The following is a 53,215-nucleotide window of genomic DNA, read 5'->3' as shown; positions in this document are numbered from 1 at the left end:
GTCCATCATGCGGGAGGCAATCGCGCTTGCCGACTCGATCGCGCCGGCGGCCGCGTCCACCGACCGGGACAGGAGGAGGGTCGCCTCCCGCTGCCACTCGGCGAGCACGGCCTCGGAGATGCCCGTTGCGGCCGAGACGCGGGCCACGTCCACGTCGCGAAGCTCTTCCAGGCCGCGGACGCCCTGATCGCGAAGCGCCGCCGCGAACTTGGGTCCCAGTCCCTTGATGCGCTCGAGGTCCATCGGGCGCACATCCGGCGCCGCACGCAAAGCAATTTCGGTGGGACGGCCGCCTATTCGGGCTCCGCGCCGCCGGCCGGGGCCCCAAGCTTGGACAGGTCCACGGCCTTCAGGGCCTCGCCCAGCTTGGCGAGCGCCTCGGGGTCGCGCGGGAGCGTCACGCCGCCCTTCTTGTACTTGGGCTGGCCCTCCTTGTCGTAGTACCCGCGCGCCAGCCGAAGGTAGCGCGTCTCGCGCTTGCCGTCGCGCACGACATTGATGGAGAGTTCGAGGAACTCGCCGCCGTCCTTGAAGTCGATCTTGTTGGACTCGAGCGTCTCGAACTCGGGCATCAAGGGAAAAGGCTTCGGCCGGGGCTTTGTGCGTTTCGGTTTGCACCGGTCACGCGGCGGGCTGCTGTTGGCTTGCGCAATGCAGCGTGCCCATGCCGTGGACCATGTCCTCGCACCGCAGGGGGACGACGGCGCGGTCCGGGAAGCAGGCTTCGAGCGTGCGGACGGCGCGCTCGTCGTTGGCGTGCCCGAACACGGGCAGCAGCACGACGCCGTTTGCGACAAGGAAGTTCGCGTAGCTTGCCGGCAGCGGCTCGCCCTCGTCGTCGAGCACGTCTCCGGGCATGGGAAGCGGAACGAGCTTGAACGGGCGCCCGCGCGGATCGCGCATGGACGAAAGTCGCTTCCCGTTCTCGGCGAGGATCGCGTGGTTGGGATGGTGCGGGTCCTCTTCCATGCAAGCGAGCACGGTGTCGGGCGCGACGAAGCGGGCGACGTCGTCCACGTGCCCGTCCGTGTCGTCCCCCACGACGCCCTCGCCCAGCCAAAGGACCGTCTCCGCGCCAAGGAAGTCGCGCAGCACGCCTTCGATGCGCTCGCGCGAGAGGTGCGGGTTGCGGTTCTCGTGGAGAAGGCACTGCTCGGTCGTGAGCACGGCGCCCTCGCCGTTCACGTCGAAGCTTCCGCCCTCCATGACGACCTGCGGCTCGAAGCGGGGGACCCCAAGCTTGGGCGCAAGGAGCCGAGGAACCACGCCGTCGGGCCGAAGCGTCGGGTACTTGTCGCCCCACGCGTTGAACAGCCAGTCGACCATGGCCACGCCGCGCGGACCCCTCACGAACGTGGGGCCGTAGTCGCGGATCCACACGTCGGCCACCGGGACGTCGTGCAGCCGGAGGTTCCCCACGCCCTCGCGAGACGCCCACGCCTCCACGCGCTGCCGCTCGTCGGCGTTGCTCACGAGAAGGTCCACGCGGCCGTTTCGCGTGAGCGCGCGGATGGCCTGGTGGTAGATCGTCTCCACCTGCGGGATGCGGCCGGGGAAGGTGAGCGGATCGTGCGGCCACGCGAGCCAAACGGTCTCCTGCGGCGCCCACTCGGCAGGCATGGCGTAGCCAAGCTCGCGGGGCGTGGGACCCGGAGGGCTTGCCTTGCGCGCTTCGCTAGGCCGCATCGAGGAACCTCTTCGTCAGGCCGTCGTAGGCGTCGATGCGCCGGTCGCGCAGGAAGGGCCAACCGTGACGCGCGCTCTCGATCTGCGAAAGATCGCAATCGGCAAGCAGGATCTCCTCCTTGTCCTGCGAGGCGCGCGCGAGCACCTCGCCAAAGGGGCCCGCCACGAAGGAGGCGCCCCAGAAGACGACCTCGTCCTCGCGCCCCACGCGGTTGGCCGCGCCCACGAAGACGCCGTTTGCGATCGCGTGCGAGCGCTGGATCGTCTCCCACGCGTCGCGCTGCACGTGCGCCACGCCCGCGTCGTTGGGGTGGTAACCGATCGCGGTCGGATAGAAGAGGAACTGCGCGCCCGCAAGCGCCGCCAGCCGCGCGCCCTCGGGGTACCACTGATCCCAGCAGATGAGCGCCGCCACGCGGCCGTACCGCGTGTCGAAGGCGCAAAAGCCCGTGTCGCCGGGCGCGAAGTAGAACTTCTCGAAGAAGCACGGGTCGTCGGGGATGTGCATCTTGCGGTAGACGCCAACGAGGCGCCCGTCGGCGTCGATCACGGCGAGGCTGTTGTGGTAAAGCCCGGCCGCGCGCTTCTCGAAGATCGGGACGACGAGCACGACGCCCGTCTCGCGCGCCAGGGCGGAGAAAGCCTCCGTGCTGGGCCCCGGGATCGTCTCGGCGAGTCGGAAGTTCGCCTGGCTCTCCTCGCGCGGGAAGTACTCCGTCCGGTACAGCTCCTGCAGACAGACGATCTTCGCGCCGCGGGCGGCCGCCTCGCGCGCAAGCGCAAGCGTGCGGCGAAGGTTGTCCTCGGGGTCCGCGCTTGCGTGCGTCTGGAGCAGGGCCACGCGCACGGTCGGGCTCATCGCGACTCGAACGAACGCGCCGGCATAAGCGTTCCGCAGCAAACGTCCGCGCGGCGGGCGCCCCGCACGTCCGACGCATACGGATGTATACGTACGTATACATCGCGCGTCCGGTGGAAAGCTTCACGGTCGCCCGCACGATTGCCGCCGCATGCGCCACGCCCTCGTCGCCTTGCTCTTCGTCGGATCCTTCGTCGCCGGTTGCCTGGGCGGCTCCGACGCGGGGATCACCGCCAAGGACGCCGTGGCCCGAAGCGAGTCGCGAGCGCGCGAATGGCAGGGCGACGCGCAGCCGGTCGCGCTTGCCGGCGCCGAGATGCGCGGCGATCTCTTCGAGATGCCCGGCTTCTCCGTGCGCATGGAGGAGGACCCAAACGTGGGCGACGGGCGCGCGACGGCCTGGCAGGTCCTCTGGTACAGCGCCGGCGCCAACGCGACGTTCGTGACGATGGCGTTCCGCAACGGCACCGTCCTTGCGGCCGGATCCGACTACGGGCCGGGTCCCCAGATGCCCAAGGTCCCCCTCGCCCGCTGGGAGGTCGACAGCACGCGCGCCGTCGAGATCGCGCGCGCGGACGCCGAGTTCCAGACGATCGTGGAGGCCGCCGACGCGCGGATGTTCCTGGTGCTTGCCATGCCCGACGCCGCGTCGGACCCCGTGTGGTCCGTGCACGCGGAGAGCCGCGAGCGCGGGCGGTTTGCGATCGCGACGCTGGGCGCGCGCGCAGGCGACGTGCTCAATCGCGTGACGGGCGACCGCAACTTCACGATCCCGCCCATCGATCCCCCGCCGCCGCAGGCGCGCGTGCTGCAGTTCCAGGGAACGGTGGACGCGGTGCGGCCGCGGGACAGCCATTCCTTCGAGGTGGGCCCCGGCGACCGCACGCTTGAGGTCTCGTTCCAGTACGGCGGATCGCTTCCGACCGACTCCGCGCAGTTCTCGATCCTGCTTGGCGGCTCCGAGATCGCTCCGACGACCTCGCAAGCCTCGGGCCGCGTGACCTACGCGCGCTACGACCTGCGGGCGCCGGGAGCGTACGAGCTTTCGGTGCGGTTGTCCTCGTCCGCGCCGTTGGGCTCGGGCGTCTCGGCGACGTACCAGGCGATGCTGACGATCTCCTAGAGTTTCGGTTCTTTGCGCCGCAAACCGTCTTTGCGGGCCAAAAAGGCGGGGCTCGCTATGATCCAGGTGCGCCTACGTTGACGCATGAGCGAGCAAGTCCCGGTGCGGTGCTGCAAGTGCGCGGGAACGATCGGCTTGTGTCCCCGGCTCCGGCTTGAGGGCTTGGTCGTATCAAGCCTTTGCTTCCGTTGCGCGCGCCCCGCGTACCGCCCCGCCGAACCGGCGGTTCTTTGAAGGGAACGAGGAATCCGGAGGCGATGCACGTGACGCAAGGTCCAAATGCGCTGTCGGTTGGCCGGGCGATCGACATCATCGATGCGGCGACACGCTTCGAGGAGCCGTTTCGCAGGCGCACCGAAGGCCTTACGTGGATGGCCTGGGGCATCGTCACGCTCGGCTTCCTGCTGAGTTTTCTTGCCATGTTCCAGCAGGCCTCGATCCGCGCGCTTGTCGACCTCTCATCCCCGATTCCGTCGGGGACACAAACGATCGTGCGGACGTACGAGCCGGGCCTGGAAATGTATCTGCTTGCGGTCCTGTGGATTCTGCTGGGCCTGGCGGTGACGCACGTCCTTTGGCGCGTCGCGGCGCTTGTCCAGCCGCTCGGCCGCGTCTTTTGGCAGCGCGCCCTTGCGGTTTGCCTCTTCGCATTTTTCGTGCTCGCCGGCGTGGGCATCATGGCCTGGCTCCTGCCGCCGGCCCGAAGCCCGGGCGCGATCTTCGCAGGTTTGGGGCTGGCCTGGTATGCGTTGGGCCTTCTCAATTTGCATGGCGCAACGGCGCTTGGCCGCAGGGTAACGATGATCATCGGCGTGGCCATGTTTGTGGCTGCGCTCGGGGTCACGTACGCCTTGCCGGGGATCGCGGGCGATCCGTCGGACGTTTTCGTTCGGCTTACGAACTTGTTGCTGGCGGGGTCGGTCGTCACAGGCGGCGTTCCCATTGTGGCCGGCCTCTGGCAGGCGCTGCGGGGGTAGCGCGTGCTCCCAGCGATCGATCCTGTGATCCATCAGCCGCAACGTCTGCGCATCCTTGCGGCGTTGTACCGGAATCGTCAGGCTTCGTTCGTGGTCCTTCAGAGGGGACTTGGGCTAACGAGCGGAAACCTCGCGAGCCATGCGGCCAAGCTGGAGGAAGCGGGCTTTCTGGAGAGTTCGCGCGTGTTGGCGGACCTTTCGTTTGAGGTGCGGTTTCGGATCACGCCGCGGGGAATCGAGGCGTTCCACGCCTACCTTGCTTCGCTGAAGGCCCTCGTCGAGAGCGTCGGCCTTGAGGAGGCGCCGCAGGTCGCAAGCGGCGGGGAGGACGAGCCTCTTGTGAGGGCCGGCGAAGCGTGGGAACTCTAGCGCCGGCCGCCGGGGCCAAAGTGGAAGCCTGGAGCGACGCGTCTGGGCGGCCAGCACCTACGCCTTCTCGAGCCCGGCGAACTCTTGGTCCATCTGCTGCACGATCTTCACGTACAGCTCGTCGAAGTTCGCTTCGAAGCGGGCCTTCGAGAGTTCGGCCTTGGCCTTGATTCCCTGGATGGCCTTCACCGGCACGCCGCGGGCAAGCGCCGCGCGGGCAAGCGTGTCGAACTTCTTGATGGCCGTGAGGATCTTGTACTGGCGGGCAAGGGGCGCAAACGTGTCGATCGGGTGGAAGGCGTTCTGCTGGAGGAAGATCTCGCGCAGCATGCGCGCGACCTCGAGCGTGACCTGCTGCTCGTCGGGAAGCGCGTCCGAGCCCACGAGCTGCACGATGTCCTGAAGCTCGGCCTCGGTCTGCAGCGTGTCCATGGTCCAGTTGCGGATCTGGCTCCAGTCCTCGGCCACGTTCTTCCTGTACCAGTCCTGCAGGAGGTCCTGGTAGAGGGAGTACGAGTTGAGCCAGTTGATGCTCGGGAAGTGCCGGCGCTGGGCGAGCTTGGCGTCAAGGGCCCAGAAGACCTTCACGATGCGAAGCGTGTTCTGCGTGACGGGCTCGGAGAAGTCGCCGCCGGGCGGCGAGACGGCGCCGATGGCCGTGACGGATCCCGTCTCGCCCGAGAGCGTGACGGCGCGGCCGGCGCGCTCGTAGAACTCGGCGAGCTTGGCCGCGAGGTAGGCGGGGTAGCCTTCCTCGCCGGGCATCTCCTCGAGGCGCGAGGAGATCTCGCGCATGGCCTCGGCCCACCGGGAGGTGGAGTCGGCCATGAGGGAGACGTCGTAGCCCATGTCGCGGTAGTACTCCGCGATGGCGATGCCCGTGTACACGGACGCCTCGCGCGCCGCGACGGGCATGTTGCTCGTGTTGGCGATGAGCACGGTGCGGTTCATGAGGGGACCGCCGGTCTTGGGGTCCTTGAGCTCGGGGAACTCGGTCAGGACCTCGGTCATCTCGTTGCCGCGCTCGCCGCAGCCGATGTAGACGACGATCTCGGCGTCCGACCACTTGGCAAGCGTCTGCTGCGTGACCGTCTTGCCCGAGCCGAAGGGACCGGGAATCGCCGCCGTGCCGCCCTTGGCGACGGGGAACAGGCCGTCGAGGATGCGCGTGCCCGTCACAAGCGGGATGTCGGGGCGAAGCTTCTCCTTGACGGGGCGCGACTGGCGGACGGGCCACTTCTGCATGAGGCGAAGCTCCGTGCCGTCGTCGAGCTTGCCAATCACGTCCTCGACCGTGAACGAGCCGGACTTGATCTCGGCCACCTTGCCGCCTTTGGCGTTGGGCGGCACCATGATGTGGTGGAGGATCGTGGGCGTCTCCTGCACGGTGCCGATCTTCTGGCCGGGGCCCACCGTGTCGCCGCGCTTGACCGTGGGCGTGAAGTCCCACTTCTTCGCGCGGTCGAGGCCGGGCGCGAGCACGCCGCGGCTGATGAAGTCGCCCATCTTGTCCTTGAGGACGACAAGCGGGCGCTGGATGCCGTCGTAGATGGAGGTTAGAAGTCCGGGGCCAAGCTCGACCACGAGCGGCTGGCCGGTCTCGCGCACGGGCTCGCCGGGGCGGATGCCGGAGGTGTCCTCGTAGACCTGGACGACCGTCTTGTCGCCGGCGATCTCGATGACCTCGCCCATGAGCTCCTCCTTGCCGACGAACACGACGTCGTACATGCGCGAGCGGAGGCCCGAGGCCGTGACGACCGGACCGGCCACGCGGTAGACGACGCCCTTCTCCGTTGCAAGTTGCGCGGTTGCCATTGTGGTTCACCTGGTGAGCTGCAATTCCGTCATTTGTAGAGATCGATGCCGATGGCGCGCTTGACCTTCTCGCGCAGGTCGTCGGTTCCCGCCTCGCCGCCAAGCTGGATCACGACGGGGTCGATCGACTCGACGAGCCGGCGGCGCAGGCTCGCGGGGGCCTTGGCCGCCCACTCGCCGGGAACGACGAGGATCCCGACGTTGCCGGCCGCAAGCTGCTTCTCGAGGTCGGCGGCGAAGGCGCCCTCGTCCGTCGTGGTCGTGCGGGACACGCCCGCCAAGCGGAAGCCCACGACGAACTCTTCGGGACCCAGCACGGCGATTTCCTTCATACGATCAGGAGCTCCTTGAGCGTGGCCTCGGGAAGGCCCGCGGCCTTGCCAAGCGCAAGCACGCGCAGATTGTCCACCTCGACCTTCTTTCGAAGCACGTAGTCGACGACGGGAAGCACCGACAGCGGGTAGCGGTGGCTGAAGCTCTGCGCCGAGAGGATGAGCTGCTTGTCGAGCGCGGCCACGACGCCGGAGAGTTCGCCGCGCTCGACAAAGCCTCGGAGCTTCTCGGCCAGGGCGCCCTTGCCGAACGGAAGGCTCGCGACGTCGCTCTGGAGCTCGTCGGGGCTTGCGCGAAGCCAGCGCTTGACGCGCTCCTCCGGCGTTTCGGAGCCGCCCGGGACGTGGAGGTCGCCAAGCTCCTCGATGCGGTCGGCCCGCAGGCGAAGCGCCGTCTTGAGGTTGAGCGCGTCGATCTCGAAGCGGACCCACTTGAGGAACGCGCGGTTGGGCTCGTTTCCGGGTTCGACGGCGTGGAGGAGCTGCGCGTAGTAGCGCTTGTCGAGCGCGTTTTCGAGGTCCGTGAGGCTCTGCACGCCGCGCGCCAGGCTCTCCTTGAGGATGTCCCCGTACGGCGTCGCTTGCAGGCGCTCCACGACCTCTTCCATGCTGCCCAGCCGAAGCAGGCCCGCAAGGTCGTCGGCCGACAGCGCGCCGGCGGGGACGAGCTGGTCTTGGACCTCCTCGGGGGGCACGTTCGCGAACTTCCCGCGCAGGATCGTCTTCACGTTGTAGACGTCGTAGCGCTGGAGGATGAGCGTCACGACCGTCTCGACCTCGCCGCGCGCGAAGCCTCGCACCTCGGTGTAGGTGCGGGCGAGGTTGAGGCGCGTGGCCATCTCCACGAGCCGGGCGCCCGTGTACCGCTGGGCGAGCTCGTCGATCTCCTTGCGGTACGTGCCTTCCTGCAGCGAGCGCGCGATCTCGGGCGGGCTCATCGTCGCCAGGCGCTGGTATTGCTCCTTCGGGAGGAGCTTTGGCTTCTTGGCGCGGACGCGCGCCGTGACGTAGGGGTAGTTGCCCGAGAACAGGCGGGAGGACAACGACGCCAACGTCAGCTTGGCCATGTCACTTCTCCAGCAGCACCGACACGACGTCCTTCAGGTTCGCCTGCCAGATCTCGTCGAGGAGCGACTCGTAGCGCAGGTCCTCGCGGGTGGATCCGTCGGGCGCGTCCACGACGACGCCGCCGAGGAAGGCGCCCGTGGTCACGGGGCCCCCGAGCTTCTCGGCGGCCGCGCGGTCCTTCTCGGACACGACGAGGCGGCCGCCGGGGATGCCCGCGCGCGCGGCAAGCTGCTTCACGTGGCGTGCGCGGACCTCGGGCGGAAGCTCTCGAAGGCGGGTCTCCGCGGCCGCGCGCAGGGCGGCAAGCAGGGCCTTCTCGGCCTCGAGCTTGAGCCGGCGGGATTCGAGCTCGGCGGCCGCCCGCTCGCGGCGCGAGACGCGGACGATCTCGTCGGCAAGCTCGCGCGAGCGCTGCTCGCGGAATTTGGCCGCCTTCTCGCGCGCGGCAGCAAGGAGCGCTTCCGCCTCCGCGCGGGCCTTTGCCGCCTGGGCGTCGGCTTCGCTGCGGGCCTGCGCCCGGATCCCGTCGACCACGTTCTCGAGGGCCATGGTTCCACCTGGGGTTCGTTTCCGCTTCAGAGCGTCGGGATCCTGCCGGAGAGCAGGATGAGGCCGACGAAACCGAAGATGAGGATCGTCTCGACGAAGGCGAGCAGGATGAAGCCGCGACCAAGGAACGCCGGGTCTTCCGCCACGGCGCCGACGACGGCCGCGCCGATGCCGTACTGGGCGATGCCCGTGCCGATGGCGGCAAGGCCAAGGGCAAGGCCCGCGCCGATGACCATCAGGCCGGCGCCCTCGGCAAGGGCTCCGCGGTCCGATCCGGTTTCCTGCGCCGCCGCGGTGCCCGCAAGGGCGAGGACCGCCAGCATCCCGATCCCGATCTTGACGACGTTGTTGCCGCTCATGGGTATCCTTTTCCTTACGTTTCGATCGTGTGGATTCGTCGCTTTCCAAACGGCGCGAAGGGCTTGCCTCCGCCCGTGTAGAACTTGTTGAAGAACTCGACGTAGTTGAGACGGATCGCCTGGATGCCGCTCGAGAAGACGCCGAGCACGAACACGAAGAGCTGCGTGATCACGAACAGCACGAGCCCGATCACGAGGAACAGGAGATCGGTGCCGTCGAGGACCATCGCCACGAGCGTGAGGCTCGTGAAGGCCGCGGCCATGGCCGCCTTGGCGACGGCAAGGCCCGCAAGACGCGTGTAGGAGAGGAGGTTCGAGAGCATGGCGGGAAGCTCGAGCACGGTGATGGGCCCTTCGCCCACGGCCAGGAGAATCGCGCCGAGAACAAGCGCGGCCAAAAGCGCAACGTGGAAGCCCACGCCGGCCACGGCGATCGTGGCCTCCGGCACGCCCAGCACGTTCCAGGCGCCAAGCGCGACGCGGTTGCCGCCCTCGTAGCCGGCCATGTAGAGGATCTGCACGAAGAAGCCGATCATGAGCGCAAGCCAGCCGAACTTGGCGAGCACGTGTCGCTTCGAGTGGCCCCAGGCGTTGACCATGCCAAAGACGAGGCCCAGACCCATGTGGACGAAGGCCGCGAGGACCGAGAGCACGAGAAGGTCGGTGACCTGCGTGAGCTTCGAGAGCATCGGATCGGCGTGGAGATCCATGCCCAAGAGGCATCCCCACGAGACGGCGCCCTCGTGGTAGAGCGTGGAGCACACGCTGGCGGCGGTGATGGCCGCGTGCTTGTCCTCGAGGACGTGCTTGATGTGCTCGTACTCGTAGTTGGGGATGAAGAAGTGGATGCCAAAGGCCTCGGCGAACACGACGGCGCCCAGCACGCCGGCCACGATGCCCGCAAGCGCAACGGCGATGCCAAGCTCGCGGACGCCCTGGAGGTGGCCCAGGCGGCGCACGAGCAGGACGCCGATGAGGACCATGAGGATGCCGTACCCGAAGTCGCCGATCATGAAGCCAAGGAACAGCGGCAGGATGAGGGCGAGCACGGGCGTGGGGTCGATCTCGTCGTACTTCGGCGTGCTCACGAGATCGGTGAAGAACTGGAAGGGCCGGAAGGCCCGCGCGTTCTCGTACTTCGTCGGCGGCTCGGCCTGGGGCGCGGCGTGGGCGCCGCCGTGGTGAGCGTCGGCGTGGGCGACCGCGTGGGCGAGCACGTCCACGTGCACGTCGCCGCCGCTGGCCCGCTCGAGCGCCAAGCGGACCTTCGCAACGTCGGAGGCGGGGACCCACGCTTCGGCCACGAAGGCGTGCTCGCTTGTGGCAAAGGAGATCGGCGCCTCGGACTTCTCGACCTCGATCGTGAGGTCCTCCTCGGCGGCGACGAGGAACTGCCGGTGCTGCTCGCGGAGGCGGGCGAGCTCGCCCTCGGCGCGCTCGAGCTTCGCCTTAAGCTCGGCCTCGAAGCGCTCGACGCGCGCAAGCTCGTCGGCGGGACTGCCCTGCCCCTCGGGGAGCTCCTGCTCCTTGAAGCCGAGCGCGCGCAGGGCCTCTTGGGTGGGCGCGAGCAGGCGGCGGGGCACGAAGATCGCGTAGACGGGGGGCGCCTCGAACATCTCGTGCTCGCCGGAGGTCGCAAGCGAGAGGTCGCCCTCGATCTTGCGGGGATCGGCTTCGCAGGAGCCGACGATCACGGCCAGGCTCTCGTAGCCTCGGTAGTCGTCAAGCGACAGCGAAAGGGGAACAAGCGGCGCGAGGGGCTCGCGGCGCTTCTGCAGGTCGGAGAGCTCCTGCTGGATGCGGTTGCGGCCCTCGGCTGCCGAGGCGACGTCGAGCTCCATCTGCGCGATGGCCTGATCGAGCTTGCGGCGGATGTCGGACGCGGGGACGCGCGGCGCGCCCGGCGCGGCCGTGGCCTCCTCGGCGGCAAGGCCGAGGTGCCGGTGGAGGCCGCGCAGCTTGACGAGGCGCTCGCTTGCGCCGCTTCCCTCCGGAAGCGGCCGGCCGAGCTTGAACTCGGAGAACTCGGGGTCGTCGCTCTCGACGTGCTCGACGAGATGGGCAAGCTCGAGCCCGTAGAGCGTGTCGACGACGGTGCGAAGGCGCGCGCGCGGCGCGACGACGAGGAGTCGGGCCATGCGCGCGGGTTTCATGCGCTAGGCCACCCTCTGCTCGAACCGCGAAAGGAGGAGCTCGGCGGCCTTCTCGAAGGACTTGGAGTTGCGGCGCGCAAGGATGGCGTCGGCCTCGCGGCGGCCCTTTTGGAGGGCCGCTTCGCGCTCGCGGGAAAGCTCGTCCTTGGCGCGCGCGAGGCCCGTGCGGTGCTCGGCGTCGGCGGCGGTCCGGGCCTCCTCGAGGACGCGGGCGGCCGAAAGCTGGGCCTCGCGGACGATCGTCTCGGCGTTGCGAGAGGCTTCCTCGCGGATGCGCCGGGCCTCCTCCTCGGCCTGCTTGACGCGACGGAGCGCCTCCACCTTGGCGTCCATGGAACTTCGGGCGGGGAATCGGGTTGCACTATTAATAGGTGTCGGGGGGCCGGCCAGAGCGCGCGAAATCCGCGCGCCGCGCGACGGTTTCGCCGCGGCCCGTTCACGGTTTCGGCCGCACGCCAAGACCCGGCCCCGGCGGTGGCGCGACAAATCCGTCGCGGAGGGTCGCCCCCTCGAACGGATCGTTCGCCGTGAGGAACGCGCCGTCGAGGTCCGCGTGGTCGAAGGCGGCCAAAAGATGGCTTGCGGCCGTGATGCCAACGGACGTCTCGATCATGCAGCCGATCATGAGCGGCCAGTCGTGCGCGCGGGCGTGCCGCGCGATGCGCAGGGCCTCGTGCAGGCCGCCGGTCTTCATGAGCTTCACGTTGATGCCGTCGGCCACGCGGTCCGCCACCGCTTGCTGCGCGTCCGCGAACGAGAGCACGCTCTCGTCGAGGAAGATCGGGACGTCCGTCCAGCCCGCAAGCCTTCGGATCGCCGCCTCGCTGCCGCGCGCAAGCGGCTGCTCCAGAAGCTCGATCTCGAGCTTTTCCAAGGCCGAGGTCACGCGGACGGCCTCCGCCTCGCTCCAGCCCCCGTTGGCGTCGCAACGGATCGCCGCCTCCGGGCATGCGTCGCGGATCGCCGCCACCCGCTCGACGTCGCGCGCGGCCTCGCCCACCTTCACTTTTAGGACCCTAAAACCCCGCTCGACGTACTCGACGGACTGCTTGGCCATGGCCTCGGGCAATCCCAGGCTCACGGTGGCGCTCGTGGGAAGCCGCGCCGGTTGCAGGTTGAGAAGCTGCGCCACGCTCTTCTTCCGCTGCTTGCCCAGAAGGTCGGCGACGGCCGTTTCGACCGCGCACCGCGCGGCGGGCGTGCCCGTTTGCTTGTCGACCCAGGAGAGAAGCGCGACGGGGTCCGAAAGCTCGCCGCGCGCAATTCGCGCCGCTACGCCGTCGAGGAAGCGCGACGCGTCGTCGAGCGTCTCTCCGCACACGCGCGCGCTCGGCGAGGCCTCGCCAAGGCCGACGAGGCCGTCGTGCGAGAGCTCCACGACGAGCGTCCTTTCCGTCGTGGCGGCGCCGGCGCTGATGACAAACGGGCGGGAGAGCCGAAGGTCGACGACGCCCACGGAGAGCTTCAGCGCTTCAGCCTCCGGAGGGCGCGCTTGCCGGGGATCTTTCCGGCGCGCGCGAGCACCGCGTCGAGCAGCGGCTTTGGGCCAGAGCGCACGGGATCGGTCGTGGGCAGCCGGGTCTGGCGGCGCACGCGGGCGACGGCGTCCTTGGCCGCGCGCTCGGAGAGACCAAGCGTCATGAGCGAGACGGCGCACGCCTTCCCGCGCGTCCAACCGGACAGGAGCGTCTCGTTGAGGGCGATCTCCTCGCGCGGCGAGCGGAGCTTTGCGCCAAAGCCCTTCATCTCCTTGCGTCGCGCGTCGTGGCAGAGCACGAGGAGGTCGGGGCAGGCCCCGAACAGAAGGCTTGCCGTGACGCCCGCGTAGGCGGGATGCGTGAGCGTGCCTTGACCCTCGACCACGATGAGGTCGGGGTCGGAGCGGGCGCATTCGAGCACGAGGCGCTCGGTCGCGCCCGCCACGAAGTCGGAGACGACGGCGTCGACGGCGACGCCCGCGTCGGCGCCGATCATGATCCCCGTCTGCCCCGTCGCGGCAAACGCGGCCCGAAGGCCCCGCGCGCGGGCGGCGCGCACGATCTCCACGGCGGTCGTCATCTTGCCGGAGGAGCAATCCGTGCCGACCGTGAGGACGACGGGCGCGCGGACCCGGCGCCCCGAGCCGTCGAGGATGCGCTTCTCGGCTGGCGGCCGGCGGACGTCCACGATGCTTGCGCCGCTCTTTTGCGCAAGCGCGGACAGCTCGGGGTCGTCGGCGAGGAAGGTGTGAAGGCCCGAGACGACGCCGAGGCCGTTGTCGAGCGCCGCGCGGAGGTCCGGCCGCCAGGCGTCCGGGAGGGCGCCTCCCACGGGCGCGATTCCGATCACGACCTCGTCGGGGCCAAATCGCAGCCCCTCTTCGACCGACGCGACGACGGGCACGCCGCGGCCGACGGGGCCAACGACCTCGCCCGCGTCGCGGCCGGCGTTGCTGCGGTCCACGACGGCCACCGCGCGGCCGGGGTTGTAGCGGAGGATGCATACGGCCGTCTTCCCCCACAGCGGGTCGAAGCGGTCGTGGGCCAAAAGCAGCGCGCCGGGCATCGGCTCCGCAGCCGGGGGTGGCATGAAAAACGTTTTCCCGCGCGGGCGCTTCCGCGTTGTCGTGCGCGCGCAGCCGCTTGGCCTTGCCCTTGCCGCCCTCCTCCTCGTCCCCTCGCTTGCCGGCTGCGTGGCGCAGACCGAGTGGGCTCGCGAGGCCACGGGCCTTTCCACGCTCGCCGGACGCGGGCTCACGGGGGCGGGCGTGCGGCTTGCCATCATCGACACGGGCATCGATCCCGATCATCCGGCGTTTGCGGGCCGCACCGTCCGATGGGCCGATCTCGTGAACGGGCAGGGCAAGCCGTACGACGACAACGGGCACGGCACGCACGTGGCGGGCCTCGTCGTCGGCGCGACGGGTCTCTGGGCCGAGATCCTAAGCGGCGTGAAGCTTGCGCCCTCCGCGCCGGGCGTCGAGCTCCTCGTCATCAAGGCCATCCGGGCCGGCGGGGAGGGATCGGACACGACGGTCGCGCGCGCGGTCACGACGGCCAAGACGCAAGGCGCGCACGTCATCCTCATGAGCCTGGGCGGCGCCAAGGGCCTCCTCCTTGGGACGGAAACGGAGAACGCCGTCTCCGACGCGCTGCGCGCGGGCGTGTTCGTCGTCGCGGCCGCGGGCAACCGCGAGGGCGGCGGAAACGGCGACGTCGCAAGCCCGGCGAGCGTGAAGGACGTGATCGCCGTGGGCGCCGTGGACCGGAACCTTCGCATCGCGTCGTTCAGCCAGCGGGGCGACAACGGCGGCGTGGTGGGCGGCCTCGTGGGCGCGCGGCAGAATCCCGACCGCAAGCCCGAGATCGTCGCGCCGGGCGTGGGCATCCTCGGGCCCTGGCGCGGCGGGCAGTACGCGACGGCCGACGGCACGAGCCAAGCCGCGCCGTACGTGGCCGCCGCCCTTGCGCTCCTTCTCGAGGCCAAGCCCGAATTCAAGCGCGAGGGAAGCCGGGCCGGCCACATCGGCGCCGTGAAGAGCGCGCTTGCCGCCTCGGCGCAGAAGATCGGGCCGCTTGCCGGCGCGTCGGGACTTGCGCACGACGATCGGTACGGCTACGGCCTGCTGCGCGCCGACCGCTGGCTCGACAGCCTGCGGTAGACGGCCCCGTGCACGAGCTTTCCGTCGAGGTACGTGGCGACCGCGGAGAGCCGGTCGATGCGGGTCGGGTCCTCACGCGGATCGCGCGAGAGCACGACGAGGTCCGCAAGCTTCCCCGGCGAAAGGCTTCCAACGCGATCCTCCGCATGGCACGCCCAAGCGGCGTCGGCCGTGTAGGCCCGCAGCGCCTCGTCGACCGTCAGCCGTTGGCGGGGGTAACGCGCGTTCACGGCCGAATGGATGCCAAACAGGGGACCGTAGGGCATGCCGTCGCTCCCGAGGGCGATCCGCACGCCCGCGTCGGCCATGTCGCGAAGCGGCAGCAACCGCGACGCGCGCCGCACGCCCAGCCGTCGCTCGTACAACCCGTCCTTGCCGCCCCAGCGGCCCAAAAAGTTCGGCTGCACGCTTGCCACGACGCCCAGGCGCCGCGCCCGCTCGATCGCGTCCTGCGAGGGAAGAAGGAAATGCTCGATCCGATGACGCGCGTCGGCGCGGGCGCGCGACCGCTGCGCGTCGGCCGCGGCCGCCAACGCCTGGTCGATCGCGCGGTCGCCGATCGCGTGCATGCAAAGCTGCAGCCCGCCCGCGTGCGCCCGCCGCGCGATCGACCGCAAGCGCGCATCCGAGTACGTGAGGAGCCCGCGCACGTCGGGCGCGTCGGCAAACGGTTCCGAGAGCGCAGCCGTGTGCGACCCAAAGCTCCCGTCGAGGTACAGTTTCACGCCGCCCCAGCGGATCCACGCGTCGCCCGCGGTGCCCCGGGCGAGCGCCTCGTCGAGCAACGACTCGCGCGCCTTGAGGTACGCCCGAACAAGCGGCCGCCCGGAGCGGGCGTGGCGACGATACGCCCGTGCCTCCCACGCTTCGGAGGTCTCGGCCACGCTTGCCACGCCCATCGCGTGCAACCGCCGCGCCCCCCTCCGCAAGCCCGCGTCGACCTCCTCGCGCGTGGCCCGGGCGGCCTCGTACGCGCGGTCCGCCGCGTCCTCGCGCAGCACGCCCGTGGCGACGCCCGCCTTGCGCTCGACGCCTTCGACCCCCCGCAGGTCCAGCCGAACGAGCGCGGCGGAGCTCACGACGGCGCTGTGGCCGTCCACGCGGCGGAGAAGGACCTTGCGGTTGGGCGCGACGGCGTCGAGGTCCGCGCGCGTGGGAAGCCGGTTCTCGGGCCAGCGCGTCTCGTCGAACGAGTGTGCGACGATCCAAGCGCCGGGCTTGGCGCGCGCGGCGCGGACGCGCAGGGAGGCGAGCGCCGAGCGGAGGCTTCGGGCCTGCGAGAGGTCCAGGCGCGAGAGGTCGAGGCCAAAGTGGGTGAGATGCGTGTGGGCGTCCACGAAGGCCGGAAGCAGGCAGCGTCGGCCAAGGTCGACGACCCGCGTGCCCGGACCTGCGAACGCGCGCGCCTCCGTGAGCGAGCCTGCGGCGAGGATGCGCCCGCCGCCGACGGCGAGGGCCTCGACCCGCGGGCGGGCGGGGTCCATGGTGAGGATCGTGCCGTTGCGGAACAGCAGCGAGGCGGGCACGCGGGGCAAACGGCGCGGGCGCAAAAAGGGCTGCCGCTTGCGCGCGGGAAGGAGTGGGACGCTCCCCCGGGGTGCGGCCCGGGGGAGCCAACGAGGTCGCCGCCTCGTTTTTGGTCGGGGCTGTTGGTGTCGTTGGCGCTTGCAGCGCAAGCGTTGGCCTGACGTTGAACGGGCGGGCATTAAGGGATTCCCTGTCACCGCGAGGAGGAACCGACCACCGCGTTGTTTTAATAGCGAGAGCCTGCATTCGAGCGCCGCTTTGGATTGTGGGCGTCGCCTAGCCTGGTAGGGCGCAGGATTGCTAATCCTGTGTCTCATGGACTCCGGGGTTCAAATCCCCGCGCCCACGTTTTTCGAGGGAGCGAAGCGACCGAGAAAAACGTGGCGAGGTGACGAGCGACTGCGCGCGCCGCAGGCGCGCGCAGAGCGAAGTCACCGAAGCCCGAGCATCGGTCGGCGCCGCCGAAGGCGGCGCCGGGTGCCGATGCGAGATTAAGCGGACGCGATGATCATTCATCGCACTGCGATGATCATTCATCGCGCCCGTTCGAGCGCCTTCTCGACGACCGGCGCCAGCCGTTCCGCGAGCTTGCGGTAGCCGTTCGCGTTCAGGTGCCATTCGTCGTCGCTCGTGCACGCGGGGTCGCCAAGGATGCCGTCGAGTGCGTGGAGGACAAGCTCCGCGTCGTGGCGGATCGCAAGCGCGCGCAGCCCGTCGTCCCACGCGCTTCCGTATTCAGGAATGGTGACGCCGACGAGGATCGTCGGGACGCGTCGGGAGGAGAGCTCCGCGAGGATGGCGTCGAGGCCGGAAAGCGCGCGCTCGACGGGTTCCCCGCGCAGCGCTTCGTTTCCGCCGAACTCGACGAGCACGAGGCGCGGGTCGCGATCGAGCACCTCCTGCGGGAGGCGGGAGAGGGCTTCGAAGGCCGTCTCGCCCCGCCAGCCCGCGTTTTCGACGGGCACGCCAAGCAGCCGTTCGAGCACGGCGGGGTACGCGCGCTCGGGAATCGCTCCGATGCCTTCCGTGTGGCTGTCGCCGAAGGCGACGACGGGTCGCAGGTCCAATGCTATCGTTCCCCGAAGTGAGTCATCATATACGGAGCGCTCACATAGTCTTCCGCGATGGCAACGACCGAGCGGGAGATCTCCGCTCCTGCCCTTCCGGCTTGCGATTGCGAGGCCTCGCCGGGCCCCGTTCCGTCGATCGACGAGCGGGACGCCCGCGTCCTCTCCGAACTTGCGCAGGATTGCGAGGCCACGGTCGCCTTCCAGGGATTGCGCCGCCGCCTCCACGTCCACCAGCAGGCCTTGGCGCGGGCGCTCAAGCGCTTGCAGGACGACGGCCTCGTGGCGCACGACGAGAACGGGTATCGGCTCACGGACGCCGGCTGCCGCGTCGCCGTTGCGATGGGGGCCGTCTCCGCGCCTCGGCTTGCCGCGCCTTCCGTTCCCATTCTCCAGGCGCTCCTTCCGCCGCACGTGAGTTCCGAGGCGGTCGTGGAGCGTCTTTCGGGCCGTTGGTTCCGCGGGTTGCGCTGGTACGGCAAGTCCGAGGGGCCCGGCGAGACGACGCTCACGTGGCTTGCCGAGCCGGACGGGTCGGCCGTCCGCGTCCGGATGTCCGGCGGCTCGTTTGCCGTGGAGGCCGAGGGGCCGCTTGGCTCCACGAAGGCGTTTGCCGCTTCGCGTCACATCGTGGCGGCCGTGGCCGACCTCTACGGCGTGTCGGCGGGGCCCTCCCGCGGGCTTGCCACGCTTTCGGACCGCGGCACGTTTGCCGCGTGACCGGGCGAAGCGTGACCCGGTCGTCGCGCCGCTTCGTCAGCAAGCCTGCGGCCGGACATACGCCTGCTTGCGGCAAACGTGCCGCGGAGTGCAACGATGACGTACGCGAATTGCTGCGGGCCCGGATACGGCGGACGACGGTACCTCTCCCGGGACGAGAAGCTCGAGTGGCTGAACGACTACGCGAAGGAGCTGGAGAACGAGCTCAAGGGCGTGAAGGAGCGCATCCAGGAGCTCCAGAAGGCATGAGCGATCCGAGGCTGCCCTTCCATCCCCGCGACCCGTTTGGCCCGGAGCCGGGCCCGCGGGGGCCCTGAATCCGAAAACGTCTTCCGGGGCGGCGGGGTTCGGGAGACCGATGCGCAAGGGCCGCAAGATGCCCGACGTCCGGATCGAGGGCACAAGCGAGCAGGAGTTCGAGCTCGTCGACGGCAAGATCCGCCCCAAGCGGAAGGACCCGGGGAACGCTTGACGCCGGTCCTTCGCGCGCGCCGCGAGACGCTCGTGGGCGTCGTCCTCGTGCTCGCGGGCCTGCTTGTCTCCTACGCCGCCGCCTTCGTGCTCTCGCCCGAAGGCGGCGGCACGGAGGCTCTCGCGGCCGGGTGGCTCGTGGTGCTGGGCTTCACGGCGGTCCTCGTCGGCGCCTTCCTTTTCGTCCTCGCGCCGCGGTTCTGAGCTTGCCGCTCACGGCGGCTTGACGCCGCAATGCTGGCACAGCCGCCGGTGGTCCTCGTCTCCCACCCAGTCCACGCGAAGGTACTCGGCGATCTCCTCCTCCGTCATGCCGATGCGTCGGGCCTCCTCCACGCCGGCGCGGTAGGCCTCGATCTCCGTGGGCCGGTCCACGTAGGTGTACGTCTGGTCGAAGAGCTCGCGCCCGTCCTTCCATTGCACGATGTGCACGAGCTCGTGCACGAGGTCCACGTAGATGCCCCGATCGGGCCCCTCGCGCAGGTACGACTGCGCGACGCACAGGCGGCCGTGCACGTCGTCGATCCACATGTAGCCGTCCCCCGGCACGACGTGCACCTCCACGCTTTCCACGAACCGGGCGAGCGCCGTCTTGCCGCCGACGAGGCGCACGAGCACCGGAACGGCGTCGAGGCCCGTGGCAAGCGCCGACAGCGGGTGCACGCCGTCGGAAAGGTCGCGCCGCAGGACGAAGCCTTCCACGCGGCCGCGATGGGACCGCGTGCATTAAGGCTTCGCGGTATCTCCCGGACGCATGGACGTCTTCCCGCAACGGTTCTACGCCCGGTTCCGCCAGACGACCTCCCGCGGGACGCGCACGACGACGGCGCGCACGCCCTCGGCCGGCGGCTCGCGGAAGCTCGACCACGTTCTCGTGGCGCTTCGCAAGGACCTGCGCGAGACGCTCGCGTGGGACGAGCACGAGCTTTCGGGCCAGGGCTGGCACACGGCCATTCCGGGCTTGGGCGAGCGAGGCGTCTACGTCATCGCGCTTTCGCCGCAGGACGCCGAGCTTGCCGCGCGCTTTGGCAAGGCGCTCCTCGAGCGCGAGGTCCTTCGCTAGAGCGCAACGGAAAGCTTGAAGCGGTTGCGTCCCTTCGCGGGAGGCGGAGCGCGCATGACCCTCATCCACGAGGCCTTCGACGGCAAGTACAAGCTCGAGGTCGAGACCACGGGCTACGGGGGGCTCCTGCTCATCTTCCGCGCCGCGGCGGTGAAGGACGGGCAAGAGGTCCTCGAGACCCACCAGTTCGAACTCAAGCACGAGGAGGCGCGCATCTTCTGCAACCTCCTCGACAACCACCTCTCGATGTACGAGTGAGCGAAGGGAGGTTGCGTTGGCCGCGCGCGACGTGGGCGACGCCGTCCGCGACGTCGCCGATCGCATCGAGCAGGCGATCGCGCAGCAGGTCGAGTTCGATCCCCACTGGTTCCGCCGCGCCTTCCACGCTTTTGGCGCCGCGTTTGTCGCCTACTACCTCCTGCCCTCCGAGGGCACCGTCGGCCTGTTTCGCGACGTGCTGCCGTTGGCCATCTTCGCCGGCGCGGTGGGGCTCGAGCTCTACCGCATGAGCGGGCGCGTGCCCACCGAGGCCTTCTTCGGGCTTCGCGAGTACGAGCGCCGGCGCGTTTCCGGCTACGTGTACTTCGGCTTCTCGGTCCTCCTGCTCGTGTACCTGTTCCCGCAGCCCATCGCCGTCGCCTGCATCCTCGCGGCCGCCATCGGCGATCCCATCGTGGGCGAGTTCCGCCGGGCCAACCTTCCGGCCGCAAGCGTGGTCGCCGGGTCGGCCTTCGTGCTTGGCGTCTTCCTGCTCATCGACTTCCACCCGCTCCTTGCGGTCTTCGGCACGGCGCTCATGATCGTGGCCGAGCGCGTGAAGATCCGCTGGCTCGACGACGATTTCCTCATGCCCATGCTGCCCGCTGCGGCGCTGTACGCGATCACGGCAAGCGGCCTGTTCGCCGCGCTGGGCATCGGCCTTCCGCCCGATCCCATCACGACCACCGTGGAGGTGCCCTCGTGGCTCGCGTGAAGCAGCGGAACCTCCTGCGGCGCGGCGTCCGGGCGGAGCTCTTCCTCGCCCCCGGGCTTGTCCTGTTGCCCATCCTCGTGGGCGCCATTTTCGTGGAGCAGGGCATCCGGCTCGACAACGTGCGCTACCAGGTGCTCGGCCTTGTGATCATCGCCGGCAACCTCGTGTTCGACGTCATGATGGTGGTCACGGCCCTACGGTTCCTCCGCATCTCCGCCGACGAGGACGCGCCCGGCTCCGGCGGCTAGAAGGGCAGCGGGAAATGGAGAGCACAAGCGTTTTGGCCGCGGAGCGGCTATCCGGCGCGATGGCGGTCGACCCGTTCGAGCACGCCCACCGCACGCCCGGCGTGGTCTGGATGAGCCAGAACACGAACTACCTCCCCGGCTCGCCGCGGATCCGGGGTGCCGTCTTGGCAGCCATGGATCGGGGGCTCCACCACCAGTATCCGCTGAAGAAGGGCCTCCCGGGCCTTCCCCAACTCGTCCGGGACGACCTCGGAACGCCCAACCACGACGTCCTGATCACGCACGGCGGCCTCGAGGCGAGCTACATCCTCTGGCGCGCCGTCCTGTCGCCCGGGGACGAGGTCGTGGCGAGCGACCCGTCGTTCCTCCCCATCCACGCGCAGATCCGCCTCTCGGAGGCCACGCCCGTGGAGCTTCCCATCTACGCGCCCCCCTGGAAGCTCACCGTCTCGCAGATCCGCGACGCCCTCACCGACCACACGCGAGCGATCCTGCTCATCGACCCCATCAACCCGCTGGGCACCGCCTACACGCGCGACGAGGTGCGCGCGATCGCCGAGCTCGCGCGGGAGCGGAGCCTCCTGCTCGTGCACGACGTCACGTACCGCGACTTCGCGCAAGCGCCCGCGCTTGCCACCGAGTTCTACCCCGAGAACACCGTCCTCATCTACAGCTTCAGCAAGTGGGCGGGCCTCGCGGGCCTCCGCGTGGGCGCGCTCGTTGGCCCGCCGGACTGGATGGCCAAGTGCAAGCCCTACGATACGAACCCCCTGGGCGTAAACGTGCTCGCGCAGGCGGCGGCCAAGGCCGCGCTCGAGACGAAGAAGGAGTGGCTGCCGGGGATGCTTCGGACCTGCCGGGAGAACCAGGCGCTCATCAAGGACGCCGTCGCGAAGATCGAGGGCGCCTTCCTGCCCGTCTACCCGTCCCACGCCAACCTGTTCGTGATCGACGTCTCCGCGACGGGCGTCGACCCGGCCGCAATCGAGGAGAAGCTCCTGTTCGAGCACGGGGTGTTCGTGCGCGGCGGAGCGTACGTCTCCGAACGGTTCGGCCGGCGGTTCGTGCGCGTCTCGTTCACGGTTCCCGCGGCCGACTGCAAGCGGTTCGCCGAGGCGTTCCCAAGGGTCGTTTCGGACCTTGGGCGTTGACGCTTCGAGCCGTGCGCCCGAAAGCCTAGACCTCCTCGCGCCCAAGGACGTCGCATGCACGGCCCCTCGGACGCGACCCTCGAAGCCGCCTGCGACCACCTCCGCCGCTGCGCCATCGCGTCCATCCGCTACGCCGGCTCGCCCCACGGCGTCGAGGACGCGCGCGACCTCGCCGAGATCGCCTCCACGCTCGCCTGGACGCAGGTGTTCAGCCGCGCGTCCACGGGCGCAAAGCTCTTCAGGCACGACCCGCCTGGGTCCGGCCGTTGAACGGCACCGCCCCCGAAACGCGGTTCGAGTGCACCTCCTGCGGCCACTGCTGCCGCTCCCTCATGCAGCACGTGTACGAGTGGCCGGACCGCCGAGGGCCGGTCTACCGGCTGAGCGACACGGCCGGCCTTCCCCTCACGAGCGCCGAGCGCGCGCGCCTGCTGCCCGTCGCGAGCCGGCGCGGGCTTGCGTGGCAGATGGAGCCCACCGACGGCGTGCTCGACCTCGCCTCCTCGCGCGTGCTCGTCGTGGGCTACCGCGCGACGCACGACACGTGCGTCTTCTTCCGCGAGTTCTCGCCCGGCGACCCGTCCTGGATCGTCGGCCCCTCCGGCGCGCCAGGCGGCGTCTGCTCGGTGTACGATGAAAGGCCGCTCGCCTGCCGCGCCTTTCCCTTGAAACCGATGGGTCGCGAGCTTGGCGTCTGCATCGACTGCCCGGAGGTCGTGGACGCGGGCGACACGTTGGAGCACACGCAAGCCGCGTACGGGGACATCGTCGATTCCGCCCACGCGTTTGCCCGCGAGCCGCTGGAAACGCTGCGCGTCATCCAGTTCCTGGCGACGGCCCGACGCATCGCGCCCCTCGTGGGACCCTCGAACCGGGAGGCGCTCGAGACGGCGCGCGGCTGGCCGCGCCTGGACTGGCAGGAGTTCCTGCAAGCCGAAGGCGTCCGGGCCTAGGGCCGGAGACGCCCGATCCTTGGCGCAAGTGCGGCGCGGCCCCCAGCCAGAACCCAGGCCGCCGCGGCAAGCGTCGGGATCGCGATGGCCGCGCCGATCCAGAAAAGCGGCGGCGAGAACGAAAGGCGAACGTCGCCTCCGGCGAAGTCGGCCGTGGCCTCGGCCGCGATCATGCCTTGATCGTCGACCACGCGGAAGCCGGGGGTCGAGACGGTCCAGCCGGGGTAGTACGTCTGCTTGACCGTCACGCGCTCCCCCGCCGAAAGCGCCGGCGCATCGATCACGATCGAGCCTCCGCCGATCGCCCGCAGGCTCGCGGGCTGCACGTCGCTTCCGCGCACGACGAAGGCCGGTGGAGCGGCTTGCAGATCCTCGTACAGGAGAAGGGGGCCCAAAGCTTTCGTGTGGAGCGTCTGTACAAGGCGCAGCGACGAGTCGTTGGCGTGCTTCTCCGCTGTGGCGTTCGTCACGAGGTAGTCGCGCCAATGCAGGACGCGCTCGCCCACGCGGTAGGCGCGCGGGCCCCGCCCGAGAAGCAGGCTTGGCTCGTTGATCCACTCGAGGCTGTGGCCCTCGACGCCCTCCAGCGTCGGAACGCCTTTCGCGACGAGGAAGAGGTCGGTCACGCCGTCGGGCTCCACGAGATGGTAGCCCTCCTGGGGAAGCGCGGCGGCAAGCTCCGCGCTCGCGTCCGTCTGCCCGGGGTAGGGGGCGGGCGTGAAGAGGCTTCCGTTCACGGCAAGGAGCGAGCCCACGATGAACAGCGCCAGCCCCTGGGGAAGCCAACGGGGAGGCCAACGGATCGGCTGCCCCATGCGCGACAGCACGAGCGCGGCCACGAGCACGCCGGCCACGACCGACAGCAGGTCGAGCGGGCGCACGTCGTACGACGTGATCTCGGTGAACCGCGCGTACATCGCCGGCATGACGAGGAACACGAGCGCGGGCATCACGATCTCAAGCGCCTGCAGGCCCGCAAGCGCAAGCGTTCCGCGGCAAAGCCAGCGCGCACGGTCCGGCGCCAGGCGGTCGAGCCAGTGGGGCAGGCGTGCAAGGCCCACGGCGGCCAGGAGCACCACGAGCGGGAAGAGCACCATCATGGCCCGCGCGGGCGCGCGAAGCATCGACAGGACGGGGAGCTGGTGCAGGACGCCAAGCGGCGTGAAGAACCCCTGGATCCAGATCACGAGCACGGCGACGAGGGCGAGCATCCGGCGCTTCTCGGGGAAGGCAAAGGCGCCGGCGATCGCAAGGCCAAACGCGAGCGGGCCGATGAAGACGTTGCGCTCCTCGAAGTTCACCTGCGGGATCTGCCACCGCGCGTTCGAGAGGAAGGACGCGATCTGGTCGTAGAGGCCCATGCTCGCGTACAGGGGCTCGACCACGCGGCCTACGACGAAGCTGAACTCGGCAAGCGGAAGCACCTTCACGGCCGCAACGGCGGCGGCCACGGGGAAGACCGCCACAAGCGCGAGCAGGACCCGCGGCCGCAGGCGCGGGAGAGCCCAGCGCCCCGTCGGCCATTCGAAGCCGTCCGTCGCCATGAGCGCAAGCGCGGCCAAGCCCATGTACAAGGGAACGTGGACGTCGCCCAGCAGCATGACGCCGATCGCCACGCCCGCGCCAACCACGGGCCGGAGGCCCTCGCCGTCGGCGACGCGCAGCAGGAAATGGAGCGCAAGCGGGGCCCAGGCGATGCTGGGAAGGAACACGAGGTGGCCGGCGAACACCCGGGACGCAAAGCAGCCGCCGAGCAGGAAGATCGACGCGCCGACGAACCGCCACGCCGGGTCGGGAACGTACCGGCGCGCGAGGACGTCGAAGAACACGGCGCCCAGGACCAGGTGCACGAGGAGGATGGCGTAGACGCCAAGCTCGGGGCCCAGAAGCGCGACGGGGCCGGTCGTGAGCGGGTACCACGTGCTGCTGAACGGGTGCGCGTGCAGCGGGTGGCCCGCGCCGGAAAGGGAGGTCCAAAGCCAGTCGCCCTGCGCCGTGAGGAACGGGTGGAGGAACAGGTTGTAGAGGTCGGGACCGCGCGGCCACGTGTGCGGGAACGAGGCGAGCAGCCGGGCGGTGAGCGCAAGCGCGAGCCCGACGTACCCGAGGAGCGCCCACCGCGCGATCCCGAGCATCGGTTCCAACGCAAAGCGAGCGCTCGGATAAGGGTTTCCAAATCCTGTTCCTTTATGCGGAGCGCGCGTCTTGCGGAGTCCATGGACCCCCCGCGCGGCGGGCTTGGCGCGCTCGATCTTGCGGGCCACGCCCGGCGCCGCCTCGCCTTCCTCGAGGCGCACCGCCTGCTGCGCTTCATGCTCGTGGGCGCAAGCGGCGTCGGCGTGAACCTCGCCGTGCTCTACACGCTCACGGAGTTCGCGGGTCTGTACTACCTCGCAAGCGGCGCCGTCGCCACCCAGACGGCCATCGTCACGAACTTTCTCCTCAACGACGCCTTCACGTTCCACGACCGGCGAAGCGGGCTTCGGGCCGGCCGGTTCGCCCGCTACGAGGTCGTGAACCTCGGCGGGCTTTGCATCAACGTGGCGGCGCTCTTTGCCTTCACCGAGCTTGCGGGCTTCCCCTACATGGTCTCGGCGCTGTTTGCCGTGCTGTGCGCCTTCTCGTTCAACTACGCGCTCAACTTCCACTGGACCTACGGCCGGCGCTGAGCGTCACGGCTTGGCGCGAAGCCGCTCGCGCTCGGCCTGCACCATGAGCGAGACGAGCTGCGGGAAGGTCGTCTTGGGCTTCCAGCCAAGGAGCGTGCGCGCCTTCGTCGCGTCGCCGCAGAGCGCGTGGACCTCGGCGGGGCGGAAGAAGCGCGGGTCGCTCTCGACGTGCTTCTCCCAATTACCGACGCCGACCTCCTTGAACGCGAGCTCGCAGAACTCCCGGATCGTGTGCGACTCGCCCGTCGCCAGCACGAAGTCGTCGGGCTGCGGGTGCTGCAGCATGCGCCACATGCCCTCCACGTACTCGGGCGCGTAGCCCCAGTCGCGCTTGGCGTCGAGGTTGCCAAGCACGAGCTTGCGGTCGAGGCCCTCGGCGATGCGGGCGACGCCGCGCGCGATCTTGCGCGTGACGAACTCGAGCCCACGCCGCGGCGACTCATGGTTGAAGAGGATGCCGTTTGTCGCGTACATGCCGTAGCTCTCGCGGTGGTTCACGGTCGCCCAGAAGGCCATGACCTTGGCAACGCCGTAGGGGCTGCGCGGGTGGAACGGCGTCCGCTCGTCCTGCGGCGAGACGGCGGCAAGGCCGAACATCTCGGAGGAGCTCGCCTGGTAGAAGCGCGCGTCGGGCGCCCGCTGCCGAACCGCTTCGAGCAGGCGGAAGACGCTCACGCCTGTCACGTCGCTCGTGAGAACGGGCTGGCCGAAGGAGACGTGCACGAACGACTGCGCCGCGAGGTTGTAGACCTCGTCGGGCTTCGCGTCGGCGGCGATGCGTTGGAGCGAGGCCGAGTCGAGCATGTCGCCGTCGTGGAGGACGATGCGGTCCTTGATGGCCTCGAGGTTCGAGAAGTTGGGGACGCTCAGGCGCCGGACGAGCCCGTGCACCTCGTAGCCCTTCTGGAGAAGGAGCTCGGCGAGGTACGAGCCGTCCTGGCCCGTGATGCCCGTGATGAGCGCCCGCTTCATGCCGACCCCAAGCCAAAGCGCGCACAAGAAGGTTTCGGGAACGCGAGCGCCCCGCGCGTCAGTCCTGCTTGCGCAGGAACGAATCGAAGCACTCGACGACGTAGCGCGCCTGCTCCTCGCCGAAGCGGTGGTGTGCGCCGAAGAGGAACCCGTCGCGGTGCGCGTGCGAGGCCGCGGGAAGCGAGCCCGCCACGCGCGCGGGAAGGAGCCCGAAGGCAGGATGCTCGGCGAAGTTCCCCGAGATGATCGGACGGGTCTCGACGCCGTGGGCCTCTAGATGGCGCATGAGGTCCTCCTTCCGGAAGCGCGCGCCCTCGCGCACGATCACGGGATACGTGAAGTACGAGTGCCGGGTGCCGGGGCGCTCGGTCGGAAGCTCGAGCACCGAGGCATGGCGGGAGAGGCCCTTCGTGATCGCGTGCGCGTAGCGTCGGCGCGCCTCGACGAAGGACTCGAGCTTGCGGACCTGGTGGATGCCAAAGCCGCCTTGCAGGTCGGTCGGCCGCACGTTGAACCCGACGTTCACGAAGAAAAAGCGGGGGTCGACGTTCGGATGACGCGCGGCGATGGCTTCGCGCGTCTTCATCTCCCGGATCCACCCGTGCGCGCGCAGCGGGCGCAGCAGCTCGGCGAGATCGTCGTCGTCGGTGTTGATCGCGCCGCCCTCGATCGTCGTGATGGCGTGCGAGAAGAAGAAGCTGTACGTGCCAAGGTCGCCGAAGGTTCCCACCTTGCGTCCGTCGATCGTCGTGCCGTGCGCCTCGCAGCAGTCCTCGATGAGCCACAGATCCCGCTCGTCGGCCAGGCGAGAGAGCTCGCGCATATCGGCCGCGTTGCCAAGGAGGTGCACGGGCATGATCGCGCGCGTCTTGTCGGTGAGGGCCGCGCGCGCCGCCTGCGGGTCCATGGTGAGCGTCTGCGGGTCGACGTCGACGAGCACGGGGATCGCGCCCGCCTGCACGATGGGGTACACGGTCGTCGACCAGCACATGGCCGGAACGAGGACCTCGTCGCCGGGCATGAGGCGCCCGCGCGTGTGCGGGTTGGCGGCGGCAAAGAGGGCCAGCAGGTTGGCGCTCGAGCCCGAGTTCACCATGATGCTCGAGCGGGAGCCAAGGTACTGCGACCAGGCTTCCTCGAACTGACGCACCTTTGCGCCCATCGTGACGTAGCTTGTCAGGAGCGCTTCGACGGCTTCCTTGACCTCCTCGGGCCCGTAGCTTGGGACGACGAGCGGGAGCCGTCCCTTGGGAACGGAGAACGACGCGGGGTCTCGCGAAAAGTACTTGTCCACGAGTCGGTTGACCTGCTCGATGGTTTCCGCCGCGCCGTCGCCCGTCATCGCAGCCACCGGATGGGGCCGCCACGCGGGGATGCCATCATAAAGGTTCCGTGGCCGATGCGCAAGGAGAGCGGGCGATGAGCAAAGCGCCGTCGTTAGTCCTTTTCACGCTCACGTACAACGAGCGCGAGAACCTCCCGCTCCTCGTCGAGCGGCTCCGGGCGCTTGGCCTCCCAAACGCGCGCTTTGTCGTCGTGGACGACAACAGCCCCGACGGCACGGGCAAGGTCGCCGACGAGCTTTCGCGGCGCCACCCCGACTTCGTCACGGTCCACCACCGCGCGGCCAAGGAAGGCTACGGCGCCGCGTACAAGGACGCGGTCGAGACGATCCGCCGCCGGTTCGATCCCGACCGCTATCTCTCGATGGACGCGGACCTCTCGCACGACCCCGCGGACCTTCCACGCCTGCTGGATCGGCTCGACGCGGGAGCCGATCTTGCGATCGGCTCGCGCCTGGCGCGCGGGAGCGTCGTCGTGGGCCGCCCGTGGATGCGACGGCTCACGACGCGCGTGGCCAACCTCCTCGTCGCGCGCCTCATCGCCGGCAACTACCCCGTGCGCGACAACACGAACGGCTACCGCGCCTTCACGCGCGAGGTTGTGGAGGCCATCCCGTGGGACCACCTCCAGGCCAACAAGGGATATTCCTTCCTCACGTCCTTCCTCGCGATCGTCTACCGGAAGGGCTTCCGCATCGAGGAGGTGCCCATCACCTTCCGCGAGCGGGAGCACGGCGCCTCCAAGCTCGGCTTCCGGCAACTGTTCGGATTCGTCGGAAACGCGCTGCACCTCCGATGGCGCATCAGCGTGCTGCGGCTGTATCGCGCCGAGCGCGCCCAAGCCCGCCCGCCGCGGTGACGTTGCGGTAACCGCCGCCGTTCGGCCGTTAGCGAACGCATCCAACACGCTTATGGTGGCTCGGGCAGAACGATTCTCGTGGACGCCTGCCACGCGACGCCGGACGGACACGGGCATGAGCCCTCCCTCAAGCCCCACCTCCCCGGGTGGATCCCGCCCAACTTCCCCGACTTCCGCATTGCGGGCCTCGTCGAGGCGCGCGACGCGGAGGCGATCGGAGACCTTGCGATCGTCGTCGCGTGGAGGCTCCACTTCAGCGAGCGCGTCGGGCCCCGTCCGTGATTGGCGTCGCCCCGTCCGTGGCCAGGGGCGGACAGAGCCCCGCACACCACCGACGCACGGACGACCGGAGCGTGCGCAATCGGCCCACGTGCCGTCGGCGGGTCGGTTCCTACGAGGCTTGACGGCGCCGCCGGCCTTTCCTCCGTCCATGGGATGCAACTACCAAGCCGCGGAGCCCGTTCCGCGCGTGGCCGGGAGGCCCGACGCCTCCGAGCTTCCGGTCGTCGAGGAGATGGTCCGGGTCCTCGGATGGGCGCTCCTGTTCCGGGAAACGGCGCAACGATCGAGCGCCCGCCAACGCAGCCATTAAAAGGGAGAGTCGGCGTTCGAACCCCGTCATGGTGCTCGAAGGCCTCGGCGAGTCGCTCCGCACGACCATGCGGAAGATCGCCAACGCCGGCCGCATCGACGCGGGCTTGGTGAAGGAGGTCGTCCGCGACATCCAGCGCGCGCTCCTGCAGGCCGACGTCAACGTGCGACTCGCGCTTGCGATCACCAAGGAGATCGAGCGGCGGGCGCTGAACGAGCCTCCGCCGGCGGGCATGAGCCCCCGCATGCACGTCATCCGCATCGTGAACGACGAGCTCGTGAAGGTGCTCGGCAAGGCGCGCGACGTGCCCGTCAAGCCCCAGCGCATCATGCTCGTCGGGCTGTACGGGCAGGGAAAGACCACCACCTGCGGCAAGCTCGCGAAGTACTTCCAGAAGAAGGGCCTTCGCCCGGGCCTCATCGCAGCCGACGTCCACCGCCCGGCCGCCTACGACCAGCTCAAGCAGCTCTCCGAGCAGGTGCGCGTGCCCTTCTACGGCGAGCCCGGCCAGAAGGACGCCGCGACCATCGTCAAGAACGGGTTGGCCGCCCTCAAGGCCGACGTCGTCATCGTCGACACGGCCGGTCGCCACAGCCTCGCCGAGGACCTCATCGAGGAGCTGAAAAACGTCGCGCGCGTGGCCAAGGCCGACGAGAAGATCCTCGTCATCGACGCGCAGGTGGGCCAGCAGGCCGGCCCGCAGGCGAAGGCGTTCCACGAGGCCGTCGGCCTCACGGGCGTCATCGTCACCAAGCTCGACGGCACGGCCAAGGGCGGAGGCGCCCTCTCGGCCGTCTCCGAGACCCAGGCGCCCATCGTCTTCATCGGCACGGGCGAGCACATCGACGAGCTTGAGAAGTTCGACTCGGCGCGCTTTGTCTCGCGCCTCCTTGGCATGGGCGACCTGCAGAGCCTCCTCGAGAAGGCCCAGGCGGCGATCGAAGACGAGGGCAAGGCCGAGCGCACCGCACGGCGCATCATGACGGGCAAGTTCACGCTCCAGGACATGCGCGAGCAGATGGACATGCTCCAGAACATGGGGCCCCTTGGCAAGGTCTTCGACATGATCCCGGGCCTCTCGGCCGCCCGCGCCAAGATGAAGGACGACGAGATGGAGAAGACGCAGGAGCGGCTCAAGCGCTACCGCGTGATCATGGACTCCATGACGGCGCACGAGATGGAGAACCCCGGCGACGTCCGCGGCTCGCGCCTCCAGCGCATCGCGCGCGGAAGCGGCGCCGAACCGCGCGAGGTGAAGGAACTCCTCAAGTACTACGAGATGAGCAAGCGCGCCATCAAGGGCTTCGCGGGCAACCGGAAGATGCAGAAGAAGCTCATGCAGAACCTCAAGTTCGACGAGACGTAGGGGCCTTCATGGGAGCGCGCATCCTCGACGGAAAAGCCCTCGCGGCCACGATGCGCGCGGAGATCCGCAAGGACGTCGAAACCCTCCGCGCGCAGGGCGTCGTCCCGAACCTCCAGTTCGTGCTCGTCGGCGACAACGCCGCAAGCGTCGTCTACGTGGAGAACAAAAACAAGGCGTGCGCCGAAGTGGGCATCGAGCACGGCACGCGACGCCTCCCCGCCGCGACGACCGAGGCCGAGCTTCTGGCCGTCCTGCGCGCCCTCAACGCGGACCCCGCCGTGCACGGCATCCTCGTCCAGCTCCCGCTTCCGCCGCAGATCTCCGAGGAGGCCGTCCTCGCAACGCTCGATCCGCGAAAGGACGTGGACGGCTTCACGCACGAGAACCTCGGCCGCCTGCTCGCCGGACGCCCCGGCTTTGTCCCGTGCACGCCGGCCGGCGTCGTCGAGCTCCTCGAACGAAACGGCCACTCGCCGCAAGGAAAGCGCGTGGCCGTCCTCGGCCGCGGCAACATCGTCGGCAAACCTCTCTCGGTGCTCCTTCTCGGCAAGGGCCGCGGCGGCGACGCGACCGTAACCGTCTGCCACAGCCGCACCCCAAACCTCGAGCAAGCGACGCGCGAGGCCGACGTCCTCGTCGCGGCCATGGGCCAGCCGGAGTTCGTCCGCGCGCGCCACGTGAAGCCCGGCGCGGTCGTCGTGGACGTCGGCATCAACCGCGTGGCCGATCCTTCCCACCCGAAGGGATCGCGCATCGTGGGCGACGTCGCCTTCGAGGAGGTCTCGAAGGTCGCTTCAGCGATCACGCCCGTGCCCGGCGGCGTGGGGCCCATGACGATCGCCATGTTGCTTGCAAACACGGTGCGCGCGGCGCGCGGGCTTTCGCGCTAGTCGGGCGATGTATACAAACGTATACCTCCGTATACATCACGGCGCAAGCCCGTCGACCGTCCGGCCGACCTCGTCGAGAAGGGACGAGGGAAGCCCGCGCGCGGCGGGAAGCTCCACGGGGAGCGGAGCGTTCCCGCCGGGCGCCGGAGGCTGGGAGGCGGCAAAGAGGGAGGCGACGGCGTCGGCGACCGCGCGCGCGGCCGAAGCGACGCCGTCGGCAATGGCGTGAAGCCCGGAGGCGAGCCCGTCCGCGGTTGCGCCGGCCGCGCCGGCGACCGATCGGGTGGCGCCCGAGGCTGCGTCGGCGACGGATTGCGCTCCGCCGGAGGCGGCGGTCGCAAGCCCGTCGGCTGCGCCCGCTAGCGCGTCGGCGACGGCGGAGAGCGCGCCCCTTCCAAGGTCGGCGGCCGCAAGGGGCAGGCTTGCGGCAAGGCCCAGCGCTTGGGCCGCGGCGTCGAAGAGCTTGCCGAGGGCGGCCACGACGGCTTCGAGGAACGCGGCGAGCGCGTTTGGGGCGTCCGCGGGGTTTTCACGGATGGCGTCGACGGCGCCAAGCGCGGCGCCGACGATCTCGTCGGCGACCTCGGCGGCCTCGTCCGCAAGGGGCGCCTCCGCCTCGGCCGGAACTTCGGGCGGTGGCACGTCGGGCGAGCCGGGCGGTTCGCAGACGCCAAGCTCCTGCAGCGTGTCGCCGGCGACGGGCGCGCCGCCGGCGGTTCCGCACGCGAGCGCGCGGGCGTCCTCGACGAGGCCCGGAACGTCCTCGAAGGGGCCGGCGGAGGCCGTGGGCAGGGCGACGAGGGCAAGGCAACCGAGCAGGGCAAGCAACGATCCGCGCGCTCGCATGGGAACTCCACGCCAACCACGACGGCGGGGGGTATAGGAAGATTGGATGGCGCGTTTGATTCGTCACGGAATTTTGCCGGCGGCCCGAAGATGTTCGACGAGCTTCGCAAGCGCGCGCCCGCGGTGGGAGAGCTCGTTCTTGGCGGAGAGCGGCAGGCGCGCGAAGCTCTCGGTGTGCCCGTCGGGAGCAAAGACGGGGTCGAACCCGAAGCCGCCCGCGCCTTCGGGCGTTTCGAGGATGCGGCCGCGGCAGACGCCCTTGACGAGGACGGGGGCGACGCTTGCGGGCTCCATGTAGGCGAGGACGGCCTCGAACCGGGCCGCTCGGTTGGCTTCGCCGGCAAGGAGCCTCAGGATGCCGGCGACGCCGATCGTCTTGTAGGCGTAGGCCGAGTACACGCCCGGAAATCCCGCGAGGGCGTCGACGAAGAGGCCGGCGTCGTCGACGAAGTACGGTTCGCCGGTGATGGCGTCGCGGAGAAAACGCGCGCGCTCGCGGGCAACCTCCTCGAGCGTGTCGGCCTGGATCTCCGGGTGGGGAACGAGCCGGTGGAGAAGCTCGATGCCGTGGAGGGACAGCGCGGCGCGGGCTTCCTCGAACTTGCCCTTGTTGGACGTGACGAAGGAGAGCTTCACCGCGCCGGAAGGCCCGTGCGGCTACATAGCGTTGGCCGCTTGGCTAGCCGGCGAGGGCGCGGCGGGTCCGAAGCTGCATCCGCGTGAGCACGGTGGAGATGTCGCGGATGTCGGAGACCTCGGCGGCGTAGGCGGCGTCCGTGATGAGCCCGACGACGGCGAGGCGGCCGGAAGGGGCTCCGACGGCCGGAAACGAGACCCTCGCGTCCAGCCCGGCTCCTTCGCGCGCCTCGCTCATCGGCAAACGGTCTGCCGGCTCAAGTATATGCGATCGTCGCGCCCGGCCGGACGGTTGCCCGGTCAACGTCGATCCCCGTCGCAAGATACAAGGCTCGCGGCGGCTCTGGGCGAATCCGTGACGGAGCTCCTGTACTTCCGCGATCCGGCGCTTCAATACGCCCGCGAGTTCCGCGCGCGCGTGACAAAGGCGCTGGACGACTGGGTTCGCCTCGACGTGACCGCATTTCATCCTGAGGGGGGCGGGCAGCCTTCGGACGTGGGTGAGCTCCGTTGGGCGGGCGGAAGCGCGCGCGTGAAGTACGTGAGCCAGAAGGGCGTGGTGAAGCACGTCCTCGAAGGCGACCGGCCGCCGGAAGGAGCCGAGGTCACGGGGCTCATCGATTGGGAGAACCGCTACGCGCTCATGCGCATGCACACGAGCCAGCACGTCGTCTCCGGCCTTGCCCACCACCTCTTTGGCGCGCGCACCGTGGGCAACCAGGTGGGGCGCGACCACTCCCGCGTGGACCTCCATCCCGTGAAGCTCTCGAACGAGGACCTCTCGACGCTCGAAGCCGCCGCCAACGAGGCGTTCCGGCAGGGCATCCCGATCCGCGTGTACGACGAGGTCCGGCGCGCGCTCGAGGAGAAGCTTGGCCCGCGCGTTCAGTGGGACCGATTGCCCATGGCCGTGCAGAAGCTTCGGGTGATCGAGATCGGCGACGTCGACCTCTGCCCGTGCGCGGGAACGCACGTCGAGAACACGCGCGAGATCGGGCGCATCCGCGTCCTTCGCAAGGAGGGCAAGGGCAAGGAGACCGAGCGGATCGTCTACGCGTTCGACGACGGCGCGGCCTAGGCCGGCGACGGGAAGGTCCAGAAAGCAAGCCGCGTGGGAACGACCGCCCGGAAGCCCACGGCGTCGGCGCGCCGCAAGAGGAAGCCGGTTCCCTCGTCGAGGTCGAACCCTTCGCCGCAGGTCGCGCGTCCGGACAGCACGGCCGCGAACGCCGCTCGTCCTTCCTCGACGGGTCGCACGAAGACGGCGCCGGGCGCAAGCTCCACGTCCTCCCAGCGCAAGCCGACGCACGCAAGCGTGGGCTCGCGGAAGGAAACGACCGCGATTCGCGCGCCCTCCCGTTCGGAGCGCCCAGGCGCGTGGGCGCGAACGGGCGCCACTTCGGGGACGCCGTCGGCGCCGGTCAGCTCGACGCACAGCACGCGTGTGTCCTCGGGCGACGGGTCGAGGCCCCACGTGCGCGCGTGCGAAGGAAGCGTCCACGCGTCGCCCGTGGACAGCACGTTCCCGTTGCGTCCGTCGATCCGCGGATGCACGTGGCCTTCGAGGACGTGGAGGACGATGGGCGACTGGACGGGCGCGTCCGCCAGCGGCCGGTCCCGGGCCAGGCGAACCTCGCGCGGCAAGAACGGCAGACCCGGCGCGGAAAACGCGGCGACGGCGGCGCCCCCGGCTTTCCGCACGCTTGCGCGAACGATCGCGCGGGCGGGTGCAGGCGGCGTGAGTCGTGATGGCATCGGGCGGGCGGCAAACCCACGGTCAGTCCATGAGGCCTCCGACTGGAACGTGCACGAGACTTGCACCCGCTGCGCGCCCGCTGCGTACGATCCCTACAATCGTTCCGGAAACAGACGGGAAACCGGAGCACGGGGAACGCGCAAGGCGTACTCCGTGTGCGTCTGGTCCTCGAAGACCCAATCGCGAACGCCGTGCGTTCCGCACTCGTAGATGACCCCGCCGGCGGTCTCGACCCCGTCGAGCTCGGCCCCGCAGGACGTGCATTGCTTGCCGCCCAAACACAACCCCCGCGAGCACTCTGACCGTTCCCACGCATGAAGGTTACGGCATACCCATCAACCCGGAACGGTTCCCGAAACCCTGAAAAGGCGCCATCGCGTTGGCCGCCCCGATGGGCGACGCCACCGAAGGGTTCGACCTTCTGCCCGCCCAGTCGCCCGGGGAAGCCCTGTCCACCGAGCTTCGGGAATCGCTCGCGGAACTGCAGCGCAACCTCGGAGGCCTTTTGGGAAGCGTCCTAGTCGACGACGAGGGAAGCCCCCTCGCATGGGATCTCCGGGGCGGCGTCGACCCCGCGCTCGTCGCGACCGCCGGCGCCATGCTCGCGCGCGCGGGCGTGCGCACCACCGAGCTCATGGACCTCGGGCGCTCGCGCAACGTCATCGTGACGACGGACCGGGGCTCCATCGCGGTCTTCCAGGTCGCAAGCGGCCTTGCGCTTGTGACCCTGCTCCAGCCGGGAACCAACAACATCCTCGTGCTCGTGGAGGTCCGCAAGGCCATCGAGCGGCTTCGGGAGGTCATCGCGCGTGGCGTTTGAGACGCTCGAGGAGTTCCTCCCACCCCTGTCGGCGCTTGCCGCGTTGGCCTTCGTCGTGGTCGTCGTCCGGTTGGCGATGCTCCTGTACGCGAACCCGTTGGGCGCCTTTGCGCAGGAGATCCTCTACCTTCGGGCCAACGCGCTGCGTCTTCCCTTGGCCCTCCTTGCCGTGTTCCTTCTCCTCGAATCCGTTCAAGCCCTCCTTCCCTTCCTCGTGACCTACCAGCTCGTCCCGTCCATCGACGATCGGACGCTCAAGACGATCACGACGGCCTTGGGCCTGCTCCAGGCCGTCCTCCTCGTGGCCGCAAGCCTCCTCATGATCCGCATCTTCTCCCGCTACACCAAGCGCGGCGTGCAGCAGCTGGTCCGCCGCGCCACGGACGAGCTTGTCCGCGCCACCCGGCGCCGGCGCCCCAAGGAGGCGCTTCGGCGGTCCTGACGGCCCGCGGACCCCAGGCGGCCAAGTCCGCCCCAAACGTTTTTCCCGTCCTGCCTGCTTCGGGTACCCCGATGATCGTTCGCGTCTTCCGCGCCCGTCCGCGCCCTGGGAAGGAAAAGGCGCTGGAGGACTACTATATCCAGACGGCCGTCCCGCAGCTCCAAGCCCAGAAGGGCGTGCGGTGGGTCAACTTCGGCCGGCCCCTCGAACGCGGCCAGGAGGAGTACGTCCTCGTGAGCGTGTGGGAATCCAAAGAAGACCTCATCGCCTTCGCGGGGGCCAACTGGCGAAAGCCCAAGCTCCTGGCCAACGAGGTCGACTTCGTCCAGGATCAGGTCGTGGACCACTACGAGATGGTTCCCGTCGGCGGGTAGCGGGGCATGGACTTCCGCCTGAGCGACGAGCAGGAAGCCGTCCGCAAGATGGTGCGCGAGTTCGCCGAGAAGAACGTTGCCCCCATCGCCGCGGCGATCGACCGCGAGAAGCGGTTCCCCACGGAGAACATCCCGCGGATGGCCGAGCTTGGCCTTCTGGGCATGACGGCCCCGGCGGAGTGGGGCGGCGCGGGCTTCGACTACGTCTCCTACGTCGTGGCGCTCGAGGAACTCGCCCGCGCGTGCGCGGCCACGAGCGTCATCGTCTCCGTCACGAATACGCTCGCGGGCTACCCCCTCAACGCCTTCTCGAACGACGCGCAGAAGGAGCGCTTCCTGCGCCCCCTTGCCACGGGCGCCAAGCTTGGCGCGTTTGCCCTCTCGGAGCCCAACGCCGGAAGCGACCCGGCCGCCATGACGACGGTCGCCGTGAAGAAGGGCGGCTCGTACGTCCTCTCCGGCCAGAAGAACTTCATCACAAACGGCGGCCACGCGGGAATCTACGTTGTCTTCGCCAAGACCGACGTGGCGGCCAAGCACCGCGGCATCAGCGCCTTCGTGGTCGAGGCCGGCACGCCCGGGTTCACCTGGTCGCCGCCCGAGGACAAGATGGGCATCCGCGCGGCGCACAGCACGCAACTCTTCTTCGACAACTGTGAAATCCCCGTCGAGAACCTCCTCGGGCAGGAGGGTGAAGGGTTCAAGATCGCCATGGCCACGCTCGACCGGGGCCGGATCGGCATCGCCGCGCAGGCCGTCGGCATCGCGCAGGCGTGCGTGGACGCCGCCGCCGCGTACGCGAAGGAGCGCCACGCGTTTGGCAAGCCCATCGCGCACCACCAGGCGATCCAGCACATGATCGCCGACATGCACGTGGCGGCCGAGGCCTCCCGCGTGCTCACGTGGCGCGCGGCCTTCCTCTGCCAGCAGGGCGAGAAGTTCGGAACGGCCTCCGCGATGGCCAAGCTCTTTGCGAGCGAAGCGGCCATGAAGAACGCGATCGACGCCGTGCAGGTGCACGGCGGCGCCGGCTACACGACGGACTTCCCCGTCGAGCGCTACATGCGCGACGCGAAGATCACGGAGATCTACGAAGGAACGTCGGAGATTCAGCGTTTGGTCATCGCGAGGGACGCGATCGGGCTCAAGTGAACTTCGCAACGTCGTATGATGTCGGATGCTCCCGCGTGCGTTCCGAACAGATTGTCGTGAAAACCCTGATATAGCGCCTGGACCGCCTGCACGGCCGGGAGAGTTGACGCATGCGCTTGTTGTTTGTCCTAGTCTTCTCGATCACCCTCGTGTCCGCCGGGCTTCCCGCGCCTGCGTCCGCAAACGTACAAGACTGCGTTTTCACGCCGTCGGGCACTCCGACCGGGCACAAGTTGCCCGCAAACTCTGTCGTTGAGGCTCGGCTTTCGCACGAGTCGTGCCCAAACGTGTTCTACCAGAGTTCGTATGTCGCGCTTCACGTCGACGGGCAGGCGGTCGCCGAGGGTTCCGTGTACCGCTACGGTTCCCTGCTTCCCCCCCAGGACGTCGTCGCAAGCTTTTCGCCCGACCCCGAATTTTCCTTCGGGGTTCACCGTGCGTGGGCGCAATACAGCAGCACCGTGTGCGACGCAAGCTGGAACTGCAAGTGGACATACCAAACGCGCGAGTGGTCGTTTGTCGTTGGAGGTGTCGTGAAGGATCTCTTGGCGCCAACCGTCGTTCGCCCCGTTCCCGGCGGGACGCCTCGCGCAACCGCTTCCGCGGGCAACCTTAGCGTTTACGACAACGGGCAAGGCCAGATCTGCCTCGACGTGCGGCTGGGCGGCAACGCGCCGCCGCAGACCGTCAACCTCGCCTGTCTCTCGAAGGCAACCTTGGGTCCCGTGGGTCCTCTCATCCCGCTGGGCAATACGTGCCTTTGCGCAAACGTAGGCTCGCGGGACTACGCGATCACCGTCTCGGCGTACTACGTGTACGACGAGGATCGCGTGAAGACGTCCGAATCGACGGTCCTAGGCGGTCTCGTTCGCGTCTCGCCTCCCACCGCCGACGACCTGCAGTGGATCCGATCCGCCGACGGCGCAGGAGCGGCGCTCTATGTGCGCGCGGAGGTCACCGACCATGGCTATTACACGTTCCTCGGGAGTGGTACCGTTGTGACGGTGCCGCACGTGGGCCAACTATTGGCGCACGGGGCGCATACGCTGCCCTGAGACCAAGCGGGTCGGGCGCGCCCCGGAACGGGTCGCGCGCCTGCTCTCGACGTTCCGTTCGCGACGTTCTTGCCACTCCTAGATGTTCTCTCCTTCTAGGAGCTTCTCGATCTTGTACGGCAACAAGTTGCGATTGATCCGCGTGACTTCCAGGATGCGGATGTCGTCGCGCCGCCGGATGTCCTGCAAGAGCGGGTTGCGGGACTTCTTGTGGAGCGTCATGATGAGGGGCTTTGGCGTGTCGAGCGCGTCCTTGACCGCCTGGCAGAAGGTGTCGCTTTCCATCTCCATCTTGCCAACCTCGTCGATGACGATGACTTCGGCCTCCGCGATGGCTTGTCGGATGGCCGTGACGCCCACGGTCTCGAGGACGTCGAGATCGACGCCGTACTTGCCCGTGCGCACGTCGCCGGTCGCCCCCTCGCGCGCAAGGACGCCTTCTTCCTTCGTGAGCCAGTTCACGATCTTGAATCCGGCGCGCTTGCCGTTCTCGACGAAGGGCTCCGTGACCATGCCGCCCACGATGACGTCGCGTCCTTCGAGCTTCTCGACGATCTTGAGAAGCGTGGCGGTCTTGCCGACCTGCGGCAGGCCGGTGATCCCGATCTTTATATCCTGGAGCATGGGCGACGGCGTTGCGCCGTAACGACGGCCGGCTTTATATACGGTCCGTTTCGCTCGGGTGCGTGCGCACGCTCGCGCAAACGCATCCAAGAGGTTTCGAACGAAGGCACCGCGCTAGAGGCCGGGCGTCTTCGTGGCGCCGCTTGCGCCGGCCGGCACGCCGGCGCCCGGAACGCCCGTTCCAAGCGTCGTGCTCGTCTTGTGCATGAACTTGGCGAGCTTCTCCACGAGGCCCTTCTTCTTGGGGCTTGTCATGAGGACTTCCTGGAGGACCTCGTCGAGCGTCTCCACGGGCACGATCTTGATGCGGTCGCGGTAGCGCTCCTCGATGAGGACGTCCTGGAGGTTTGCCCTTGGGATGATGACCTTCTTCAGGCCCGCCTCGGCGGCCGCCTCGATCTTGGCCGTGACGCCTCCCACGGGGAGCACGTCGCCGCGGATGGACAGCGATCCGGTCATGGCCGCGCCCTGGTCGACCTCGATCTCCTCGAGCGCGCTGATGACGGCCGTCGCCACCGAGATGGAGGCCGAGTCGCCCTCGACGCCCTCGTGCGCGAGAACGAACTGGATGTGGATGTCGTGCGTCGTGACGTCGACGCCCGTGTGCTTCTTGATCACGGCGGCCACGTTCTGGACCGCTTCGCGGGCGATGTCGCCAAGCTTGCCCGTCGCGATGACCTTGCCCTCGCTCTTGCTTTGGGAGGGCGTCACCTCGGCGGCAATCGGCATGACGATGCCCGAGGGCTCGCCCACCTCGCCGCCCATGAAGACGGCAAGGCCGTTCACCTGGCCGATGGCGCCGCCGCTCACGCGGAACGTGCGGTACTCGCGGCGGTGCTCGATCATCTGGTCGACGACCTGCTGCTCAAGCGAGCGCGCGATCATCTTGGCCTTCACGACGTGGGTCTGCGTGACAAGCGGCGCCTTTGCTTCGATGGCCACGTCCCCGGCCACGCGCACGAGGCCGCCAAGCTCGCGCAGGCGAAGCGTGAGCTTGCCGCGCCGGCCGCTGCGCCGCTGGGCGTCGCGAAGGATCTCGGCGACGGCCATCTTGTCGAAATGCGGGATCTTCGTGTCCTTCTTGACCTCTTGCGCCACGAAGCGGACGAGCTTCCAGCGGTTCTCGTCGGAATCGTCCATCGTGCTGTTCATGAAGACTTCGTAGCCGTACCCGCGGATGCGCGAGCGGAGCGCCGGGTGCATGCCCGGGTGGAAGGGGTTGCCTTCCTGGCCCTTGAGCGCGTCCATGTTGCCCGCCGCGACGAGCACGAAGTCGCACGGCACGGACTCCGTCTTCACCATCGCGCCGCTGGAGCGCTCGGATTGGCCGAGGATCGGGAACTTCCGCTCCTGGAGGGCGGTGAGCAGCGACTGCTGGCTCTCCATGCGGAGCATGTTGATCTCGTCGATGAAGAGCACGCCCTTGTGCGCCTTGTGGATGGCCCCGGCCTCGACGCGGTCGTGCGCGGGCGTCTCGAGGCCGCCCGACTGGAAGGGGTCGTGGCGCACGTCGCCCAAAAGCGAGCCCGCGTGGCTGCCCGTGCCGTCGACGAACGGGGGCTTCTCGCCGGGCGTGTGGCTCACGAGGAGCTTGGGGACAAGCGACGTCTCGCGAACCGTCATCTGCCGCATGATCATGAAGAGGATGAGCGCGCCAAAGAGTCCCAGCAGGAGGAACATGGGCTCGTGCGGCTGGCTTGCAAGGAACATGGCGACGCCAAGCGCGATGAGGGCCACGACCACGAGGAGCTGCATGGTGGCCTTGCGCTCCTGCTTGCGTTGCGCCTCGGCCTTCTGGGCGGAGACGATCTCCTTGCCCTTGCCGGCCGGCACGACCCGGATGCGCGGCTGGTGATTGTCGTCGGGATTGGGGTAGGCGATGATGTCCTCGAGTTCCTCGGGCGGCAGAAGCTCGCTCATGGCCTTGGCGAGCATGGACTTGCCCGTTCCGGGGTCGCCGATGAGCATGACGTGGCGCCGCTGCTCCGCGGCCTTCCGCATCACCTCGACGGCCTTCTCCTGGCCGATGACCTGGTCGATGAGCCGGTCCGGAACCTTGATGTCCTCCGTCGTGGAGAAATCCTGCTCCTTGACCCACTCGTCGACCTGTTTCGTCTCGTTCATCGCAACGCCTGGCGGATCGACGCGGGTCCCCTCACCGGCGCAAGAGCGTTATAAGTAACGTAGGGCTCCGGTGCTGGGCCACGTCCGAGTTTCTTTCATGGTCCCACTACATATATGATTTGTGGTAACGGGAGCAGGGCTGAAATCAAGGCATTCCTTTTTGGAGGGATCGGCGGTTTCCCGCCTCGATGCTGGTCGTGTCGGGGCCGCAGAACCCTGTTTTGTCCAAGCGCCTGGCCGACCAACTGGGCGTGCCGCTTGCCCGCGTGGAGACCAAGCGCTTCCCGGACGGGGAGGCGTACGCCCGCCTCACGACGCCGGTTCGGGGGCAAGACGTCGTCGTCGTGCAATCGACGGTCTCCGACGGCGCGCTCGTCGAGCTCCTGCTCATCCAGGATGCGTGCCGGCGCAGCAACGCTCGCAGCGTGACGACCGTGATCCCGTACCTCGGCTACGCTCGCCAGGATCGCGTCTTTGTGGACGGCGAGGCCGTTTCGGCCGAGGTCGTCGCGCGCATCATCGAGCGGTCGACCGACCGCGTGCTGCTCGTCGATCCCCATCGGCCCGCCATCAGCCACATGTTCCACGTTCCCTGCCGCGCCGTGACGGCCGTGCCGGCCATCTGCGACCACCTGCGCAACCTTGGCGTGGAGGTCGTGCTGGCTCCCGACGCCGGGGCGGCCGAGCGTGCGCACGAGGCGGCCATGTTCTTGAAGGCCAAGAGCGACCACCTGGAGAAGAAGCGCCTCACGTCGACGGAGGTCGTCATGATGCCCAAGGAGATGGCCGTCGACGGGCGGACGGTCGTGATCCTCGACGACATCATCAGCACCGGCGGCACGATGGTGAAGGCGGCCGGCGAGCTCAAGCGGCAAGGCGCAAAGAAGGTCGTCGCCGCCTGCACGCACGGCCTTTTCATCCAGGACGCGCTCCCGAAACTCCTGTCCTCCGGCGTGGACGAGGTCGTCGCCACCGACACGATCGAGGGGCAGGCGTCGCTCGTCTCGGTCGCAAGCGTGGTCGCAAAGGCGCTTTGAGCGGCCCGAGGGCTAGGCGCGCCGCCGACGCAGGAGGAGCGCGCAGAACCCCACCGCAAGCGGCAGCGATTCCCACGCCGGCGTCGCGTTGCGGACGTCGTTCACCGGATTCGATTCCCAAAGGTTTGGGTTGTGCGGGTACGCGTCGCGCGCGTCGGGAACGCCGTCGCCGTCGCTGTCGAGCTCGTCCACGCGCAAGGTCTGCCGCCGGGGCGGCGCCTCCGACCCGTCCAGCCGAGCGGCGATCTCGTATTCGCCGGCCTCCGGGAGCGTGAACGCGACGCTCGCGCGCGCGGTGACGCCGCCGGGGATCGAGAGCGCCGCCGTGCGTTCGGTCTCGCCGATATTCACGCGCACGAGGGCCTCCCCGGGAGCCTGCCCGGTGTTGCGCACGAAGACGACCACGTCGAAGGGTCGCAGCGCCATGGGGAACGTGGGCGTGGGGTCCATACCCACGATGGCGAACTCGGCCGGGACGAGCACGGGCAGGATCCGCTGCAGGTAGGCCGCTTCAAGGACGTAGTCGCCCGGCTCGTCGGGCGTCCAGACGAAGCGGGCGCTTCCCGATTCCCCGATGCCAAGGGACAACGTTTGCGTCCCCACGACCTGACCGCCCACGCGAAGCGTGATGACGCGCTCCGCCGCCGTGGGGCCGCGGTTGCGCGCCTCCACCGTGACCTGCACCGGCTGACCGGGCAGGGCGGGCGAGGGTGAGGCCCGCAGCGCTTCGAGCACGATGTCCTCGAGCGCGACGACCTCCCGAAACGGCGGGTAGGTCGGGCCAAAGACGTAGAGATCAAAGAACGTCGAGAAGTCCACGAGCACGCCGTCGGAGCGCGCCAGCCGGTTCACCACGCGGAGCATGTCGTCGTTCGTGACGCGTGGCAGCCGGCTCGTGTTCCGGCTGATGTTCTCGACGTACTCCTGGTTGAGGGCGGTCATGATGGTGGCAAGCGTGGCGCGGCCGTTCGTGGCGCCGGAGAGCTCGGATCCCAGGTGCGCAAGCGTGAACATGCCCTTGCGGTAGGCGACCTGCTGGTCGTCGGCCCCGTACACGGGGCTCGTGAGCGCAACCTCGCCGCGGTTGGGGTCCTGGGTGCGGTTCTCGTACTCGCTTCGAAGCTCGGCGTTGAGGAGGTCGAGCGAGAGGAAGCCCGCGACGAAGCGCGAAATCGCGCCGTGATAGTCCGCGTCGCCCTCGTTGATCCAGATCGTCGAGGCGCCGGCCACGTTGTGCGCCTGGAACATCTGGTACGTGTGCGCGTACTCGTGCGCGATCGTCTTCAGCGTGGCGTTCTGGTGCACGAAAAGGGAGTCGGTCGACCCGAGGCCCCCGTGGAACATGGGCGCGCCCGCGCTGATGACGAGGATCTTGTCGCGCGTGACGTTGCCGTACACGCTTGCGTAGTAGGGCGTGGCCGCCTCGAGGTAGTCGAAGATCACGGAGCGGTCCGCAAGCTCGCCGGAGAGGCGCGCGTACACGAACGTCTTGCCCGCGCGCTCCTGCGACTCGCCCGAAAACGGACCCAGCGCGACAAAGCCGCGCGGCAGCACGCCGCGGATCGCGTCGCCGGCCGGGAGCACGAACTGACCGGGGCCCGTGGCCTCCCATGGGGCTTCGACGTTCCAGCCGGCGGGCAGCCGGAACGTGACCGCGGCCGTGAAGTTCGGGCCCGGGCACGGCTGGCCGCCGGTCCATCCGACGGGACAGTAGTAGGTGTAATCGAACGGGATGGACAACGCCTCGGCCTTCACGACGCCAAAGGCCGGCGAGAGCCAGCTGTTGTACTCGCTGGGCGTGGTGGCGGGCTTGCGCACGTTGATCTCGTACATGAAGGACGCGACGTCCGAGGTCGGCGTGAAGTTCCAGCCGCCCGCGTGCTGCCGCAGGGTCCCGCCAAGATCGTTGAAGAGACGCAGGACAGCGTACTCGTGCGTCGCCGTGCGCAACGTGAAGTTGAGGACCCGATCGCGCGCGTTTCGAATCTCCAGGGTCACCTGCACGATGCCCTGGTCAAGGAGGGTCGGCTGGGTAACGTCGACGTTGTAGGCAAGCGCGACCACGGTCGACTCCCGCGCAGCGGACGCGTCGCCGGCAAGCCACAGGGCCGACAGGAGGACCGCACCGAGGGCAGCCGTCGCCAGAAGCGCGCGCATCGGGGTTCGGGCACGACTCGTCCTCTCGTAAGGGTTGCGGCTTGGGACGCAACGTTCTTGCGCTTGGCGGCGGTTGACCCGGCGGGGGCAGTCGGTGCGCCGACAAGTCGAATTCGCCGTGACCGGTCGGAGCCCCAGCCCCGTCTACGATCTTCTCTTGGCGCGCCCCAAGCTCCGCGCCACGATCCGAACCACCTGCGCCACCTCCGACGCCGTGTCCCGCCTGGTGATCGTGCAGGGGCCCGAGCGCGACCTCGACGAGCTCTCGGCCCGGCTGGCGCGCGAAGCCGCCGCCGGCGGAACCCTCCAGCCCCTGGCGCGCCAACCGGGCTCGCTGGCCTTTTTCGACCCGGACCTCGACGACGGGCGCGGGCGCCCGTCGCTTCCCCAGCTTTGCGCGCGCGAGCTGGGTCCCCGCGCGGCCTACGCGGCCCGCGTGGAAGCCGGCGCGCTCCTTGTCACCGTCACCGCGCCCGCCGAGGCCCCGTTCGAGCGTTTCGTCGACGCCGCGCGAACGGCGTTGGCTCCCTCGCTTCGCTTGCGCCTGCTGCGCCTTGGGCCGGCGCCTTCCAAGGCGGCATCGGGGGGGCTTGCCCCGCCGGACGAGAGGATCCTCCTTCACGCCCTCTCCCATGGATACTTCGACGAGCCGCGGCGCACCTCCATCCGGCTGCTTGCGGCGCGGCAGAACCGCTCGAAGAGCGCGCTGGAGGAGGATCTCCGTCGCGCCGTGGCGCGTCTTTGCGCCTTGCACCTCGAGTGGATCCGCGCGCAGCGAAGCGGCTCGCCATCGCTTGCCGTGGAGCTTTGGGCACCCGTCGAGGCGACGGGACTTCGCTCGGCCATCCTGTCGGAGCCCGCGCTCGTGGGTCGCGTGGAATCGCTTTCGGTCGTCGACGCAGAGGCCTGGGAGATCCTCGTCGTGGAAGGCCCGCCCGAGGCGGTAGCGCGGCTCGATCGCCAGCTGGGCGGGGCCCTTCCGCAACCGATCCTGGCGCGGGAGGTTCTCGAGCGGTCCCTCGGACGTCGGGTCATCTTCGAGCGCTGGGCCCGGCCGCGCGAGGGCTCCGGAGGATTCTCGCCCGAGCACCTCCTCCGGGACGCTTGCGGAGCGGCCGGCGCGCTCACGACCGAGTTTCGCCACGGCGCGGGAAGGCTTACGGCCTACGGATCGCAGCCGGGGCTTGCGCGCTTTGCCCAAGGCGTGCGGGACTTCGCGCAAGGCCGGTACCGGTTCGTGCAGATCCCGGAAGCACCCTCTTTTGCAAACCGCGCCGGCGCCGACCTTCGCGCGCTGCGCAAGGCCGCCGAGGGCGGTTTCTTTGCATCCCCCCGGCGCATCGGATTGGCGCAGGTGGGTCGCGAGATCCATGCAAGCGCGAGCACGGCGGGCATCCGGATTCGACGCGCGCTTGCGCGGGTCATCCTGACGCACGTGCCGGGCGCCCACGCCGCGCTTGCAGTCGGGCAGGACGCGCCCCCGATCGCACCTTCGGGCGTGGACGGCCGCCGGGTGCTCGCTCCTGTGCAATCGTTGCAATAGTCCGGCGGCAGGTTCAACGTCGGCCACCGAATATTGTGCGCTCGCGGGGGCGCGGGCCGCAAGGGGGCACGCTCGAGAGCCAAGGCACGTTCGTTTCAGGATCGCCGCGTCGTCGTCTGCGGCCGAAGTTCGATGCCGCCGTCGGTCTTTTCACGACGGAAGGTCGGGAGTGGAAAGGATGAAAGGAATCGTCGTTGTGATCGCGATGTTCGTTGTGCTTGGAGTTTCGACCGCCTCGGCCGTCCCGCAGGTCGGCATGACCGACGCCGGACCGCCGCAGTTCGCATCGGCCGGCGTTTCGGAGCGCGCGTCGTCGGGCCTGTGGATCGTGGCCTTCCACGAGCTGCCGGAGGACCGGTCCACGTACGCGGGCCAGACCGTCGTCTCGGTGAACGAGGACCTCCGGTTCTTCGTCGTGGACGTTTCGACTCCGCACGAGTTCTTCGCGACCACGGCACGCGACGACAACGTGCGCTACGTCGAGCGGGACCTTGAGGTCGTGCGGGCCTCGCTTGTCCCCAACGACACGCACTACGCGAACTACCAGTACGACATGAAACCCGCGACCACGAACATGGAGCTTGCCTGGGACAAAGGCTTCGGGACGACGTCCACGAAGGTCTGCGTGGGCGACACCGGCCAACGCAGGACGCACGAGGACTTTCAGGGCGTGACCTGGTACCACTGGTTTGACGCCATCAACGGCAAGACCACGGCCTACGACGACAACGGGCACGGGTCGCACGTCACCGGCACGATTGCCGCCATGCCGAACAACGCCAAGGGCGTGGCGGGCATCACGAAGGTCGCCATCGGCGGCGTGAAGCTCTTGAACACCCGCGGCTCGGGCACCGTAAGCCAGGTGGCAAACGGCATCAACTCCTGCACGGGCTCGGGCGCCCACATCCACAGCTACTCGCTTGGCACCACGGGCGACTCGTCCACCATCCGAAACGCCATCAACGCCGCCCTCGACGCGGGCGCGTTTATCGCGGCGGCCTCGGGGAACGGCGGCTGCAGCAACTGTGTGGAGTATCCCGCGAAGTACCCGGGCGTGACGGCCGTGGGCAGCACGGGCAAGACGAACGTCGTGTCGTCGTTCACGAGCAAAGGCCCCGAGCTCGACTTCTCCGCGCCGGGCGAGGACATTCCCTCGCTGTGGACGGACAAGCAGCCGTGCACGAAGCAGAACGCCGACCGGTGCTACGTGCTCTCGTCGGGCACCTCGATGGCCACGCCCCACGTGGCGGGCCTTGCCGCTCTCGTGAAGAGCAACAACCCGGGCTTCACGTCCCAGCAGATCTACGACCGCCTGAAGTCCACCGCGATGGACCTTGGGGCCTCCGGCCACGACAGCACGTACGGCTGGGGCCTCATCCGCGGCGGCGCGGCCTGACGTGACGATCCGAGGGGCGCCGCGGGGCGCCCCTCGCCTTTATTTTTCCCCACGCGTTCCCCGGAGCCATGCGGGGGCATTGGAGGCTCGCGTTCGCGCTTTGCGTCCTCGTCCTCCCCGGCGTCGCGCAGGCGGCATCGGACGACTTCGAGGCGGACGCGGAAGGCACCCGAGGAACCGTGCAGGGGGAAGGCCCCCAGTGGGTCCGCCTCGACGCCGATACGGCGATCCTCAACGTCTCGGCCGAGCGCACCGTGTACGGGCGCATCCGATTCGCGGGCACGTTCGACGTCGAGCGCCCGCGGCAGGTCGTCCCCACCGTGGGCGGGTCGATTCCCAACGAATACTCGAGCCCAGCGCTCGAGGAGGCCGCCGGCGACCACGCGCTGTTCAACCTCACCGGCCGCGCGCAGGACGACGGGTTTCTGGTCGAGTTCCGCGTTCGCCTTCCCGCCGGCAACCACTCGCTTGCCTTCCGCCGCGACGTCGCGCCGCCCCGCATCGTTTTCCTGCCGCCGGAGAACGTCACATACGCCGGCGCGCTCATCTCCACGACGACCGACGAGCACGCCTTGTGCAACCTCGAGATCCTCCGCGAGAGCGCGCCAGAGCCCGTTCCGTACCCCACGACGGAACCCGCCCGGTTCCAGAACTACCCCGTGATCGGGCTGCGGCCGAAAACGAACTACACCTATTGGGCCACGTGCCACGATTTCTCGGGCAACGCGGCGCGCTCGCCGACGTTCTCGCTTGCAACGCCGGAGCGAACCTTCGTTCCGGGACCCGTGCTCGAAACGTACGAGCCCGCCAACGGCTCCGTCGTTCCCGTCACGGCGCGCGTCCGCGTGACGCTTTCCACGCCTGTGGGCGCCGTCGAAACCGGACACGTTCGGCTGTTTGTGGACCGGCAAGAAGTCACGGATCGGTTGGCATTCTCGGAAGGCGCCTTCTCGTACGCTCCCGCTGGTGGGTTTGCTCCCGGCAACCACACGGTCCTGCTGGAGGCGCGCAACAGCGAGGGCGGCACGCTTTCGTTCCAGTGGCGCTTCGTCGTCGTGACGCCTCCGGCCCGTGCGCCCGCGCTCGAACCGGTCGGGGTGTTGTTCGCGTTCGGGGTTGCGATCGCGGCCGCGCGCAGGCCATGAAGCTTCCGACGCAACCCGCATCGGAAACGCCCCCGCGACCTTGATAGGGGGGCGGGACGCTGCGGCGGCGGGGGCATGAGAGGCTGCGAAACCTCCGTCGGTTGGTGAGCGTCAGCGTCGCGATCGCGTTCTTCGGTTTCCCGTACGGCACAGCCGTGGCCGATCTTGCAAGCGTCGATCCGATTCTCGTGGACCCTTCGCGCGCGCCGGTGGGCGAGCGCGACTACATCGTCGGGTTCTTCGACAGGATCCCTTCGGAGATCGAGCCGGGCGCGACGTACCACGGTGCGACCGTGCTGTGGACCGACGCGGACCTCGTCTTTGCCGTCGTGCGGGCCGAGCCAGCCTCGCTTTTCGAAGCGCAGGTTCGCACGGACGACCGCGTGCGCTACTACGAATGGGACAACCCCATGGCGGCCTTCCTGCGGCTTGTGCCCAACGATTCCCTGTACGGCAACTCGGGCCACTGGGGCAGCAAGAAGATCGGCGCGGAGACCGCGTGGGACCGGACGCTTGGCTCCACCTCCGTCAAGGTCCAGATGATGGATTCGGGCCTCGTCAAGACGCACGAGGAGTTCGCGGGCTCCGGCCGCGTGCTGCAAGGGTACGACTTCGTGAACAACGACAACGACCCGAACGACGAGGGAGGCGCCTGCGGCTACCACGGCACGCACACCACCGGCACGGCCGGCGCCACGATCAACAACGCCAAAGGCATCGCGGGCATGAGCCAGCACACGATCCTTCCCGTGAAGGCGTTCTACGTCTCCGGCATCTACTGCACGTCCTCCACCACCACGCTCGTGAACGCGCTCAAGTACGCCGGCGACCAAGGCGCGCACATCGCCTCGAACTCGTGGGGCTCCAGCGCCGCGAGCGCAGCCATGAACGACGCCGTGCAATACTCGCACGACCGCGGCGTCACGCACGTCGCGGCCGCCGGCAACTCGGGCCCGTGCACGAATTGCGTCTCCTACCCGTGGCGCGACAAGGCGTCTGTCGTGATCGTCGTCTCGTCGACGACCTCCTCCGACGGGTTTTCGAGCTTCTCGAGCGAGGGGCCCCAAGTGGACGTCTCGGCGCCCGGGAGCGACATCCTGTCGGCCTGCGGCCCCAACACGAACAGCTACTGCACGATGAGCGGCACCTCGATGGCCACGCCGCACGTGGCGGGCACGGCCGCGCTCCTCAAGACGCTCAACCCGTCCTGGGGCTTCACGGACATCGAGAACCGATTGCGAAACACCGCCCTTGACCTCGGCGCGGCGGGCTTCGACAACAAGTTCGGCTACGGCCGCATCCGCGCCGACGCGGCGACGGCTCCGGCGACTTCAGTGCCCTCGGCGCCTTCGCTTTCGGCCTCGGCCGGCAACTTGCAAGTGTCGCTCTCGTGGACGACGCCCTCCGACGGCGGAAGCCCCATCACGGGCTACCGGCTCTACCGGGGGACCACGTCGGGCTCGCTCTCGCTCTACGCGAGCCTTGGCGTCACGACGTCGTACACCGACACGAGCGTGACAAACGGCGTGACGTACTACTACCAGGTCTCCGCCGTGAACGCCGTCGGCGAGGGACCGCGCAGCAACCAGGTTTCGGCCACGCCCTCCTGTCCGGGACCGTCGAACAACTGTTTTGGCAGTCCCATCTCCGCCACGGGATCGCCCTACTCGAACACGCAAAGCACGAGCGGGGCCGACCTCGAGGCCGGCGAGCCGCGGCCGTGCGGCAGCATCGGCGCGACCGTTTGGTACAGCTGGACCGCGCCGGCCGCGGGCACCGCGACCGTGAGCACGGTGGGCGGAAGCACGAACTACGACACCGTGGTTGCCGCGTACACCGGAAGCAGCCTTGGCTCACTTGCGAACCTCGCTTGCAACGACGACACGGGAGGCGGCCTGCAATCGCAGATCAGCTTCACCTGCACCTCCGGGACGACGTACCGCATCCAGCTTGGCGGCTACAACGGCGCCACCGGCACGGCCACGCTGTCCATCAGCGGGTGCCAGGCTGCGACGGCCGTCCTCGACGAGAAGTTCGACGGCGGAACGGGCACGCCTGCCGGTTGGACGTTCAGCGGGCTGTGGCGCGTGGGCAGCACGTGCGCGGGAGCCGTGTCGTCGCCCAACTCCCTGCAGTACAACCAGGCGAGCACGTGCAACTACGCGACGGGCTCGCGCACGACCGGGAACGCGGACACGCCGGCGATGAACCTCAACAACATCGCCTCGCCCAAGCTCACCTTCGACACGAAGTACGTGAAGGAGAACTATTCGGGTGGCGCCTACGACATCCTGCGCGTGCAGGTGCAAGTGTCCGGCAGCACGTCGTGGACGACCCTCTGGCAGCGCGACAGCCGCAACGCCGACCAGACGGCGTGGGGCCCGGTCGAGATCGGCCTGTCGAGCTACAAGAGCAGCGGCACGAAGGTCCGCTTCTTCTTCGACTCGGTCGACGGGACGGCCAACAACTACCTCGGGTGGGCCATCGACAACGTGAAAGTCCAATGAGGACTTTCACGTGAGGAAGCGCGGGCTTCCTCCGAAACATGAGGGTGCAGTGAAGGGAGGCGGATTCGCGCAGGCCGGGGGGCGTGCCTTCCGCCTCCCGGCCGTCCCCGCTCACCGCGTCGCGCCCGCCCGGTCGAGCGCGTTGTGAAGGATCGCGACGCACTGGTCCGTGTGGAGGCTCACCGGACCCACCGAGAGGCGGAGGGCCCGACGCGTCGACAGCGCCGACGCAAGCGACGGCGGAACGCCCCGGTCGTCCCCCAGGACAAACCATGCCCCCGCGGGCAGCTCCGCCTTCTCCAGCGGAACGCCGTCCTCGGCAAGGACGACAAGCGGAGCGTCCGGACGCTCCGCCAGGACGTCCGAGGGCAAGGCGCGCGACAGCTCGATGCCGTCGCCGGCCGAAAGCCAAGCGCCCGGCACCGAGGGCTTTGCCATCGCGCGAAGCAGCCACGCGGCGATCGACCGCTCGTCAGGGTGCAGGTTGCGAAGCGCGTCGCCGCGGAGCCGCACGGCAAGCGGCGGCTTGGGCGGACCCTCCAGCACGAGCGTGAGGCGGACGTCGCGACGGATCCCGTTCGAGACGAGGAACGCGGCGGCAACGACGCGGCAGACGAGGTCGAAGCGTCCGCCGGAGGACGGAAGGTCGTCGAGAGGAACGTCGGGGGCGCTCCGGGCGCGGGAGAAGGCGACGAGGAACTCGCGCATGCGCTAGGCCTGCGTGGCCGGCGCGTCGTCGTCCGCGTGGATCGTTGCAAGCGCGGGCACGACGCGGGCGGGCTCGAGGCTCATGTAGACCACAAGCGGCGCCGTGAGCCCCGCGATGACGCGGCCCTGCTCGCTCAGGCGATACTCGATGCGGACGGGCCGCTCGTTGACCACGTTGCGGTCGACGAGGCCCATGGCCTCGAGCTCCTGGAGCTTCGTCGAGAGCGTGCGGGAGCTGATGCCCTCCAGGCGGGACTTGATCTGGTTGAAGCGAAGCTTCTGGGCCACGGCGAGGACAAAGAGCATCTCAAGCGTCCACTTCTGGAACAGGGGCTTCACGCGCTCCATCACGTGGACGAGGCTCGTGTCGAACTCGCGGGGCTCGACCCGGGCAAGCGACTCGCCCACGCGCAGCGAGAACCCGCTGGAGGCCCGGACCGCGCTTTCCAGGCGTGCCGCAAGCTCGGGCTCCAAGACGACGTGCTCGCGCCCATCCGCGGTCTTGTTAAGCTTGATCCCCATGCGACTCGCCCGTTCCCGGCGAATCTAGTCGCGCGGCGGCATTATGTAACTGTCGGAAAAGGCACTTTTCCGTTGGAACCCGGGCGGCCTCGGGACGCCAGCGATCAACCCGACGTTGCGATGAACATTCATCGCAAGCCGTCGGCGCCCGCCCGCCAGTCAGGTTCATGAAGCGCGACCCCGCTTGCCACCCCGTGACGGAAGACTACGGCTCGCTCGTCGCTCGCGTGCGCGAGCACCAGGCGGCCATCGTGCGCGCCCAGCACGACGTGCTGACAAAGAAGATCGACGTGGCCACCTACAACCGCGTGTACCGCGAGAACCTCGACGCCATCCACGCCCTCGAGGCGAAGCTTCGGACGATGCAGGGCTGAGCGCGGTCGCCGACCCCTACAGGCGCACGGGCTTCGCGAACACCCGCACGATCTCCTTGGCCTCGGCGCTTCCCTTGTCGAGCATTTTGCCCTCGACCTTGATGCCGTGGATGCGCACGCGCAACCGCCCGAGCGTGAGCTCGTCGCCCACCGAGAGCGTCTCGCGCGGGCCCAGCACGACCTCCTTGCGGATCGTCTTGTGC

The 53,215-nt window shown here is 69.0% G+C and carries 62 protein-coding genes and 1 tRNA gene (1 of these 63 cut by a window edge); 33 read left to right on the top strand and 30 right to left on the bottom strand.

The annotated features are described in order from the left end of the window. The 4 genes in view from VM681_09440 to VM681_09425 are tightly spaced (at most 50 nt apart) and all read right to left on the bottom strand, a layout consistent with a single transcriptional unit that may run on beyond the window. On the bottom strand, positions 1 to 243 hold the 5' portion of the coding sequence (locus VM681_09440) for a helix-hairpin-helix domain-containing protein (protein ID HVL88207.1). It extends 378 nt beyond the left edge of the window; the window shows 243 of its 621 coding nt (coding positions 1-243); it begins with the start codon at positions 241 to 243; its stop codon lies beyond the left edge, outside the window. A gap of 50 nt (positions 244 to 293) precedes the next feature. Continuing rightward, the gene (locus VM681_09435) at positions 294 to 572 is read right to left on the bottom strand and encodes a hypothetical protein (GenBank protein HVL88206.1); all 279 of its coding nucleotides are present in this window, start codon (positions 570 to 572) and stop codon (positions 294 to 296) included. 49 nt (positions 573 to 621) lie between these two features. After that, positions 622 to 1,686, bottom strand: coding sequence for an agmatine deiminase family protein (locus VM681_09430; protein HVL88205.1), 1,065 nt, complete (start codon positions 1,684 to 1,686; stop codon positions 622 to 624). Continuing rightward, complete coding sequence (locus tag VM681_09425; GenBank protein HVL88204.1) at positions 1,676 to 2,545, bottom strand: carbon-nitrogen hydrolase; 870 nt, start codon at positions 2,543 to 2,545, stop codon at positions 1,676 to 1,678. Before VM681_09425 ends, VM681_09430 begins: the two co-directional genes overlap by 11 nt. 151 nt (positions 2,546 to 2,696) lie before the next feature. Between VM681_09425 and VM681_09420 the strand changes: the two genes are divergently transcribed. The 3 genes from VM681_09420 (at position 2,697) to VM681_09410 (ending at position 5,014) form a co-directional block, all read left to right on the top strand. Further along, the gene (locus VM681_09420; protein HVL88203.1) at positions 2,697 to 3,668 is read left to right on the top strand and encodes a hypothetical protein; all 972 of its coding nucleotides are present in this window, start codon (positions 2,697 to 2,699) and stop codon (positions 3,666 to 3,668) included. A 263-nt stretch (positions 3,669 to 3,931) separates the two neighbouring features. Then, positions 3,932 to 4,645: a hypothetical protein gene (locus tag VM681_09415; protein HVL88202.1), complete on the top strand. Its 714-nt coding sequence runs from the start codon at positions 3,932 to 3,934 to the stop codon at positions 4,643 to 4,645. Positions 4,646 to 4,648: 3 nt separating this feature from the next. After that, positions 4,649 to 5,014 (top strand): transcriptional regulator, encoded by a 366-nt coding sequence (locus tag VM681_09410; GenBank protein ID HVL88201.1) that lies wholly within the window; start codon positions 4,649 to 4,651, stop codon positions 5,012 to 5,014. 57 nt (positions 5,015 to 5,071) lie between these two features. Here VM681_09410 and VM681_09405 read toward each other — a convergent pair whose 3' ends face one another. From VM681_09405 to VM681_09365, 9 genes are all read right to left on the bottom strand, one after another. Further along, the gene (locus tag VM681_09405) at positions 5,072 to 6,829 is read right to left on the bottom strand and encodes an ATP synthase subunit A (protein HVL88200.1); all 1,758 of its coding nucleotides are present in this window, start codon (positions 6,827 to 6,829) and stop codon (positions 5,072 to 5,074) included. A 29-nt stretch (positions 6,830 to 6,858) separates the two neighbouring features. Then, complete coding sequence (locus VM681_09400; protein ID HVL88199.1) at positions 6,859 to 7,161, bottom strand: V-type ATP synthase subunit F; 303 nt, start codon at positions 7,159 to 7,161, stop codon at positions 6,859 to 6,861. After that, complete coding sequence (ahaC, locus tag VM681_09395; protein ID HVL88198.1) at positions 7,158 to 8,228, bottom strand: ATP synthase A1 subunit C; 1,071 nt, start codon at positions 8,226 to 8,228, stop codon at positions 7,158 to 7,160. The genes VM681_09400 and ahaC overlap by 4 nt, the downstream gene beginning before the upstream one ends. Before the next feature lies 1 nt (position 8,229). Then, positions 8,230 to 8,778 (bottom strand): hypothetical protein, encoded by a 549-nt coding sequence (locus VM681_09390; GenBank protein ID HVL88197.1) that lies wholly within the window; start codon positions 8,776 to 8,778, stop codon positions 8,230 to 8,232. Between the two features lie 26 nt (positions 8,779 to 8,804). Beyond that, the gene (locus VM681_09385) at positions 8,805 to 9,137 is read right to left on the bottom strand and encodes a V-type ATP synthase subunit K (protein ID HVL88196.1); all 333 of its coding nucleotides are present in this window, start codon (positions 9,135 to 9,137) and stop codon (positions 8,805 to 8,807) included. 14 nt (positions 9,138 to 9,151) lie between these two features. Further along, positions 9,152 to 11,290 carry a V-type ATP synthase subunit I gene (locus tag VM681_09380; GenBank protein ID HVL88195.1) on the bottom strand — a complete coding sequence of 713 codons (2,139 nt, stop codon included), beginning with the start codon at positions 11,288 to 11,290 and terminating at the stop codon, positions 9,152 to 9,154. Between the two features lie 3 nt (positions 11,291 to 11,293). Then, on the bottom strand, positions 11,294 to 11,623 hold the full coding sequence (locus VM681_09375; protein HVL88194.1) for a hypothetical protein: 330 nt from the start codon (positions 11,621 to 11,623) through the stop codon (positions 11,294 to 11,296). Between the two features lie 103 nt (positions 11,624 to 11,726). After that, the gene (locus VM681_09370) at positions 11,727 to 12,746 is read right to left on the bottom strand and encodes a dipeptide epimerase (GenBank protein HVL88193.1); all 1,020 of its coding nucleotides are present in this window, start codon (positions 12,744 to 12,746) and stop codon (positions 11,727 to 11,729) included. Positions 12,747 to 12,754: 8 nt separating this feature from the next. Further along, positions 12,755 to 13,834, bottom strand: coding sequence for a DUF1611 domain-containing protein (locus VM681_09365; GenBank protein HVL88192.1), 1,080 nt, complete (start codon positions 13,832 to 13,834; stop codon positions 12,755 to 12,757). 61 nt (positions 13,835 to 13,895) lie between these two features. On the opposite strand from VM681_09365, the gene VM681_09360 reads away from it, so the two are divergent. After that, positions 13,896 to 14,930: a S8 family serine peptidase gene (locus VM681_09360; protein ID HVL88191.1), complete on the top strand. Its 1,035-nt coding sequence runs from the start codon at positions 13,896 to 13,898 to the stop codon at positions 14,928 to 14,930. Here the strand turns inward: VM681_09360 and VM681_09355 are convergent. After that, positions 14,885 to 16,456 carry an amidohydrolase gene (locus VM681_09355; GenBank protein HVL88190.1) on the bottom strand — a complete coding sequence of 524 codons (1,572 nt, stop codon included), beginning with the start codon at positions 16,454 to 16,456 and terminating at the stop codon, positions 14,885 to 14,887. The two genes, VM681_09360 and VM681_09355, sit on opposite strands and share 46 nt — an antisense overlap. 266 nt (positions 16,457 to 16,722) lie before the next feature. Here VM681_09355 and VM681_09350 point away from each other — a divergent pair. Continuing rightward, positions 16,723 to 16,805 (top strand) — tRNA-Ser (locus VM681_09350). A 185-nt stretch (positions 16,806 to 16,990) separates the two neighbouring features. Here the strand turns inward: VM681_09350 and VM681_09345 are convergent. Continuing rightward, entirely contained in the window at positions 16,991 to 17,524 is a 534-nt protein-coding gene (locus tag VM681_09345) for a GDSL-type esterase/lipase family protein (protein HVL88189.1), read from the bottom strand. Positions 17,525 to 17,581: 57 nt separating this feature from the next. Here VM681_09345 and VM681_09340 point away from each other — a divergent pair, with 57 nt between their 5' ends. The 3 genes from VM681_09340 to VM681_09330 all read left to right on the top strand — a co-directional run bounded on the left by VM681_09340 (position 17,582) and on the right by VM681_09330 (position 18,919). After that, positions 17,582 to 18,244, top strand: a complete 663-nt coding sequence (locus VM681_09340; protein HVL88188.1) for an Lrp/AsnC family transcriptional regulator — start codon at positions 17,582 to 17,584, stop codon at positions 18,242 to 18,244. Positions 18,245 to 18,322: 78 nt separating this feature from the next. After that, a complete protein-coding gene (locus VM681_09335; GenBank protein HVL88187.1) occupies positions 18,323 to 18,493 on the top strand; it encodes a hypothetical protein in 171 nt (56 codons plus the stop codon). A gap of 219 nt (positions 18,494 to 18,712) precedes the next feature. Then, entirely contained in the window at positions 18,713 to 18,919 is a 207-nt protein-coding gene (locus tag VM681_09330) for a hypothetical protein (protein HVL88186.1), read from the top strand. Between the two features lie 9 nt (positions 18,920 to 18,928). Here the strand turns inward: VM681_09330 and VM681_09325 are convergent, their stop codons facing one another. Then, positions 18,929 to 19,417 carry a hypothetical protein gene (locus tag VM681_09325; GenBank protein HVL88185.1) on the bottom strand — a complete coding sequence of 163 codons (489 nt, stop codon included), beginning with the start codon at positions 19,415 to 19,417 and terminating at the stop codon, positions 18,929 to 18,931. Between the two features lie 52 nt (positions 19,418 to 19,469). Here VM681_09325 and VM681_09320 point away from each other — a divergent pair, with 52 nt between their 5' ends. Genes VM681_09320 through VM681_09290 form a run of 7 tightly spaced genes read left to right on the top strand, consistent with a single transcriptional unit; the run spans position 19,470 to position 23,103 of the window. Further along, the gene (locus VM681_09320) at positions 19,470 to 19,778 is read left to right on the top strand and encodes a hypothetical protein (protein HVL88184.1); all 309 of its coding nucleotides are present in this window, start codon (positions 19,470 to 19,472) and stop codon (positions 19,776 to 19,778) included. Between the two features lie 54 nt (positions 19,779 to 19,832). Further along, positions 19,833 to 20,036 carry a hypothetical protein gene (locus tag VM681_09315; protein ID HVL88183.1) on the top strand — a complete coding sequence of 68 codons (204 nt, stop codon included), beginning with the start codon at positions 19,833 to 19,835 and terminating at the stop codon, positions 20,034 to 20,036. A 16-nt stretch (positions 20,037 to 20,052) separates the two neighbouring features. Next, the gene (locus VM681_09310) at positions 20,053 to 20,751 is read left to right on the top strand and encodes a hypothetical protein (GenBank protein ID HVL88182.1); all 699 of its coding nucleotides are present in this window, start codon (positions 20,053 to 20,055) and stop codon (positions 20,749 to 20,751) included. Further along, the gene (locus VM681_09305; GenBank protein HVL88181.1) at positions 20,739 to 20,999 is read left to right on the top strand and encodes a hypothetical protein; all 261 of its coding nucleotides are present in this window, start codon (positions 20,739 to 20,741) and stop codon (positions 20,997 to 20,999) included. Before VM681_09310 ends, VM681_09305 begins: the two co-directional genes overlap by 13 nt. A 59-nt stretch (positions 21,000 to 21,058) precedes the next feature. Further along, positions 21,059 to 22,150, top strand: a complete 1,092-nt coding sequence (locus VM681_09300; GenBank protein HVL88180.1) for a pyridoxal phosphate-dependent aminotransferase — start codon at positions 21,059 to 21,061, stop codon at positions 22,148 to 22,150. 54 nt (positions 22,151 to 22,204) lie between these two features. Continuing rightward, complete coding sequence (locus VM681_09295; GenBank protein ID HVL88179.1) at positions 22,205 to 22,420, top strand: hypothetical protein; 216 nt, start codon at positions 22,205 to 22,207, stop codon at positions 22,418 to 22,420. Beyond that, positions 22,417 to 23,103: a hypothetical protein gene (locus tag VM681_09290; protein ID HVL88178.1), complete on the top strand. Its 687-nt coding sequence runs from the start codon at positions 22,417 to 22,419 to the stop codon at positions 23,101 to 23,103. The genes VM681_09295 and VM681_09290 overlap by 4 nt, the downstream gene beginning before the upstream one ends. Here VM681_09290 and VM681_09285 read toward each other — a convergent pair. Next, a complete protein-coding gene (locus VM681_09285) occupies positions 23,100 to 25,238 on the bottom strand; it encodes a hypothetical protein (protein HVL88177.1) in 2,139 nt (712 codons plus the stop codon). The genes VM681_09290 and VM681_09285 overlap by 4 nt on opposite strands. Positions 25,239 to 25,319: 81 nt before the next feature. Here VM681_09285 and VM681_09280 point away from each other — a divergent pair, with 81 nt between their 5' ends. Further along, positions 25,320 to 25,772 (top strand): GtrA family protein, encoded by a 453-nt coding sequence (locus tag VM681_09280; protein ID HVL88176.1) that lies wholly within the window; start codon positions 25,320 to 25,322, stop codon positions 25,770 to 25,772. Positions 25,773 to 25,775: 3 nt separating this feature from the next. Here the strand turns inward: VM681_09280 and gmd are convergent, their stop codons facing one another. Both gmd and VM681_09270 read right to left on the bottom strand, forming a co-directional pair. Further along, positions 25,776 to 26,744 carry a GDP-mannose 4,6-dehydratase gene (gene gmd / locus VM681_09275; GenBank protein ID HVL88175.1) on the bottom strand — a complete coding sequence of 323 codons (969 nt, stop codon included), beginning with the start codon at positions 26,742 to 26,744 and terminating at the stop codon, positions 25,776 to 25,778. Positions 26,745 to 26,802: 58 nt separating this feature from the next. Then, complete coding sequence (locus VM681_09270) at positions 26,803 to 28,086, bottom strand: DegT/DnrJ/EryC1/StrS family aminotransferase (GenBank protein ID HVL88174.1); 1,284 nt, start codon at positions 28,084 to 28,086, stop codon at positions 26,803 to 26,805. Between the two features lie 77 nt (positions 28,087 to 28,163). Between VM681_09270 and VM681_09265 the strand changes: the two genes are divergently transcribed. From VM681_09265 to folD, 5 genes are all read left to right on the top strand, one after another. After that, positions 28,164 to 28,946 (top strand): polyprenol monophosphomannose synthase, encoded by a 783-nt coding sequence (locus VM681_09265; protein HVL88173.1) that lies wholly within the window; start codon positions 28,164 to 28,166, stop codon positions 28,944 to 28,946. A gap of 78 nt (positions 28,947 to 29,024) precedes the next feature. Continuing rightward, on the top strand, positions 29,025 to 29,228 hold the full coding sequence (locus tag VM681_09260; protein HVL88172.1) for a hypothetical protein: 204 nt from the start codon (positions 29,025 to 29,027) through the stop codon (positions 29,226 to 29,228). Positions 29,229 to 29,376: 148 nt separating this feature from the next. Further along, a complete protein-coding gene (locus VM681_09255; protein HVL88171.1) occupies positions 29,377 to 29,538 on the top strand; it encodes a hypothetical protein in 162 nt (53 codons plus the stop codon). A gap of 28 nt (positions 29,539 to 29,566) precedes the next feature. Beyond that, positions 29,567 to 30,904: a signal recognition particle protein Srp54 gene (locus tag VM681_09250; GenBank protein HVL88170.1), complete on the top strand. Its 1,338-nt coding sequence runs from the start codon at positions 29,567 to 29,569 to the stop codon at positions 30,902 to 30,904. Positions 30,905 to 30,912: 8 nt separating this feature from the next. Beyond that, positions 30,913 to 31,794, top strand: a complete 882-nt coding sequence (gene folD / locus VM681_09245) for a bifunctional methylenetetrahydrofolate dehydrogenase/methenyltetrahydrofolate cyclohydrolase FolD (GenBank protein HVL88169.1) — start codon at positions 30,913 to 30,915, stop codon at positions 31,792 to 31,794. Between the two features lie 36 nt (positions 31,795 to 31,830). On the opposite strand, the gene VM681_09240 is transcribed toward folD, so the two are convergent. The 3 genes from VM681_09240 to VM681_09230 form a co-directional block, all read right to left on the bottom strand. Continuing rightward, positions 31,831 to 32,640, bottom strand: a complete 810-nt coding sequence (locus VM681_09240) for a hypothetical protein (protein ID HVL88168.1) — start codon at positions 32,638 to 32,640, stop codon at positions 31,831 to 31,833. Positions 32,641 to 32,703: 63 nt separating this feature from the next. Continuing rightward, positions 32,704 to 33,276: an RdgB/HAM1 family non-canonical purine NTP pyrophosphatase gene (rdgB, locus tag VM681_09235; GenBank protein HVL88167.1), complete on the bottom strand. Its 573-nt coding sequence runs from the start codon at positions 33,274 to 33,276 to the stop codon at positions 32,704 to 32,706. A 43-nt stretch (positions 33,277 to 33,319) separates the two neighbouring features. Continuing rightward, complete coding sequence (locus VM681_09230; GenBank protein ID HVL88166.1) at positions 33,320 to 33,514, bottom strand: hypothetical protein; 195 nt, start codon at positions 33,512 to 33,514, stop codon at positions 33,320 to 33,322. Between the two features lie 117 nt (positions 33,515 to 33,631). Between VM681_09230 and VM681_09225 the strand changes: the two genes are divergently transcribed. After that, positions 33,632 to 34,354 carry an alanyl-tRNA editing protein gene (locus VM681_09225; protein HVL88165.1) on the top strand — a complete coding sequence of 241 codons (723 nt, stop codon included), beginning with the start codon at positions 33,632 to 33,634 and terminating at the stop codon, positions 34,352 to 34,354. Here the strand turns inward: VM681_09225 and VM681_09220 are convergent. Then, complete coding sequence (locus VM681_09220; protein ID HVL88164.1) at positions 34,351 to 35,031, bottom strand: hypothetical protein; 681 nt, start codon at positions 35,029 to 35,031, stop codon at positions 34,351 to 34,353. The genes VM681_09225 and VM681_09220 overlap by 4 nt on opposite strands. Positions 35,032 to 35,124: 93 nt before the next feature. Further along, positions 35,125 to 35,316 carry a hypothetical protein gene (locus VM681_09215; GenBank protein ID HVL88163.1) on the bottom strand — a complete coding sequence of 64 codons (192 nt, stop codon included), beginning with the start codon at positions 35,314 to 35,316 and terminating at the stop codon, positions 35,125 to 35,127. Positions 35,317 to 35,423: 107 nt separating this feature from the next. Between VM681_09215 and VM681_09210 the strand changes: the two genes are divergently transcribed. The 5 genes from VM681_09210 to VM681_09190 all read left to right on the top strand — a co-directional run bounded on the left by VM681_09210 (position 35,424) and on the right by VM681_09190 (position 38,875). Then, on the top strand, positions 35,424 to 35,852 hold the full coding sequence (locus VM681_09210; GenBank protein HVL88162.1) for a roadblock/LC7 domain-containing protein: 429 nt from the start codon (positions 35,424 to 35,426) through the stop codon (positions 35,850 to 35,852). Next, entirely contained in the window at positions 35,842 to 36,294 is a 453-nt protein-coding gene (locus VM681_09205) for a hypothetical protein (GenBank protein ID HVL88161.1), read from the top strand. The genes VM681_09210 and VM681_09205 overlap by 11 nt, the downstream gene beginning before the upstream one ends. Before the next feature lie 71 nt (positions 36,295 to 36,365). Continuing rightward, complete coding sequence (locus tag VM681_09200) at positions 36,366 to 36,668, top strand: antibiotic biosynthesis monooxygenase family protein (GenBank protein HVL88160.1); 303 nt, start codon at positions 36,366 to 36,368, stop codon at positions 36,666 to 36,668. Between the two features lie 6 nt (positions 36,669 to 36,674). After that, entirely contained in the window at positions 36,675 to 37,820 is a 1,146-nt protein-coding gene (locus VM681_09195; protein HVL88159.1) for an acyl-CoA dehydrogenase, read from the top strand. A 110-nt stretch (positions 37,821 to 37,930) separates the two neighbouring features. After that, on the top strand, positions 37,931 to 38,875 hold the full coding sequence (locus VM681_09190; GenBank protein HVL88158.1) for a hypothetical protein: 945 nt from the start codon (positions 37,931 to 37,933) through the stop codon (positions 38,873 to 38,875). A gap of 78 nt (positions 38,876 to 38,953) precedes the next feature. Here the strand turns inward: VM681_09190 and VM681_09185 are convergent, their stop codons facing one another. Then, the gene (locus tag VM681_09185) at positions 38,954 to 39,499 is read right to left on the bottom strand and encodes an NTPase (GenBank protein ID HVL88157.1); all 546 of its coding nucleotides are present in this window, start codon (positions 39,497 to 39,499) and stop codon (positions 38,954 to 38,956) included. Positions 39,500 to 39,613: 114 nt separating this feature from the next. Continuing rightward, a complete protein-coding gene (lonB, locus tag VM681_09180) occupies positions 39,614 to 41,623 on the bottom strand; it encodes an ATP-dependent protease LonB (protein HVL88156.1) in 2,010 nt (669 codons plus the stop codon). Positions 41,624 to 41,811: 188 nt separating this feature from the next. Here lonB and VM681_09175 point away from each other — a divergent pair, with 188 nt between their 5' ends. Beyond that, positions 41,812 to 42,660 (top strand): ribose-phosphate diphosphokinase, encoded by an 849-nt coding sequence (locus VM681_09175; protein ID HVL88155.1) that lies wholly within the window; start codon positions 41,812 to 41,814, stop codon positions 42,658 to 42,660. Positions 42,661 to 42,672: 12 nt separating this feature from the next. On the opposite strand, the gene VM681_09170 is transcribed toward VM681_09175, so the two are convergent. Continuing rightward, positions 42,673 to 44,817 (bottom strand): CARDB domain-containing protein, encoded by a 2,145-nt coding sequence (locus VM681_09170; protein ID HVL88154.1) that lies wholly within the window; start codon positions 44,815 to 44,817, stop codon positions 42,673 to 42,675. Between the two features lie 94 nt (positions 44,818 to 44,911). Here VM681_09170 and VM681_09165 point away from each other — a divergent pair, with 94 nt between their 5' ends. From VM681_09165 to VM681_09150, 4 genes are all read left to right on the top strand, one after another. Next, on the top strand, positions 44,912 to 46,360 hold the full coding sequence (locus VM681_09165; protein ID HVL88153.1) for a helix-turn-helix domain-containing protein: 1,449 nt from the start codon (positions 44,912 to 44,914) through the stop codon (positions 46,358 to 46,360). Positions 46,361 to 46,538: 178 nt separating this feature from the next. Beyond that, positions 46,539 to 47,756, top strand: coding sequence for a S8 family serine peptidase (locus VM681_09160; GenBank protein HVL88152.1), 1,218 nt, complete (start codon positions 46,539 to 46,541; stop codon positions 47,754 to 47,756). A gap of 68 nt (positions 47,757 to 47,824) precedes the next feature. Next, on the top strand, positions 47,825 to 48,901 hold the full coding sequence (locus VM681_09155) for a hypothetical protein (GenBank protein HVL88151.1): 1,077 nt from the start codon (positions 47,825 to 47,827) through the stop codon (positions 48,899 to 48,901). Between the two features lie 104 nt (positions 48,902 to 49,005). Then, positions 49,006 to 51,408, top strand: coding sequence for a S8 family serine peptidase (locus VM681_09150; protein ID HVL88150.1), 2,403 nt, complete (start codon positions 49,006 to 49,008; stop codon positions 51,406 to 51,408). 111 nt (positions 51,409 to 51,519) lie between these two features. Here the strand turns inward: VM681_09150 and VM681_09145 are convergent, their stop codons facing one another. Next, complete coding sequence (locus VM681_09145; protein HVL88149.1) at positions 51,520 to 52,116, bottom strand: hypothetical protein; 597 nt, start codon at positions 52,114 to 52,116, stop codon at positions 51,520 to 51,522. A gap of 3 nt (positions 52,117 to 52,119) precedes the next feature. Further along, on the bottom strand, positions 52,120 to 52,638 hold the full coding sequence (locus tag VM681_09140; GenBank protein ID HVL88148.1) for a helix-turn-helix domain-containing protein: 519 nt from the start codon (positions 52,636 to 52,638) through the stop codon (positions 52,120 to 52,122). 194 nt (positions 52,639 to 52,832) lie between these two features. Between VM681_09140 and VM681_09135 the strand changes: the two genes are divergently transcribed. Further along, positions 52,833 to 53,012 (top strand): hypothetical protein, encoded by a 180-nt coding sequence (locus VM681_09135; protein ID HVL88147.1) that lies wholly within the window; start codon positions 52,833 to 52,835, stop codon positions 53,010 to 53,012. 16 nt (positions 53,013 to 53,028) lie between these two features. Here the strand turns inward: VM681_09135 and VM681_09130 are convergent. Next, the coding region (locus VM681_09130; GenBank protein ID HVL88146.1) for an HVO_0476 family zinc finger protein at positions 53,029 to 53,215 on the bottom strand (187 nt) is incomplete at its 5' end.

Source organism: Candidatus Thermoplasmatota archaeon (assembly GCA_035541015.1).
Lineage (GTDB): Archaea > Thermoplasmatota > SW-10-69-26 > JACQPN01 > JAIVGT01 > DATLFM01.
Note: the sequence above shows the minus strand (reverse complement) of the source record. Positions and strands in the feature narration are given on the sequence as shown.

Excerpts from the sequence above, each read along its gene's own strand:
- VM681_09435 (HVL88206.1), bottom strand. The coding sequence starts at position 572 with ATGCCCGAGTTCGAGACGCTCGAGTCCAACAAGATCGACTTCAAGGAC.
- VM681_09430 (HVL88205.1), bottom strand. The coding sequence starts at position 1,686 with ATGCGGCCTAGCGAAGCGCGCAAGGCAAGCCCTCCGGGTCCCACGCCC.
- VM681_09425 (HVL88204.1), bottom strand. The coding sequence starts at position 2,545 with ATGAGCCCGACCGTGCGCGTGGCCCTGCTCCAGACGCACGCAAGCGCG.
- VM681_09420 (HVL88203.1), top strand. The coding sequence starts at position 2,697 with ATGCGCCACGCCCTCGTCGCCTTGCTCTTCGTCGGATCCTTCGTCGCC.
- VM681_09405 (HVL88200.1), bottom strand. The coding sequence starts at position 6,829 with ATGGCAACCGCGCAACTTGCAACGGAGAAGGGCGTCGTCTACCGCGTG.
- VM681_09400 (HVL88199.1), bottom strand. The coding sequence starts at position 7,161 with ATGAAGGAAATCGCCGTGCTGGGTCCCGAAGAGTTCGTCGTGGGCTTC.
- ahaC (HVL88198.1), bottom strand. The coding sequence starts at position 8,228 with ATGGCCAAGCTGACGTTGGCGTCGTTGTCCTCCCGCCTGTTCTCGGGC.
- VM681_09390 (HVL88197.1), bottom strand. The coding sequence starts at position 8,778 with ATGGCCCTCGAGAACGTGGTCGACGGGATCCGGGCGCAGGCCCGCAGC.
- VM681_09385 (HVL88196.1), bottom strand. The coding sequence starts at position 9,137 with ATGAGCGGCAACAACGTCGTCAAGATCGGGATCGGGATGCTGGCGGTC.
- VM681_09380 (HVL88195.1), bottom strand. The coding sequence starts at position 11,290 with ATGAAACCCGCGCGCATGGCCCGACTCCTCGTCGTCGCGCCGCGCGCG.
- VM681_09375 (HVL88194.1), bottom strand. The coding sequence starts at position 11,623 with ATGGACGCCAAGGTGGAGGCGCTCCGTCGCGTCAAGCAGGCCGAGGAG.
- VM681_09365 (HVL88192.1), bottom strand. The coding sequence starts at position 13,834 with ATGCCCGGCGCGCTGCTTTTGGCCCACGACCGCTTCGACCCGCTGTGG.
- VM681_09340 (HVL88188.1), top strand. The coding sequence starts at position 17,582 with ATGGCAACGACCGAGCGGGAGATCTCCGCTCCTGCCCTTCCGGCTTGC.
- VM681_09320 (HVL88184.1), top strand. The coding sequence starts at position 19,470 with ATGGACGTCTTCCCGCAACGGTTCTACGCCCGGTTCCGCCAGACGACC.
- VM681_09315 (HVL88183.1), top strand. The coding sequence starts at position 19,833 with ATGACCCTCATCCACGAGGCCTTCGACGGCAAGTACAAGCTCGAGGTC.
- VM681_09300 (HVL88180.1), top strand. The coding sequence starts at position 21,059 with ATGGCGGTCGACCCGTTCGAGCACGCCCACCGCACGCCCGGCGTGGTC.
- VM681_09295 (HVL88179.1), top strand. The coding sequence starts at position 22,205 with ATGCACGGCCCCTCGGACGCGACCCTCGAAGCCGCCTGCGACCACCTC.
- VM681_09285 (HVL88177.1), bottom strand. The coding sequence starts at position 25,238 with ATGCTCGGGATCGCGCGGTGGGCGCTCCTCGGGTACGTCGGGCTCGCG.
- VM681_09280 (HVL88176.1), top strand. The coding sequence starts at position 25,320 with ATGGACCCCCCGCGCGGCGGGCTTGGCGCGCTCGATCTTGCGGGCCAC.
- gmd (HVL88175.1), bottom strand. The coding sequence starts at position 26,744 with ATGAAGCGGGCGCTCATCACGGGCATCACGGGCCAGGACGGCTCGTAC.
- VM681_09270 (HVL88174.1), bottom strand. The coding sequence starts at position 28,086 with ATGACGGGCGACGGCGCGGCGGAAACCATCGAGCAGGTCAACCGACTC.
- VM681_09265 (HVL88173.1), top strand. The coding sequence starts at position 28,164 with ATGAGCAAAGCGCCGTCGTTAGTCCTTTTCACGCTCACGTACAACGAG.
- VM681_09255 (HVL88171.1), top strand. The coding sequence starts at position 29,377 with ATGGGATGCAACTACCAAGCCGCGGAGCCCGTTCCGCGCGTGGCCGGG.
- VM681_09250 (HVL88170.1), top strand. The coding sequence starts at position 29,567 with ATGGTGCTCGAAGGCCTCGGCGAGTCGCTCCGCACGACCATGCGGAAG.
- folD (HVL88169.1), top strand. The coding sequence starts at position 30,913 with ATGGGAGCGCGCATCCTCGACGGAAAAGCCCTCGCGGCCACGATGCGC.
- VM681_09240 (HVL88168.1), bottom strand. The coding sequence starts at position 32,640 with ATGCGAGCGCGCGGATCGTTGCTTGCCCTGCTCGGTTGCCTTGCCCTC.
- VM681_09230 (HVL88166.1), bottom strand. The coding sequence starts at position 33,514 with ATGAGCGAGGCGCGCGAAGGAGCCGGGCTGGACGCGAGGGTCTCGTTT.
- VM681_09220 (HVL88164.1), bottom strand. The coding sequence starts at position 35,031 with ATGCCATCACGACTCACGCCGCCTGCACCCGCCCGCGCGATCGTTCGC.
- VM681_09210 (HVL88162.1), top strand. The coding sequence starts at position 35,424 with ATGGGCGACGCCACCGAAGGGTTCGACCTTCTGCCCGCCCAGTCGCCC.
- VM681_09200 (HVL88160.1), top strand. The coding sequence starts at position 36,366 with ATGATCGTTCGCGTCTTCCGCGCCCGTCCGCGCCCTGGGAAGGAAAAG.
- VM681_09195 (HVL88159.1), top strand. The coding sequence starts at position 36,675 with ATGGACTTCCGCCTGAGCGACGAGCAGGAAGCCGTCCGCAAGATGGTG.
- VM681_09190 (HVL88158.1), top strand. The coding sequence starts at position 37,931 with ATGCGCTTGTTGTTTGTCCTAGTCTTCTCGATCACCCTCGTGTCCGCC.
- VM681_09185 (HVL88157.1), bottom strand. The coding sequence starts at position 39,499 with ATGCTCCAGGATATAAAGATCGGGATCACCGGCCTGCCGCAGGTCGGC.
- lonB (HVL88156.1), bottom strand. The coding sequence starts at position 41,623 with ATGAACGAGACGAAACAGGTCGACGAGTGGGTCAAGGAGCAGGATTTC.
- VM681_09175 (HVL88155.1), top strand. The coding sequence starts at position 41,812 with ATGCTGGTCGTGTCGGGGCCGCAGAACCCTGTTTTGTCCAAGCGCCTG.
- VM681_09170 (HVL88154.1), bottom strand. The coding sequence starts at position 44,817 with ATGCGCGCGCTTCTGGCGACGGCTGCCCTCGGTGCGGTCCTCCTGTCG.
- VM681_09160 (HVL88152.1), top strand. The coding sequence starts at position 46,539 with ATGAAAGGAATCGTCGTTGTGATCGCGATGTTCGTTGTGCTTGGAGTT.
- VM681_09155 (HVL88151.1), top strand. The coding sequence starts at position 47,825 with ATGCGGGGGCATTGGAGGCTCGCGTTCGCGCTTTGCGTCCTCGTCCTC.
- VM681_09145 (HVL88149.1), bottom strand. The coding sequence starts at position 52,116 with ATGCGCGAGTTCCTCGTCGCCTTCTCCCGCGCCCGGAGCGCCCCCGAC.
- VM681_09140 (HVL88148.1), bottom strand. The coding sequence starts at position 52,638 with ATGGGGATCAAGCTTAACAAGACCGCGGATGGGCGCGAGCACGTCGTC.